The following is a 57,168-nucleotide window of genomic DNA, read 5'->3' on the forward strand; positions in this document are numbered from 1 at the left end:
AATCGTTGGCGAGCAAACCCACACCGCCGCCCAGGAAAGCAACAACGAAGAGGTCGGCGGGGAAGGGCCGGTTGGCCGCCAAAAAACTTCCGGTAAAGGTCAGGACGGCGGAAAGGAAGAGGAAGGTCCAGCGGGAGCCGAGGAGCCGCAGGTTGACTTGGAGTTTGCGCCGGACAACTTCACTGAGGGCGGCGAAGCCGCGGCGTTTAAAACCCGCAAGTAACAGGCCGAAATGGGATTGCTGTTCCGGTTGGGCAAAGAGATAGTCAAAAGCCAGGAGGAGAAGGGCAAAGAGAAAAAGGATGAAGAGGCCGACCAAGAGTTGCCGGGCGGAAAAGGACTTCCTTGGGCGGTGAGCAAGGAAAAGGGCCATGGTGATGGTCATGGCGGTAAGACCGGCACCAAAATTGGCGCCAAGTTGCGGGGGAGAGAGCATGATCACCGCGGCCAGAAAGACCACTGCCGCCCAGCGGCGTGGCTGTGTTCGGTTTTGGCTGTAATACCAAAGCAACGCTCCCAGCAGGCTGCCTAAAAACAGACCGGACAGTTCGTTGCCGATCCCGTAGAAACGGGCGCCGAGCATGGGATCATGCCCGAGAACCGAAGCGGGAAGCAAGGCGGGTTTCCCGCTGGCCCCGATGGGGGTGAGGATGGCCAGGGACACCAAGGGGAAAAGTGATGTCGTCGTGGGTACCGAAGGAAGCCGGGCTGTTTTGGTTTGCCCCAGGGACAAGCGGCTGAGCAGTTCACTGAGGATAGTCAGGACAAGGGCGAGGCCAAGCGTTGCCCCCACAAAACCGGGAATGGTCGAACAGGGTAGTTGGGAGGCCAGGTGTAAGGCGGCGGGTTGGGCGGATAAAAAGATGACCAGAAGCCTCAGATATGTACGGAGCGGCCGGGTTGGATGCATGGCCGGTAATCTCATTAAAGTAACGGCCAGGAACGTTAAAGGCAAACAAAAGGCAACGGCGTTCAGAAAGACCGGTAATACCTGGCGGCGGAAACGGCCGATGGTGTTGAGCTTTGTTTCAAACCGCAGTAAACCAGGGAGTGTCCCTTTATGGCCGGCCGTCATCGCCCGGCCCCAGGTGTGCGCCGGTGTTTCCAGGTTGAAAAGGTGGAAAATGGTCGGGGCGAAATCAACATTGGCCACCAGACCGGGGTGACGGGTCGTTGGCGAGCTGAGGAACCCGGCGGGGTAACCTTTCCCCCAGATGAAGCAGGGCGTTAAGTAGGAACCTTGTTTAAGGTTGGCCAGGGAGGGGGTGGGCGTCAGCAAGATAACAATCTCTTGTTCCAGGTCGAGAAGGGGCCAGAGGGTTTGGAAAAATCGATCCAGGCGGCTGAATAATCGCTCCTTTTCAGCGGTAATTTGGCGGTCAAACAGATAGGGCGCCATGGTTTCAAGGCGGGCAAAATCACCCAACTCCAGGACCAGGAGATCGGCTTTTTCCTTGAACTCCTGGTATTTGGCGAGCAGATACTGGTAATTGGTTTCCCAGGGTAAGGGACCGGCCCCCGGTTGCAAGGTGCGGTGACCGACGTCACCATAGTCGACCAGTCCCCGGTGGTTGGCGGCCAACCACGGGGCAAACCGGTTCGGAGTATATGCGGAAATTCCCTCCGCGGGCGGGGCCGGGTCCGCGTTCCCGATCACGGCGGTACGGAGTTGGTTTTCGTGGAGCACCTGCCCCAAGAGACAAGGGACGGCCGTCCGGACGGGGGAGAAGTTTAAACGGAAGGCCTCCGGTAGACGCGGTAGGAACACTTGGCCCGCCGGAAAGTTTTGACCGCCGGTGAGCTGTTGGTAAAGAAGGCCGGCTGTGACGCCCATCCAAGTTTCATCGGCATTAAGGGCCAGTCCGCCCTCGAGGTCACTGAGGGCGGGGGCACCGGCGCCCAAGGTGGCATGGGTGTTGCCGGCGCTCCTGGTCCCGGCGGTATTGGTCGTGATCAGCGCACAGGCGCTCTCGTTGATCCTGGCCCGCAAAAAGGGACCGGCTTCGGTCGTTAATTCCCGGAGGGAAACCCGGTCCAGCAGAAGGATGGTTATTTTGGCGGGGGCAGCTCCCCACCCGGGTTGGGCAAGGAAAAATATAAGGCTGATGGTCAACAGAAGAACGACGGTGATCCAACGCAAAAAACTTGGCTCCTCACTCGGTGAATCTCATGCGATCATCTTACCCGCTTCCGGCTTGAAAGATTCTCCGACCGTACTTAAAATGGCGCCCCCGATCAGAAGAAGGCCGCCGGTGATCAACTTTAAAGTGCAAGGTTCGTAGCCGAGCAGAAGGGAGAAAAGGGTGGCAAAGGCCGGTTCGGTGGCCAGGATGATCGCGGTTGCGACCGGGGAAAGCCGTTGTTGCGCCAGGGATTGACAGAAAAAGGCAATTCCCGTAGCCGGAATGGCCAAATACAAGATGGCTCCCCAAATTTTGGCGCCCATCTGCAGCGGAGCAGACAACCCGCCGGGGGTAAAGAACCAGGCGATTGTCGCCACCACCGCAAACTGAATAATGGTCAGGGTTGTCGGGTCGGAACCGGCGACGGCGCGGCCGAGGGCGACAATATGCCAGGCATAAAGGAGGGCACAAGCCAAAGTCAACAGAATACCCAAGTCCAGGGTGAACTGCTCCGTGGGCCAGGTGATCAAGAGGAGGCCGAATGTGGCGGCCATTAAACCAAGGAAAGCCGGACGGGTAAGTCTTTTCCGGTAGAAAACGGTCTCAATCAGCGCGACAAAGACCCCGTTCATCCCGGTCAGTAAAGCTGAGACCGCAGGAGTTGTGTATTTCAGCCCGATCGTCTGGGTGGCGAAGGCGAGCGTGAGAATGAAACCGAGGCCAAGTCCGGGGCGGAGCGCCGGGCGCCAGTTTTTGCTGATCAAGCGACGGTAAAGGAGGGCGAGAAAAAGAAAGGCGATGGTAAACCGGTAGGCAATGACCGCCATCGGCTGCAAAACGGCGAGCGACTCTTTGACAATGATGAAAGTTCCGCCCCAGATTGCGGCGGTGAGAAATAAAAGTAGAGCAGAGCGGTGTTTGTTGTACATATGGATCCCTCTTTTTTACGGTAATTTGGCAAACGGATGTTTCAAAGTCCAGATAAAATCTATTGTAGCATAGAAACTACACAGATGTAATAAGAACAGGAAATCATACCTTCCTAACAGTTCACCAGGGGACGCTTGATCATAAGATGGCGTTAGAAGGAAGAGCTTTGTGCTCTTTCGTCAGGGAGGTGAATCAATGATCGTACGGAAACAAGATTTGGTTTTGACCACGGAACGGCTAAAAGTCTTAAAAGTGATTGGGGAAAAAGTCGCTCAGGTTGTGGTGGAGAACGAAACGCCGATCAACGCAATAAAAATCGATAAGATCGAAGCTCGCCTCGGGCCCTTCGAAGATCATGTTTTCCATAACAAAGTGGTTAAACAAGGGGTCATTCATAAACAGGTCTTTTATGTCGACCCGGAAAACTTCGTCCGCCACATTGCCGAAGACATCCCCTATATGTTAACGGTGGAGATTCCGGGGGTGAAGCCTTCCGATTTCGTCGAGGTACAAAACCACTTGATCGATATTGACACCGACTTCCAGCTGGTTCCCGCCCGGCCGCGGCGGCACGGCCACGATGGTGATAAAGAGCTCGATGCTGGGTTCCGGGCGATTCTGCGCCAGAAAGTGGTCGCCCATATTCTGGTGAAGGTCTCGGAGTGGGCCCAGGTCGATGTGGTCACCGGGGTGGATGTCTTTCCCAAAGTGAACTCAATGCAACGCGCCTTCTGTGTCCAAAACGTGGTAAACACCCGGTTCTGACGGCGGTCGTGCAACACAAGGCAAGGATTCAAATCTTTGCCTTGTTTTTTTGACTTTACCCCTGGACAAAAAAGGGAATAATCGATTAAGATTGTTATATACTATAACAAAGTATGCTATATTGAAAAATATTAAAAAAACGGGAATTTAGGCTCTGCTTGAGGGAATGGGTGTGTGGGGAATTTGGAATTTTGCCCCGGTGGCCCTGAAGGTGCCGGAGACCGTCTGTGTCGAACATGTTCATCTCAGGGAGAGTCTAATGCTCCTCTCCTTCATGCTCAAACAGAAACGGGAGGAAGTAATTAACCAAAAAAAATAAGGAAACGCCATTGACAACCGGAATAATATATTGTATTATAAAAAAGCGTTGTTTTTCGGGTCATTAGCTCAGGCGGTAGAGCACCTGACTTTTAATCAGGGTGTCCGGCGTTCGAGTCGCCGATGACCCACCATGTGGTCCCATCGTCTAGGGGTTAGGACACCGCCCTTTCACGGCGGCGGCAGGGGTTCAAATCCCCTTGGGACTACCAAAATGATATCAATTAAACCTGCCGGGAGACCGGCAGGTTTTTACCGGAAATATTGACGCGATTGGAGAACCATGTTATAATCTTTACTACCCGGAAACAACCGGTCGCGTGGCTCAGTTGGTTAGAGCGCTGCGCTCACATCGCAGAGGTCACTGGTTCGAGTCCAGTCGCGACCACCACTTAAATATAAAAGATTGGAGCCGTAGTGTAGTCGGCTAACATGCCAGCCTGTCACGCTGGAGATCGCGGGTTCGAGTCCCGTCGGCTCCGCCATTAATAGTTGCCAAGGTAGCTCAGTCGGTAGAGCAGGGGACTGAAAATCCCCGTGTCGGCGGTTCGATTCCGTCCCTTGGCACCATTTTATTTAAAGACTTAACCCCTGTTTCGGAGGGGTTATTTTTATGCCGGTAGCTCGCTTTTAAAGATGATTTCACATAATATTAACTTATAGTAAATATTTATTCATTACAATAAAGTGCGATGGTCATTTTCACCCCGTTAAACCAACAGCAGGAAAGGAGTAGTGTGATGGCTGATTGTCCTATGCTTACGGGTTGTCCTTTTTTCAACGATAAGATGAAGAATATGCCGGCTACTTCCAACATATACAAACGAAATTACTGCCGCGGGGAACATACCAAATGTGCACGTTTTATGGTCCGGCAGACGGTGGGCCCGGAGCACGTGCCCGCCGACCTCTTTCCCAACCAGCGGGAAAGGGCCGAAACGCTAATTAAAGAGAAAGAACAAGGGTGAACTTCCACCCTTGACCGGAAGAATTAAAAAAACCGGCCTTTAGCAGCCGGTTTTTTCTTTACGGACAGTTAACATAGGGGTTATTGGCAAACCCGTAAAAATGGGTTACAATTGAGGTGTGCTTGTGAAAATTATCACAAGGAGGAGGGGAGGAACGAATGCCGGAAGGATTAGTGTCCTTTCCCAAAGCGACCATCGCCCGGTTTCCCCTTTATCTGCGGGCTTTAACCGAATATAGCCACCAGAATATTGTGTTGGTTTCCTCGGAGGAGATGGCGCAGAAAGTTGGCGTGACACCCAGTCAACTGCGGAAAGATCTTTCTTATTTCGGGAGTCTCGGCATCCGCGGGACCGGTTATGACGTGTCTTACCTCTTGATGAAGATCAAAGAAATCTTGGGGATGGACCGCAAACGGCGGCTGGGGATCATCGGCGCCGGAAAGCTGGGGATGGCCTTGGCTGGTTATTCCGGTTTTCAGCAGCATGGTCTGGAAGTGGCGGCGCTATTTGATACAGATCCCACAAAGTGGGGGCCCGTCAATGCACAGCTTGAGGTTTTTCCCCTTACGGAGTTAGCGGCCCAGCGGGCTAAGTTAGGGCTGGACATTGCGGTGATCACCGTGCCGAAGGCGGAGGCACAAAGGGTGGCGGAACTGGCGGTCGAAGCCGGTTTCCCGGCCCTTTGGAATTTTGCACCGGTGCGGCTTGAAGTGCCCCCGGAGATTCTTGTGCAATACGAAGATATTGTGGTGGGGGTTTTAACCCTGTCCCACCATTTAGCAAGGAAGCTTGGTTCGTAGGGATTTTTTTGTCCCAACATGTGAAATGGTTCACATGCGAAGGCCCAGCAAGGAGGGGTTTGATGAAAACACTCTCGGTCTGTGTAGGCAGTTCTTGCCATCTCTTGGGATCTTACGAAGTGATCAAAGAACTAAAACAGCTGATCGAGCGGCACGGCCTCGCCGATCAGATTGAACTGAAAGCCAGTTTTTGTTTGGGCCATTGCCAAGACGGGGTTACGGTGTGTTACGACGGAACGGTTTATACTGCCCTCACGAAAGAAAAGATCGGTGCTTTTTTTAACGAGTACATTCTGGGAAATAAAGCGAATGACCGGTGACGAGCAATAGTGCCAGTAGTAACCAGGGCAAAGACAAAGGGAAGGGGAAGAGCGATGGGCATCATCTCGACCATAGAAGCCAGTTGTCGCGACTGTTACAAGTGCGTCCGCTCCTGTCCGGTGAAGGCGATCAAGATCACCGGAGGCCATGCGGAAGTGGTGGAAGCCCGGTGCATTGCCGACGGCCGCTGTGTCTTGGTCTGCCCGCAACAGGCAAAGAAAGTGGCCGACGGAAAAGGACTGGTCCGCAGCTTTTTCCTGGCAAAACAGAAACTGGCGGCGAGCCTGGCCCCTTCTTTTGTCGCCCTTGATGAGTTTTCGCGCCCCGGGCAGTTGGTGACCGCCCTCCGGAAGCTTGGCTTTACGTATGTGGCCGAGACGGCGGAAGCGGCGGAACTGGTTGCCCAGGACCATCTCCGGCTGGTCGAAGAGAAGACCGGGCCGGTCCTCACCAGTTGTTGTCCGGTCGTGGTCAACCTGATTGAACGCTACTATCCGGCGCTTATCAAATACTTGGCGCCGGTGGTTTCGCCGATGATCGCCCACGGCCGTCTGTTAAAGGCCAGATACGGCCCGGACCTGAAAGTGGTCTTTATCGGCCCCTGCATCAGTAAAAAGGATGAATATCGCCGGACCGAGCTCCAGGGCAGTATCGATGCGGTCCTGACTTTCCAGGAATTAAGGGAGATGTTGGCGGAGGAAGGGATCGCTTTGGAGGAGATGGCGGACGGGGCTTTCGACCGTAGCGGCGGCGCCGCCCGGGTTTTTCCCCACCCGGCGGGTCTGGCCAAGACGGTCCGGCTGAGTACGGATCTGCTGGCACAGGAGATAGTGGCGATCGATGGCTTGGACGCGGTGATTGACTTTCTCACCCGTTTTGAAGAGGTCAAAAACTCCTTGCGCCTGGTGGAGCTCTTGGCCTGTGCCGGTGGGTGTCTGATGGGGCCGGGGCTGGAGAGCAGTTTGAGTCTTTATGCCCGGCGGGAGCGGTTGCTGCGTTATGCCCAAAACGGTACGGACCAGCCGGCTACAACAACGGAAGACGATCCCAAAGTGCGCCTCGCCACGGTCTATACCAAACGGAAGCTGAACAGAATAACCCCCACCGAGGAGGCGATCCGGGCGGTGCTCAGCAAGACGGGGAAGCATAAACCCGCCGATGAGCTTAACTGCGGCGCCTGCGGTTATAATTCCTGCCGCGAAAAAGCCGTTGCCGTGCTGGAAGGTTTGGCAGAAATCGATATGTGTATACCCTATATGCGGACTAAAGCCGAATCACGGGCCAGTTTAATCTGTACGATGACGCCGAACGCCATTTTTGTGGTCGACCGCAACCTGCGGATCCTGGAAGTAAACCCGGCGGCGGAGAAAAAATTCCTCTGCCGGCAGGAACAGGTGGTCGGCAAGGAGCTGGAGATCCTGATCGACCCGGTGTACTTTAAAGAGGCGTTACGCACCAAAGAATTGGTTACCGGGGAGGTAGCTTACCCCGCTTATGGGATTGTGACCTGGCAAGCCATCTTCTATGTGGAAACGGAAGAAGTGCTCATCGGGATCTTTGTGGATATCACCAAGGAGCATAAACAGCGGGAACGGCTGGCTTTGGTGAAGGGTGAAACCTTGACGAAAGCACAGGAGGTTATCGACAAACAGATGCGCGTGGCGCAGGAGATCGCGGGTTTGCTTGGGGAGACAACGGCGGAGACCAAGGTTCTCCTGACCAAATTAATCAAGATGATTAAAAACGGGGACGGGAGCATCCAATGAGCATTTACATTGATACCCAATGGTCAAGTTTGGCCAAGCACGAGGAAGAGCTCAGCGGGGACCACGTGGAGGTGGTCCGGACCGACGATGCGGTGGTGGCGGTCCTGGCCGACGGCTTGGGCAGCGGCGTGAAAGCCAATATCCTCGCCACCTTAACCGCCAAGATCATCGCGACCATGATTAAAAACGGGGCGACCCTGGAGGAGACGATCGAAACCGTCTCCCATACCTTACCGGTCTGTCAGAAAAGGAACCTGGCCTACTCCACGTTTACCATCATCAAGATTACCCGGGAAGGCCAGGGTTACGTCGCCGAATTTGACAATCCGACCCTCTTTTTTGTGCGGGGCGGCAAACTCTTGGCTCTGGACTGGGAAGAACGGGCAATTGAAGGCCGGAAAATCCGGGAAAGCCGGTTTCAAGTCGAGCCGGGAGATATCCTGGTCACCGTTTCAGACGGGGTAATCCACGCCGGGATCGGCGGTGTTTTAAACCTGGGGTGGCAATGGGATGAAGTGGGCAAATACCTTGAAAAACTGGTCAATTTAAACCCCGATGCGGAGACGCTGAGCAAATGGTTGATTACGGCCTGTGCGCAGCTTTATACGGCGCAACCGGGGGATGATACCACCGCCCTGGTACTCAAGGTTAGAACGCCCCGTACTCTGACCGTGGCGGTTGGACCGCCCCAGAATAAAGAGGATGATGCGAAGATCGCCCAAATGATCCGGGATGAGCTGGGCAGCAAAGTAATTTGCGGCGGCACGACCAGTTCGATTATTGCCCGGGAGTGGGGGCGCGACATCGAAGTGGATCTAAAAAACCTTGATCCGGAAGTCCCTCCTTATGGCCGGTTACGGGGGGTGGATCTGGTGACCGAAGGAATCATCACGCTGAGTAAAACGTTGGAAGCGTTGAAGAAGGAAGAAGGGAAGACCAAGAGTCCGGAGCGGAAAAATGCCGTTACATTACTGTCCAAGTTGTTTTTGGAGAGTGACAGCATCAAGTTTCTGGTCGGGAAAGCAATCAATCCGGCGCACCAGAACCCGGATTTGCCCTTAAATTTAGCCCTGAAGATGCAGGTGGTCAAGGAGATCGCGGAAACGCTGAAGGAAAAAGGGAAAAAGGTTGAACTGCTTTATTTCTAAACGCAACGTAACTTTTGGTTGTTAGTCATTTAATTTGGGAAAGGAGACGGAAAGCAATGAAACAGGAAGAGATCATCGGGACCCGGCAGGGAGACGGCGGCACAACCTACCAACGGAAGTTCGAAAAGGTCAATGAGATTATTGCGCGGTTGGGACGGTCGCGTTCGGCTTTAATCCCCATCCTCCAGGAGGTACAGGAAGAGTACCGTTATTTGCCGGAGGAGATCCTGACCTATATCGCGACGGCGCTTGGTCTTTCGCCGGCCAGTGTCTATGGGGTGGCCACCTTTTACGCCCAGTTTTCGTTGGAGGCCAAGGGGAAATATGTGATCAAGGTCTGCGACGGGACGGCCTGCCATGTACGGGGGTCCAACCCGGTGCTGGAAGCGATTAAGAAACGGGTTAATCTGCAAGGGGATAAGGCGACCACCGGCGATCTCCGTTACACGGTGGAGACCGTTTCTTGCCTTGGTGCCTGTGGTTTAGCCCCGGTGATAATGATCAATGACAAAATTTACGGGCAGATGACGCCGGAGGCGATCAATATCATCATTGACCAGTTGGAAAAGGAGGATGCAACAGATGAATAAGCAAAGCCCAAACCAGTTGGCACAGTGGAAAGAAGAGTGGCGCCGGGGATTTCAGCGGGAGAAGGCCCGGATTTTAGTCTGTGCAGGGACCGGGTGTGTGGCCAACGGCTCTTTGGAAGTATACGAAGCGATCAAGCGGGAAGTGGAAGCGCGGGGGGCGTTTGTTACCATTGATGTATTACTGGAGAAAGAGGAGACCGGGGTGGCCGTCGTGAAAAGCGGTTGCCATGGTTTTTGTGAGATGGGGCCATTGGTCCGCCTGGAACCTTCGGGGATCCTTTATACCAAGGTCAAGGCGGAGGATGCGGCCGAGATTGTCGATGCTTTGTTACGTGATGAGAAACCGGTGGAACGCCTTTTGTACCGTCATCCGGTGACGGGCGAGGTTTATGCGGCCGAACACGAGATCCCCTTTTACCGTCATCAGCAGCGAACCACGTTGGCCCATTGCGGGCAGATTGATCCGGAAGACATCCGTGAATACATTGCCGACGGTGGTTATGAGGGCTTACTCAAGGTGATCACCACGATGACGCCGGAGCAGGTTTGCCAGGAGATTATCGCGTCGGGACTGCGGGGGCGCGGCGGCGGCGGTTTTCCGACCGGCCGGAAGTGGGAGCTGACTCGGATCGCCAAGGGCGACCAGAAGTATGTGGTTTGCAACGGTGATGAAGGGGATCCGGGTGCCTTTATGGACCGGAGTTTGCTGGAGGGGGATCCCCACCGGATCCTGGAAGGGATGGCCATTGCCGGTTACGCCGTCGGTGCCGATGAAGGCTATATCTATGTGCGCGCCGAGTACCCCTTGGCGGTGCGGCGGCTGAAGAAAGCGGTGGCGGACGCCGAAAAATATGGTCTCCTCGGGCGGAAAATCCTGGGGACGGACTTTAACTTTACCATTAAAATTAAAGAGGGCGCGGGGGCCTTTGTTTGCGGTGAAGAAACGGCCCTCCTGGCTTCGATCGAGGGAAAACGGGGCATGCCTTCGCCGAAACCGCCGTTCCCGGCCCAATCGGGTCTGTGGGGGAAACCGACCGTAATTAACAACGTGGAGACTTTTGCCAATGTCCCCCAGATCATCATGAATGGAGCGGCCTGGTTCAGTCAGATTGGGACAAAGAACAACGCCGGCACCAAAACCTTTGCTCTTACCGGCCAGGTGGCCAACACCGGCTTGATCGAAGTTCCGTTGGGTACCACCCTCCGTCAGGTGGTATTCGCAATTGGCGGCGGGATCCGGGGCGGCAAAAAGTTTAAAGCCGTCCAGATCGGCGGGCCGTCGGGCGGTTGTTTGACCGAGGAACATCTGGACCTGCCGTTGGATTTTGACTCATTGCAAGCGGCGGGGGCGATGATCGGCTCCGGGGGCATGGTGGTAATGGATGAAAGCACCTGCCTGGTGGAGGTGGCCCGCTTCTTTATGAACTTTACCCAGAACGAATCTTGCGGGAAATGCGTACCGTGCCGGGAAGGAACCAAACGGATGCTGGAGATCCTGCAGCGGGCGGTGGACGGCAAGGGTCAGCCCGAAGATGTGGATCTCCTCCAGGATCTGGCGGAAGCGGTCCGCGACGGTTCGCTCTGCGGTTTAGGAAAGACGGCCCCGAACCCGGTTTTAACCATGCTCAAATACTTTAAGGACGAATACATCGCCCACGTGGTGGATAAAAAGTGTCCCGCCGGGGTCTGTTCCGCTCTGAAAGGGTACTGGATCGATCCGGAGTTATGCAAGGGTTGCAGCAAATGTGCACGGCAGTGCCCGGTTAATGCAATCAGCGGCGAGATTAAAAAACCGTACACCATTGACGAGACAGTCTGTATCCGGTGTGGGGCCTGTATCAGCAGTTGTCCGTTTAAGGCGATAAAGGAGGGTTAAAGATGGAACAAAAAAACACGGTGCTCATCGACGGCCAAGTCGTGGAGATAAATGGCGAAAAAAATATTTTGGAACTGACCAGAAAGATTGGGATTGAAATTCCGACCTTCTGCTACCATTCCGAGTTGAGCCTGTACGGGGCGTGCCGGATGTGCGTGGTAGAAGTTGAAGGCCGGGGAATAATGGCTTCGTGTTCCACCCCGCCCACCCCGGGCATGAAGATCCTGACCAACAGCCCCCGGGTGCAGCGGGTCCGCCGGACGGTGCTCGAACTGTTACTGGCCAACCATGACCGGGAGTGTACCACCTGCGACCGGAACGGCAGTTGCAAACTGCAGGATCTCGCCAACCGGTTCGGGGTGAAAAAGATCCGCTTTGGAGAGCGGGATGTAAAACTGCCGCTCGACCGGTCCAGCCGTTCTTTGGTGCGCGACCCGAACAAATGCATCCTTTGCGGTGACTGTGTCCGGATGTGCGCGGAAGTGCAGGGGATTGGGGTGCTGGATTTTGTCGGCCGTGGGTCAAAAACGGTGGTGGCCCCCGCCTTCAAAAAGAACCTGGCCGAGGTGGAATGTGTCAATTGCGGACAGTGCGGTGCGGTCTGTCCGACCGGTGCGATTGTGGTCAAGGACGAGACCGACCGGGCCTGGGCGGCGATCAACGATCCCACGAAAACAGTGGTCGTGCAGGTGGCGCCGGCCGTCCGGGTTGCTTTGGGCGAAGAGTTTGGTTTGCCGCCCGGAGAGATTGTCACCGGCAAGATCGTTGCCGCGCTTAAACGGCTGGGCTTTGACAAGGTCTTTGATACGTCAATTGCGGCCGATTTAACGGTTATTGAGGAGACCAACGAGTTCATCAAGCGGCTGGGAAGCGGGGAAAGACTGCCCCAGTTTACTTCCTGTTGCCCGGGCTGGGTTAAATTTGCCGAGCACAACGGGGCCGACTTCTTGAAGAACCTTTCTTCCTGCCGTTCGCCCCAGCAAATGTTCGGTTCACTGGTGAAGAAGTACTGGGCAAAAGACTTGGGGAAAAAACCCGAGGAGATCTTTGTGGTTTCGATCATGCCCTGTACGGCGAAGAAGTACGAGGCGGCCTTACCCCACTTTACGACCGAGGGGGTCGCCGATGTGGATCTGGTGTTGACCACCCAGGAACTGGCCCGGATGATCCGCGAGGCGGGCCTGGTCTTTGACCGCCTGGACGTCGAGTCCTTTGATACCCCCTTTGGTTTCACGACGGGGGCCGGGGTCATCTTCGGGGCGACCGGCGGCGTGGCGGAGGCGGTGCTCCGGGCGGCCCACGAGTTTGTGACCGGCCAACCCATCGAGCAAATTAACTTTGAAGCGGTCCGTGGTTTTGCCGACCGGAAGGAAGCCACGGTTGAGCTTGACGGACAGGAGATCAAAGTGGCGGTGGTCCACGGGCTGGGGAACGCCAAAAAACTGCTGGCCGAGATCCGGGAAGGCAAAGCCGATTACCACCTGATTGAGGTCATGGCTTGTCCCGGCGGGTGTATCGGAGGTGCAGGGCAACCCATTGCGAGCGACCGGGAGACGAAAAGACAGCGGGCCAAAGGGATCTATAACGCCGACAAACTTTCCCAGATCCGGAAGGCCCAGGACAACCCGATGGTCGCCAAGTTCTATGAACGCTGGCTGAAGGAGCCCAACAGCTCGGCCGCCCATGAAGCGTTGCATACCACCTACACCAACCGGGGGCGGATTGCCGGGGAAGAGATCCAGTTGATCAACGGTGAACAGCCCAAAGTGGAGATCGCCGTCTGTGTTGGGACTTGTTGTTACCTGGACGGGGCCTATGATACTTTACAGAAAATGATGAAGCTGGCCGCCAGCGAACAAGTACAAGACCGGATTAACCTCCATGCCACTTTCTGTCTGGAACAATGCGAAAAAGGGCCGGTGGTAAAGATCGACGACGAGATCATCAACGCGGTCACCCCGGAGAAGGTGGAGACGCTCTTCAAGGAAAAGATCCTGAAGAAACTGGCCGCGGCCGGGGAATAGTGAAAAAGCCTCTTTCGTTGCGACGAAAGGGGCTTTTCCTTTTGGGGAAGGGCGAACCGGGAAAGGGATTAAACCGTGGACGGCGAATATTAACAGGGTTATTCGTTTATGAGAAACTGCGAGGAATCCGCCGTCTCATCGTGGGAAAACTTAAAGAACGGACGGGCAAGACGAGCAAATAGCGACGAGGAGTACGAAGGGATGCAGACAAGGACCGAAACGATCTTCCGTAATTATGTGCTGGATGATTTCCAAAAAGAGGCGATCGATTATTTAATGGACGGCCATTCCGTACTGGTCTCGGCTCCAACCGGGGTCGGGAAAACACTGATCGCCGATTACCTGATTGCCCGGGCGATCGCCGAAGGAAAACGGGTAATTTATACCGCACCGATCAAAGCCCTTTCCAACCAGAAATATAAAGAGTTTAAAGAATGGTACGGCGCGGAAAAAGTCGGGATTATCACCGGGGATGTTGTGATCAACTCCGAAGCCGATGTGACGATCATGACGACGGAAATCTTCCGGAACATGTTACAACAGGAGAAAGAGGAACTTTTTGGCCTTTCCCACGTTGTCTTTGATGAGATCCACTATCTCTCCGACGAAAGCCGGGGGACAGTTTGGGAAGAATCGATTATTTTCATGCCGCCGGAGATCCGGCTTTTGGGCCTTTCGGCCACGATCCCCAATGCCCACGAGTTGGCGGCCTGGATCAGTGAGATTAAAGGGCATGAAGTGAAAGTTGTGCAGAAAACCGACCGTATTGTTCCGCTGGAACACCGGGTTTTCCACCCGCTGACCGGCATTACGACCCTGAACAAGCTGTACAAGGTTTGGTCCCGCCAGCAAAAACAGAATAATGAAACCGAAACCCGGTCCCCGGCGGCGCGGCGGCAACAAGCCCTCTCCCATCTGGATTTGGTCCGGGCTGTCCAGGAGCGGGATGGGCTGCCTTGTCTCTATTTTGTCTTCAGCCGGATGCAGTGTGAATTGAAAGCAATGGAATTAAGCGAAAAGGCCAACTTTCTCAGTGTAAGCGAGCAAGAGCAGGTCGATGCGGTGGTGGCCCAGATCATCGAAAAATATGCCCTGGAAAACTGGCCGACAATCCACCGGCTGAAATACATATTCCGGCGGGGGATTGCCTTTCACCACGCCGGTCTCTTGCCCGCCCTCAAAGAGCTGGTGGAGATCCTGTTTGGCATGAACCTGGTGAAGGTGATGTACGCCACGGAAACTTTTGCCGTCGGGATCAACTACCCGGTGCGGAGTGTTTGCTTTGACGCGCCCACCAAATGGGACGGGGTCTCCTTCCGGCCCTTGACGACCCTGGAGTATTTCCAGATGGCCGGGCGGGCCGGCCGCCGGGGAATTGACGAGCGGGGTTATGTTTATATCCTGGCCGATCTGGACCGTTACCGGAGGGAAGAGTTCCCCAGTACCGATCCGCGGCAGATCGAGAAGTTAACCAGCCGGTTCAATCTCAGTTACAACTCGGTGCTGAATTTATTCAAGAACCACGAACGGTCGGAAATTTCCGTAATTTTAAACCAGAACTTCGCCACTTTCCAGGCCCGTAACGCCAAGATCCAGTTGGAAGAGCGACTTTTGCAGGTGCGTCTGGAGTCGGGTAAGCTCCGGGAAGAGCTCTGTGCCGATTGGGGTTCCCTCGTTTGTCCGCAGGCCCGGGCTTTGGCGAAGAAACGCCTCCGGAAGCAGGAGCGGAAGATTAAATACATCAAGGGCCGGGCCGGACGGGCTGCAGTTGCCCGGGAAATTGCCGATCTAAAGGCGGCTTTATCCAGCGTGGCGGCGCGGAACTGCTCGTTGGAACAACAAAAGCATTGCGTACAAAGGGTGGAGTTTTACGAAAACCTTTACCATGAACAACTGGGCCTTGAGGAACGGGCTTCTTCTTTAAGGGTGGCCGACCGGTTTGAGGAGGATCTGGTGGCCAAAGCCGGAATTTTAGCGGAGCTGAATTATCTGACGGAAGATGGGACTCTCTTGCCCCGCGGCGAGTTTGCCGCCCGGATCTACGCTCAGGAACTGCTTTTGACGGAGATGTATTTTGCCGGGTATTTTCACGAGTGGGATGAGGACCAGATCAATGCCGTCATGGTGGCCGTTGACTATGAGCCGCGGAAACTGGAGCGGTTGCCCCGGTCCAGCTCCTTACCGTTTGACCAGAAGCCCATTAAGAAAATTATCCGTGAGTTGGTTTACCGTTATGGCGTTGATGAACGGGAGATTAGGTTTTTCCCCAGCTTGTCGCCACTGGCTTACCGTTGGAGTCAGGGTTGTGACTTTTTTGAACTCCTCAATTATACGGAATTACAAGAAGGGGACATTGTCACCGCTTTCCGGCGGGCGATTGACCTGACCCGCCAGATCCGCACGGCCTGTCTGGAGGAAGATCCGATGCTTGCTTCTAAATTGAAGAACTGTATGAATAAGATGGACCGGGATCTGGTGGAGATTAATCTGTGATTTGAAGGGCCAAGAAATTCATGTCGGCAGAGATACATTCGGCCCGGCTGTGGTAAGGCGGGGAAAAACGATCACACCACACAGGACCACATGACGACGGGCAATGCGTGACGAGAAGTATTTGATAGGCGGGAAGGCATGATGAAGAAGAAAAAACTATTTCTGTTTGTTTTTGTTGGTCTCATTTTCGTCTTCTTTTGCGGAGGAGAACCGGTCGCCGCGGCGTGGCAGACGCTAACGGGGAGCGAGATCTTGATCCGGGAAGGGGAAGTGATTACCGGCGACTTATGGGTAATGGGCAATGGGGTCAAGATTGCCGGACAGGTCAAGGGCGACCTCCTCATCTTTGCCGATGACCTGGAAGTGAGCGGAAAGGTGGACGGTGATCTGCTGGGGGTGACCGGACGGACGGTGATCTCCGGGGTGGTGACCGGGGATGTGCGGGGTTTATCGGCGTTCATGCAGATAGACGGAGTGGTGGGAGGTAATCTCTCCGCCGCCGGTACGCAGTTGGTCGTTGGCCCCCAAAGTAAAGTCGGCTCGCTGTTAAGCTGGTATACGGCGACGCGCCTGTCCGGGGAGATTGCCGGGTCGGCTTTGGCCAAAGGGAATATCTTCAGCCTCGACGGGAAAGTCGGCGGGGACCTGGAGGTCGGGGCCAAGCAGATCGTGGCCGGGAAGAATGCGGTGGTCAACGGTGATTTTATCTACCCGGCCGGAGCGGAACCGGTCTTGATGCCCGGCGCGCACGTCGGTGGCCAGCGCCGGACGGCCGCCCAAATGGCGGGTTCCGCCATGACCGGGGTGAAGGGAATCTGGTTTTTGGGCAGCTTGCTGATGGGACTGCTTTGGCTGCTCTTTTTCCCGCGCCGCTGGAAAGAGATACTTAGCACGGGGTTTGTCTGGTCCCGGGTGATTGGTTTTGGCTTTGTGGGCTTCTTTTTCCTGCCGGTCATGGCCGTCTTGGCCATGTTGACGCTGGTTGGCTTGCCGCTCGGGATTGGCCTCTTTCTTCTCTTTTTGATCCTGATGTTCTTTGGGGAACTTCCGGTCTATCTCCTGGCGGGACGTTGGTTTTGCCGGCTTTTCCGCAAAACGAGCCGCCTCCATCCGGCCTTTCTTTTCCTGGTGGGCGGGTTTGTTTTTACTTTTCTCAAGCTGATTCCAGTGCTCGGCTTCTACCTTGCCCTTGGTGGGCGGATCCTGGGCAACGGTCTCCTCTTGACGTATCTCTTTTGGCGGGAAAAGCCGGGAAAAGTGCTACCGCTCCAGGTGTAAACGGGAGTTTCCGCGCCAGTGGATTCGCGATTTAGGCCGGCTGCGCATTTCATAAGCTTCCTTCCGTCCGTTAATACTATGGATATGTGTGATTGTGTTATTTCCGGATCGAAGAAGGAGGCAAAAGTTGGGCATGAAACTGTTGGCCGGAAAGACCTGGTGTTGGCTGCTGGTCTTGATTATACTGGGGCAAACAACAGTTCTTTACGGGGAGGCCCCGGAGAGTTGCGGTTGTGCCCCGGAAACCGTCATCAGCTTCGGTGCGGTCGGGGAGGATATTGCGGAACTGCAACGTTTTTTACAAGCGGAAAAGCTTTACCACCAAGAAATTTCGGGCGTCTTTGACGAGCACACAACCGAGGCGGTCAAGGCTTTCCAGCGCCGAAACGGGCTGGCGATCACCGGGATCCTTGATTTACCGACGTGGCAAGCCCTGGGGCAAACTGCCGCCACCACGGTGATGGCCAACCCGCCGCCGGGTGATTTGCGCATTATTGTGGATACCAGTTATTTCACCCTTTACGTCCTGGTCGACCACGAGATCTTTGCCAAATTTCCGGTGGCCATTGGGAAACGGGAGACGCCTACTCCGGTCGGCAACTGGAAGGTGGTCAACAAGGGGCACTGGAGTGGGGGATTCGGCACCCGGTGGATCGGGCTAAACATTCCTTTTGGGACTTACGGGATTCATGGCACCAATAAACCGTGGTCAATCGGGCGCATGGAAAGTAAAGGTTGTGTCCGGATGTACAACCGTGATGTGGAACAGCTGTACCGCTGGGTAAAGGTGGGAACACCCGTTCATATTATTGGCGATCCCTTTATGGGCCGTCGCCGGTTGGTCAAAGGCGAAAAGGGCGCCGATGTCATGTATTTGCAAAAACGCCTGCGGCAGTTGGGTATTTACGACCAGGGGATTGACGGCATTTTCGGCCCTGGTACGGAACAGGCGGTCAAAGCGTTTCAGAAGGAAAACCGGCTCCCGGTTACCGGACAGGTTGGTTGGCGGGAATATATCGCCATGGGGCTAATCAGTGAAGAATAGGTAAAACCTCCCATAACGGGAGGTTTTTTCATTGAAAAAAAAGGGTTCTCACGAATTTGACCGAATATAAAATTTAGTACTTTTTAGCAATCGGACTTAGGTACGGAGCGGATTTAATTGCCTAATTTATTGTGAATTAGGCAATTTCTCTAGCTGTATAAAGGGGGTCTATTGTTGAAAGCAGAATTTATCAATCCTTTTGTTGGTGCTGCCTACGACATTATTAAACGGGTCGCCGCAATTGAAGCAACCAAGGGTGAACTGGCGCTCGCCAATTCGCCGATCCGTGGTGACGAAGTGAACGTGGTGATCGGCGTTACCGGGGACCTGACCGGACAGATTATTTTTTGTCTTTCGGAAGCGACGGCTTTGGTGTTTGCTTCAAAGATGTTAATGAATTTAGTGACCGACTCCTTTAACGAATTGGCCAAAAGCGCCATCTGTGAGATGGGTAATATGATCCTTGGTCGTGCGGTGACTTCCCTTGGCGAACGTGGTTATTTTTGCAACTTAACTCCCCCGGCGCTCTTTATCGGGAAGAACGTGGTCGTTTCCACTCAAGCCTTGAAGTTCTTAGTGATCCCCCTCGAAACGAAGTACGGCCCAATTACCATTAATGCGGCATTACAAGAAAAACAGGCATAAGGAGTGATATTGGTGCAGACGATTCGGGTTGGGCAGTTGGTTCCCGGCATGATCCTGGCCCAAGATGTGTTAATTCCCCGGACGGGAGTCACGCTCCTGCCGATGAATACAGTCTTAACAATGGAGATGATTCGCCGGATCGCTTCTTTTAACATTGAGGAAGTTTATATCAAGGTGCCGGAGCGAAGCGACAAGGAGAAGAATGAAGAGATCCTGGCACCGGTGATGGCGGAGACCCATGAAAAATCGGTGGCGGCGGTCGAAAAAGTCATTACCAACTTCCGCAAGGACAGCTTTACCCAGGAAGCCATCGACGGGCTGGTCGGTGATCTTTTGGAACAGGTGGAGATGGATGCCGACCTGCTTCTTAACCTTACACATATGAAGAGTTACGATAACTATCTTTTCTCTCACTCGGTGAACGTCAGCATCATCAGTATTTTAATCGGCGAACAGTTGGGGTACGAAAAAGAGGAGTTGAACCAACTGGGGGTGGCGGCGCTCCTGCATGATATCGGGATGCTGAAGATCGCGGTGGAGACCTGGCGGAAGACGGGGACGTTGACCCCCACCGAATACCAGGAGGTCAGGAAGCACCCCGAGTACGGTGCAGAGCTCTTGGCCGGTATGTCCCCCGAGATCCAAGCGGTGGCCGCGCAGCATCATGAGCGGTTTGATGGTTCGGGTTATCCACGGGGATTAAAAGGAAGCCAGATCAACTATAAAGCCCGTATCGTGGCGCTGGCCGATGTTTACGAGGCTTGTATCTCGGATCGTCCTTACCGGGAAAGGCTTACGCCCCAGGAAGCAATCAAGTTAATCGTGGCCAACCAGGAGGGTTTTGACCCGCAAATCTTAAAAGTCTTCCTGTTAACAATGGCCATCTATCCCATCGGGACCTTTGTGCGCTTGAACACGGGGGAAATCGGCAAAGTGATCCGTGTTTCCAAAAACCAACCTTTCCGGCCGGTACTTTCGCTTTATTTTGACCGGCAGGGTGAACTCCTCGGCCAACCGATCCGTTTGGATCTGAGCCAAGATGTGAATCATTTGTTATACGTCGAGGATACCTTATCGGCTTCCGAGCATAAACGCCTCTCCGAAATTGTGGTCAAGGCTTTTCCCAACCGTCCCTGGGGATAAGACGGGAAAAACACCGTCTGCCAACACGAAGGCAGGCGGTTTTTTTTATTCCAAAATTTACAGTGATATTGTTGGTCACGATCCAAGACTTACCGGGGCTCTGCGGCTCGAAAGCAAACCGTTTCTGTGTTATAATTTTTTATGTCAATTAAGTTTTATCATGATTAAAATGACCGACCTAACACTATTTTAGGAAGGGGATTAGGATGTCCAGGAAAAACTGGAGCCTGCGGCAGATCTTTATTATTGCCTTGGTGGGTTTGCTCACTTCCGGGCTCCTGTTTGGGGGCGGATTTTTGTACGAAAAATTCTTTCAACGTAATCCGTTGCAAAAGTGGGTCAAAACCAATCCGGCGATCACCGGTTTTCAGTTACAGGAGCAGAAAGCGGGTTTATGCTTGGAATTAACGCTCGATCCGCAAAAGGTGGATAACCTGCAGGCCATCCTTGAGCCGTTTATCCGTGAGGTGGTCAGCAGAAAACAGCGGCCGGTGCATGAGGTGCGGATTGCCAATGAACCTTCTCCCGAGTTGGCGGAGGTCTATTATCAACTTAGTTTTGCCTTGGCGGAAGCGCAAGCGACCGGCGAATACAACACCCTATACGGTGTCCTCCAGTCTTTACAGGCGGCAGCAGGCGAGGCCGACTTCCGTGTTTATCTCGGAACCGATTATCTTTATGTGCAATTGAAGAAGGGCAACGAGAGCTATTTTTCGGTGGTGCCCCGTAATGATTACGCCAATCTGGTCCTGGCCATGGAGACGAAGGGAGGGAGAGGCTAATGTGGAAAGAAGTGCTGATCGGCATGGGGGCCGGGGTGTTGGTCTTTTTATATGCCCGCGGTTTTGACCCAATGCCTTTCCTGCTTTTGGGCGGCTTCTTCTTTATCCTCCGTTTTTACCTGCAAGGCCGGGGTTTGGAGAAGAATTATGAAACCATCGATGCGGCCGGCGACAAGGCGGTGATCCCCACGGTGACCTTTGCCGACATTGGCGGTCAGGAAATCGCCAAACGTGAGCTGATGGAAGCCTTGGATTTTTTGAAGGATGAAGAAAAGGTGAAAGATCTGGGGATCCGGCCCCTGAAAGGGATTCTTTTGAGCGGACCGCCGGGTACCGGGAAAACCTTGATGGCGAAGGCGGCTGCTTCCTACACGGATTCGGTCTTTTTGGCAGCCTCCGGATCGGAGTTTATCCAGATGTACGCCGGGGTTGGGGCGCAAAGGGTGCGACAGCTTTTCGCCCGGGCCCGGAGGCTGGCGCAAAAAACCGGGAAACAAAAGGCCATTATCTTCCTGGATGAGTTGGATGTTTTGGGCGGAAAAAGAGGAAAACACACTTCCCATCTGGAATATGATCAGACTCTGAACCAATTGTTGGTCGAGATGGACGGGATCAAAGCGACCGACGGCACCAAAGTGCTGGTGATTGGGGCGACCAACCGGGTTGACCTGCTGGACGACGCGTTACTCCGTCCGGGGCGGTTTGACCGCCGGGTTCAGGTAGATCTGCCCGAGAAGGACGGGCGCCTTAAGATCCTCCAGATTCACACGAGAAACAAACCGCTGGCGGCGACGGTTAATTTGGAGACCATCGCCGAAGAGACTTTTGGCTTCTCCGGGGCCCATCTCGAATCTTTGGTGAACGAAGCGGCCATTTTGGCGTTTCGGCAGGGCAAGAAGGAGATCGGTAACGCCGAGTTACAAGAGGCTATCGATAAAGTGATCCTTGGGGAGAAGCTGGAACGCAAGCCACGCCGGGAGGAATTGCACCGGGTCGCCATCCACGAGACCGGTCATGCCTTAGTCAGTGAAACGGTCCGTCCACACTCCGTCGGGACGGTCACGGTGGTTCCGCGCGGGAAGGCCTTGGGTTTTATGCGGCCGAATGGGAAAGATGAACAGTTCCTTTACACCAAAGCCGATCTGGAGGACCGGATCGCCGTCTTGCTCGGCGGGGCCGTTGCGGAAGAATTGATCTACGGGACGCGGAGTACCGGGGCCGGCAACGACTTGGAACAAGCGGTGCAGCTGGCGAAGGAGATTATCAAAAACGGCCTTTCTCCGCTGGGGATTGTTGATCAGGAGTACACGCCCAAAGAGCGGATTAATGCGACTTTTACGGAGATCATTACGGCGCAGGAGGAACGGGTCAGGGGGATCCTGACGGCGAACCTTCCCCTCCTCAAAGAAGTGGCCGAACGGCTTCTGGTGGCGGAGAAACTCTCCGGGGCCGAGTTCCGGTCTTTGCTGAAGGAGACGGCATAAACGGTTTTTGCTGAAGGAGCGGCAGGAACAGCAGGACCAGATAGAAAGTTGGGGCAATTCGATGCAGAAGTTGAAGCGGATCAAACTGGGGCCAAAGGGAAAGCAAATCGCCCTCTTGCTGCTGGTGATGGTTACCGTTGGGATTGGCCTGACCGCCTTCGGCGGGATGAAGGCGGAGTTTGGTCCCTTTGCGGTTAGGCTCGCCTTTGCTTGGGGCTGGCCGGGCGAAAGCCGCCTGGTGATCCCGCCCCTCGGTGAGATTACCGCCTATACCCACCGGTGGCCGGTTGTCCTCTCCGCCACCCTGGAGCGGATTGATTTGCCCCTGCTCCAGCACGAGCTCCTCGGGGTCAGTGCTTCCCGGGATTACCTTGCAGGTCTTTTGCTGGAATTGCGGGGCCACCTTTACCGGTTTCTTGTCCGCTTATGCCTGGTGGGCGGGGGGGCCGGTTTGTTGGCCGGCCTTCTGTTTGGCGAGCGCCGCTTCGCAGCCTGGTGGCGGACGGCCGGCGTAGGGGCCCTCCTGGTTCTGTTCATTATGGGCGGGGTTTTGGCCGGTTTCGACCAGGAAGCGTTCAAAAACCCCCGTTACGAAGGGGCTTTGGAGGTAGCGCCCTGGGCGCTGAGTTTGATTGAAGAAGGGTTGAACCGTCTCCCCGAGTTCAGCCTACGACTGGCGGAAGTGGCCGGCAAGATGGATACGGTTTTCGCCGGGGTCAATACCCTTTCGCCGTTGGCCAACGTTGAAGGGGAGCTTAAAGTGCTTCATGTCTCCGACATTCATAACAATCCGGCAGCGGTGGAATTTATCGAAAAAGTCATTGCCGGGTTTGGCGTGGATCTGGTGATTGACACCGGTGATTTGACCGATTACGGGACCGCTTTGGAAACGGAGTTGAACCGGAGGATTAACAATTTAGGGGTGAAATACCTGTTTGTTCCGGGGAACCATGATTCAGCCGCCGTGGTTGCGCACTTGCGCAAGTATAAGAATGTGATTGTGATGAGTAAACGGATCTACGAAACACACGGGCTGACGATTATGGGATGGCCGGATCCGGCCAGTACCGGGACGGAACGCCTGTTACCGGGGGATGACGAATTGAAGGCGGAAGCGGAGAACCTCCGGGCCTATCTGGAGGCGGCCGACCGGGAGATCGATCTCTTGGCGGTCCACAACCGGAAACTGGTCACTCCGCTTCCGGCGGGGGTTCCGGTGGTGTTGTACGGGCATGACCACAAGATGGCCATTGGCGAAGTGGACGGAACGGTGCTTGTCAACGCCGGAACGACCGGAGCGGCCGGTCTCCGTGGCCTTGGCAACGAAAAAATCCCCTATAGCGTGGCCCTACTCCGGTTCAACCGGAAGGACGGGCGGTACCGCTTGGTTGCCGTTGATTCGATCCAGGTTTTCAGCTTACATGGAAAGTTTATCCTGGAACGGACGGTGGTGAACACGTCCGGTGCAGCCGGGGAAGAAACAGGAGACAGGTAAGTAGATAGTGGAAGAAGAGATGGATACGGCAGGATGGAGGGTTGGCGGAATGCGATTGTTTGTGGCGGTTCGGTTAGCTTCCGAATTACAGCAGGCGGTTGGGGCCTTTATTGCCCAAAATGCAGCCAAAACAAAAGGAGTTAAATGGGTTGACGCCAGTCAAGCCCATTTCACTCTCTTTTTTTTAGGAGAACAACCGGCACGGTTGGTCGCGGAGCTCGACCCCCTGCTGCAAAAGGCCGCAGCCGGGCAAGGAAGTTTCCTTCTTTCTTTAGGACCGGGCGGGGTTTTTCCCTCCTGGAAAGCACCGCGGGTACTCTGGTTGGGAGTGGAAAAGGGAGCGGAGGAGTTAAAGTCGCTCGCGGCCCGGGTGACGGCGGCCTGCGTCGAAAAGGGAGCGCCGCCGCCCGACCGCGCTTTCACTCCCCATCTTACGCTCGGGCGGGTGAAAAAACCACCGGTCGCGATTGACCGGGAAACGCTAGTCCGGGGGGTGGCGGGCGAAATGACGGTGACGTCCTTCACTTTATTTGCCAGTGAGTTAAGACCGCAGGGGCCACTCTACCAGGAGCTTGCCACTTACCAGTTGGCGAAGTAGGAATTGAAAGAAGACCGGGCCAAGAAATTCAATCGGCGGATAAACTCGATTTTAGCTGGGTAAGGCCGGAAAAAGTAATCATACATACATGCGACGAGAGGGTTTTCAAGACACTAGTTAGAAAAGGAGGTTTTAAAATCATGAAAGCCAGTTTAAAATGGGATGGGCATTTGGGGTTTGAGGCCGTGGGTGAATCCGGGCGGCCGATCGTTACCGATGCCTCGGTGGCGGCCGGCGGGCGTGGTTTGGGCCCGTCGCCGATGGAGTTGGTTCTGTTTGGTTTGGGCGGGTGTATGGGGATCGATGTGGTGTCGATCTTGCAAAAGGCCCGGGTCGAACTGACCACCTTCACCATGGAGCTGGAGGGGGAACGGGCCCCGGAACACCCCCGCGGTTTTACCAAAATCAAGATCCGCCTCCACCTGGAGGGGAAAGGACTCAATGAAACGGTGATTAACCGCGCCATCAATCTTTCCATGGAAAAATACTGTTCGGTCCGGAGTTCTTTAAAGGCGGAGGTGGAGACGGAATACACCTTTGTCGAGTTATAAATGGGACTTCCAGGCCCTAATCCCCAATTTCACAGGCCAACCCAATATTTAACCACCTTGTACTTGGGTTTGTTCATGGTTTGACGGTTTGTTCTGGTTTACCAGATCTTTGTCCGGCTAATAATGGCGGCAAACTGAGATACTACTGATTGAAGCGGCGGAGTTGTTACCACGAAGGAGGTAAACAGATGAACCGTCAATGGCGTCGATTATTGGCCAGTGGACTCGTTGGAGCTGTGCTCAGCCTGATGATGAAACGAAGCCGCCAAAGAACAACGACGGTGGGCCGGCGTACTTTTAAGGCGTGGGTGGGGCCTTTCCTGTCGTCGCTCATTAGGGGGATGAGTAAAGAAGGTTTGTGGCGGAGACTTTTGCCTTTACGGCGGCGAATTCGCTAAAGGGTGAATTCGGGTTTTCGCCCGATTTTGTCGTGAAGTCAGGGAACAGGGAAAATGGGGCGTAAAATACAGCCGTTACTGGTGGTTACCGCCGTTTTAGCACTGTTTATTCTGGCGTTAATAGTTTTTCCCCGGGTTTTAATCACCTTTTTCCTCGCTTTCTTCCTCGCTTTTGTCATCGAACCGCTGGTGAAGTGGTTTGAACGGAAAGGGGCCCGCCGTTTGACCGCCGTGATCACCGTTTTTTTTCTCATGTCCGTTTTTGGCCTGGTTTTAGGCGTTAACTTTCTTCCCGGGCTCCTGGATGATTTAAACCAGGCGCTAACCAAACTGCCAACCTACGTCAAGGATCTTCAGAATTGGTTTGCCCGGCTGAATAAGGAGTATAAACGGTTTGCGTTGCCCCAGAATGTCCGGGAAGTAGTGGATGAGGCCTTATACCGTGGCGAAGAGGCATTACGCCAATTCCTGCTCCGGCTGGCCTCGTTTTTATTATCCTTCTTTTCGCAGGTCTTGTTTCTGCTGCTCGTTCCGGTTCTGGCTTTTTACTTCAGCAAAGACATGGAAAACTTGAAAGCGATGGTCTACACCTGGAGTAAACAGCTGTTTGGCGAAGAACGGGTGGTGGTCTTTGAAGTAATTGCGGTGATTACCGGCTACCTTCGCGCCCAGGCCCTCTCCTCGCTGGTGGTTGGCCTGCTGTTGACGACCGGCCTTTTGTTACTCCAGGTCGATCTGGCCATTCTCATCGGGGCGCTGGCGGGCGTCTTCAATCTGATCCCCTATTTCGGACCGGTGGTCGGCGCCGTTCCGGCGGTTTTACTGGCCGCCCAGACCAGCCTCTGGCGGGCGGTGTATGTGATTATTCTCTTCTTTATCGTCAATCAGCTCGAATCGATTGTCATCGTCCCGCGGCTCATCGGGGGACGTCTGGGTTTGAACCCGCTGGTGGTCATCTTTCTTCTCCTGATCGGCGGGGAGCTCTTCGGGTTCAGCGGGATTGTCTTCGCCGTGCCGGTCGGCGCTGTACTACAGGTGCTTTTGAAATATTACTGTAAAAAAGTGCTATTTGGTGCCGAGTAGATTGACAGTGGAGTATGGGTTAAGATATGATCAAAAATAAAGGTTGCCGATGGTTTATCTTCCTTTTCCTGCCGGCCGTTTTGGCGCTTTCCCCCCCGGTCACCGGGCAGGCGCCGGGGGCCAGGTTGGTTCTGGTGAACGTGACCCGGGTTGATTTTACCGATTTTAATACGGCGGATTACCCTTATTTGCAGCGGTTATTAACAGAGGGGCAAGTTGGACTGGCCGTCGTCCGGGTCGCGGGGCGTTTGACCCCGGAGAAGGTTTATTTGGCTTTGAATGGGGCTTCTGCCGGCGGGGGGGCGGGGGAAGAAAACGCCTCTGGGGTGATCGGCTCCCGTCTGCGCCAAGCCGGAAAACGCACGGCTTTTCTAGGGAATGCGGATCTTCCCTGGCGGCCGAACCGGTCGGCGAAAAATTTACTCAGCGACGCCTACGGGGCGGTGGACGAGGAGATTAGCGACCAGCGGATTTTACGGGCCGATCCGGCCTTTCCCTTCGGTTTCCGGACCGATTACGAGCGGCTTGGCGACTTGGTCCTCGCTTTGCTCCCCACCACCGATGTTATTCTGGTCGAAACCGGTGATCTGGAACGGTTGGAAGCCTACCGTGGCCTGATGACGGACGCCCAGTGGCAGCGGCACCGGGCGGCGACGCTTGCGCGGATAGATGCCTTTCTTGCCCGCATCAGCGCGGCTACTTCAGGAAAGACGACGATCCTGCTTTTGGCGGCGGCACCTATGGCGACGGTGGACGGGAACGATTTTCCAGTTCTTCCGTTACTAATAGATCGGAAAAGGGGCGGACCGGGTTTACTGACGTCCCCTTCCACCCGGCAACCGGGATTGCTTACCGCGGGTGACCTGGCGGTCCTGATTGCCGACTTGACCAGCGAAATGCCGGAGAAAACCAGCGCCATCTGGACGACGGGCGGAGATTGGTCCCGGCTGCAGGAAGAACGGCTTTATTGGGGGATCAATTTGCGCCAAAGGATGCTGATCCTCCGTCTTTACATTTATTTACTGATCTTCCTGCTGTTTTTGGCGTTGTGGTTACCCCTCACTCCGTGGCACCGGATAACCACATTGACCAGGGCGGTTTTACCGGCGTTGGCGGTATTTCCTTTGACCATGCTCCTTATGGCGCCGCTCCGGATCACCCATTGGCCTTTGCTCGTCCTCTTGCTGTTTTTGGGTAGCGGTGGCCTTTGGGTCCTTTTCCGGCGGTTGGTACCCACCCGGCTGCTGGCTTACCGCGGGCTTTTCATCGCAACAGCCTTGGTAATTCTGGTTGACCTGCTTTTTGGGGCCAAGTTAATGCAGTCTTCTTTGCTCGGGCCCAGTCCGGTGTTGGGGCACCGCTTCTACGGTTTGGGCAACGAATACCTGGGGGTTTTGCTCGCTACTTTTCTCCTGGGGACCGCCGGATTTCTCCTCCACGTGCCATGGCGGAAGTGGAGCGGTTTTCTCCTGGGAACCTTGGTCTTGTTGGTCGTTTCGCCGCGGGGTGGGGCCAATTTTGGCGGCGGGGTAGCCCTTAGTTACGCGGCCGTGCTGATCATCCGCCGGCTTAAACCGGTGGCGGCCAGGTGGAACTTGATTTTGTTCTCCTGCTGCCTTTTGGCGGGCTTGGGTCTTCAGTTGTTCGGTATCGGTGCGGGGGAGACAAGCCACCTCCACAATGCGCTTCGCCTGTTGCGGTTGGGCGCCTGGGAACAGATTGCGACGATCGCGGGGCGCAAAATTCGGATGAATCTGGGGTTGATCACCTATAGTCTGTGGGGACCAATCCTTTTATTGGTTTACGTAATTATTCTCATCGGTTGGCGGGTGAGGGGAGAAGAGGCCGATCCGGCCAAGCCGGAGCTGGAATGGTACCGGCAAGGGGCGTCGATCGCGGCCAAAACGGGATTGGTGGCTTTTCTGGCCAATGATTCGGGGATTGTGGTGCTTGCTCCTTTGGTGCTTTACCCGCTGATAGTCCTTGCCGATCGGTGGCTGGGAAGAGAGCGGAGAAGTCTTTTTGCCTTATTAAAACAGGCAGGAAGAAGGTGTGTGGGCATTGAGAAAAACGGAAGTAATCCCGGTCGAACGGGATGAAACAGTGCACGGTTTAATCCGGAAAATGCGGGAAAGCTTAAGCCCGCGCATTATTATTTATTCGCCGGGCCGGGTTCCTTTTCTCCGGAACGAGATTAATTTACGGCTCTTAAAGTATTACAGTGAAGAAGAAGAGAAAGAACTGGTCCTGGTGGTGAAGGACCGTACGGTTAAAAAGATTGCGGCCCGGTTGGGAATAGAGGTTAAAGAGAAACTGGAGGCGGAACAAGAGGAGAAACCGGAGACGGAACAAGGGGATAAACTGGAGGTTTACCAGAATCATCTCCCCATCGATCTGGAGGAGATGACGGCGGAAGCGGTTCCGGTTCGTGAAGAAGAGGTGCCCTTGGCGACGCCTCCCTTGCGTGGAGGCCGTCTCATGTTGGCTTTGGGGGTAGCCGGTTTCAGTTTGCTGGCGGCGGCCTTTATTCTCTTTCGACCGCGGCTAAATATTATCGTTCATCCGGCAACGCGGGACCATACGTTCCGCACTGTGGCAACGGCCGGTGTCAACTTCGGCGAACGGGAAGTGCTGCAGGGGAATTTACCGTTGGCGATCCGGGAGAAACAGGATGAACTAAGTGTTTCCTTGGCGACGACCGGACGGAAACGGGTGGGTCATGTCGCGGCCAGAGGAACGGTTTTATTCATTAACAGCGGAGTCAACCCGATTATCGTTCCCAAAGGGACCGTGGTGGCAACCAAAGCGGGGACGAAGTTTGTGACCACAAAACCGGTGGTGGTTCCGAAAAAAAGCACCCGTTATGAATTGGGGGTGCCGACCGGTGAAAACTACGGCCAGGCCGAAGTGGAGGTTGAAGCCGTCGAAAAGGGGACCGTCGGTAATGTGGAGCGACAGATGATCACCGTGATTGAGGGTCATCTCGCCAATACGTTACATGTAATCAATCCCCAGCGGTTTACTTCCGGCGAAGACCGCCTGGTCCCGGTGGTGCAGGAAGAAGACCTGCGGCGGGCGGAGGTGGAAGCCAGGCGCCAGGTGGCGCTGAGGGCGGAATCGGTCGTCAACGAACTGGCGGAAGAGGGTTATTTGCTGCTTCCGGAGTTGATGACTACCGAGATTGGCCAGTTCCGCGCGGAACAACCGGTCGGGACGGAGAGCAGTACCCTGACGGTGAAGGTGGCCTATAAAATTGCCGCTCCTTTATTGAGTAAAACCCATCTTTACAAGTGGTTGGAACATAATATGTATCAGACTTTACCGGCGGGTTTTCGTCCCGTCACCAACGAAATAGCGTGCCGGGAAGTAAAAGCGGAAGGGAGTTCGGAAGCCGCCAAGATTAACGTGCTCGCGGTGGCGAAGATCCGGGGCCAGATCGACCGGGACAAAGTGATGCGGGCGGTGGCCGGAAAGACTTTGGCCCAGGCGAAAGAGGCGTTACTCGCCTTTCCCGAGGTTGGGCTGGTGGAATTTTCGGGGAGACATGAAGTGGAAACCGTACCCAAACAAAGCTATCAAGTGCGGTTGATTGTGCCCTCCGAGAAATAAAAGGGGTAGAAAGTATGGAAGAACGGCAAAGAATCATGGCCCTTGATGTGGGGGAGAAACGGATCGGGGTTGCGCTCAGCGATCCGCTGGGCCTGACCGCCCAGGGCTTGGAGGTTTACCAACGGCAGACGCTGGCACAGGATTTGGCGTATTTGACCGCCCTTTTTCAAAAACATCAATGTTCCGGGTTATTAATCGGCTTACCCCGGCATATGAATGGAGAGATGGGTCCGGAAGCGGAAAAAATTATGGAATTTGGAACACGCTTGGGTCGGGATTGCGGGGTAAAACCGGTTTTTTGGGACGAAAGGTTAACAACCGTCCAGGCTGAGCGGGCATTACTCGAAGGAAATGTCCGGCGCCGCCGCCGGCGGCAAGTGATCGACCAACTGGCGGCGGTACTGCTGCTGGAGAACTATCTTCAGGCCAGCGCTTCCCGGAAAGATGAAAATTAATCCCGTGAAATACCAAATTCCTCTTGTATTCGCTGCCGGTTTAGGGGAAAATATACTCATTAAATTAAAAGGAGGGTAAACATGTCCCATCATCACCATCACGGGGAGGAAGATTGGATTATCCTTGTCGATGAGGATAATCAGGAGTATCGCTACAGTTTGGAACGGACACTGGAGATGGATGATAAAAAATATGTTATCTTAATCCCGGAAATTCAGGAGAATCCCGACGAAGAAGAAGCCCATGTTTTCCGGCTGGAGACCGATGCCAACAATGACGAGATCCTCGTTGATGTCGATGAAGAAGAGCTGGAAAAGATCCAGGCGCTCTTGGAGGCGGAAAACGCGGATCTGGATTTGATTGATGATGACAGTGATTTAGAATTTGAAGACGAGGACGAAAACGAAGCAGTCGATAGTGGCAGCACCCCCGGGGGGTTTGAACAGTCGGCCGGGGATGGCGAAACAAAAACCGACGAGGAATAGATTTTGCACCGGATCCAACAGAGTTGTATTTTCTGCTGCTAGCATCCGGGGAGAAGATCCGGTATAATTAGAGTGAGGAGGGAGTCCTGTGGAAAAACATGACATGATCCCCCATCCGAACCGTGTTCTCCCGGGATATAGATTCATTCGTTTCTTGTCCCAGAGTATCTGCCGGTTGTTTAGACCGGTCTTTCGAGACCGGTCTCGTTTTCTCTTGGCTGTCTTTGCACTTTTTTGTTTCGGTTTTATTTTTTTAGTAGGACAAGCTGTTTGGATTTATAACGGGGTGCAAGTGAACCGGAAGGTTTTCAATCCGCACGATAGCACGATCGACATCCCGCTGGGGTCCTCGGTCTTCCAAATCGGGTCGTTGCTTGAAGAGAAAGGTTTAATCAAGAACAGGAAAAGTTTTATTTGGTATCTCTACCTTACCGGCCAACAAAACTCGTTGAAAGCCGGCCATTACAAATTTGGACCGGATCTTACGTTCCGTCATCTGCTCAGGGAGCTGAAAACGGGCCGTCCGATCATCTACCGCGTGACCATTCCGGAAGGCTACACCATTGCGGAGATTGGGCGTTTACTGAGCACCATGGGTCTGGTTGATTACGATCGTTTTCAAGAACTCCTTCATGACCGGGTCTTTCTCCGTTCGCAATTGATAGATTTTGCCCCGGTTTCGGGCGAGGGCTTTCTTTTCCCGGATACCTACGAATTTGCCAAGGGGGCGACGGAGGAAGAGATTTTGTCCGTATTTTTCCAACGGTTCCGCCAGGTTTGGGCCGAAGTAACCAGAGAAGTGCAGCCGCCTGCGGGATTTACCCCGGTGGAGTTGGTGACGCTTGCTTCCATCGTGGAGGGTGAGGCCAAGGTGGAGGCGGAACGTCCGATCATTGCCGGGATCTTTTATAACCGTTTACGACGGGGCCAACTCTTACAATCATGCGCAACGGTCCAGTACGCCCTTGGTGAGCGCAAACCACGCCTTTTGTACAAAGATCTTCAGGTCGACTCCCCGTATAATACCTACCTGTACAAAGGGCTGCCGCCGACGCCGATCGGGAACCCCGGGCGTGCTTCGCTTCAGGCGGCCCTGTCCCCGGCGGATACGGATTACCTCTATTTCTTTGCCAAGTCCGACGGGACCCATGTTTTTTCCCGTACTTACCGGGAACACCTCCGGGCGCAAAATCTCTTGGCCCAGGCGGGCGAGGGCAAAAATTAATGGGGAAAAACCCCATGCACCGCAATAAACTCCTCCTTTTTGGTTAAATTAACCAGGGAGGGGTTTTTTTATGGAAAAGCGAAGGCAACGGGTTTATCTCTTATGGGCGATTCTGCTGCTTGCCGGGTGTTATCTGGCTTGTCAGCTTTACACCATTCAGGTGGCCACCAGTCTTGAATGGGCGTCCAAAGCGGTCAACCAGCGGAGCGACGGGTTGGCCCTCTACCGGCAACGGGGCGCCATCCTGGACTGTCGTGGCCGGTTGTTGACGGACCGGGACCACTTGACCTATCTTGCCGTTTTCCCACCGCTGTTGACCGCGGAAGAACGGAAAGCCCTGGCGCCTTTCCTGGCCGCCCACCAAATTAAAATGGCCACTCATTCGCCGGTGGTCATGGCCAATCCCGGCGCGGAACTGCTCCGCTTGGTGGCCGAACGGCCCATGGCCGGGATAACCTTCTGTACAATTCCCCTAAGGTATGGGCTCCAGCCTTTGGCCCACCACTTATTAGGGTATATCCATCCAGCCACCGGGGAAGGAATCGCCGGGCTCGAGGCCGTGTATGATGAGTTTTTAACCAGTGACCGCCGGGTCAAACTTGCCTTGATGACCGATGCTCACCAGCGCCCCATTCCCGGTCTGGGCTGGCGTTATCAGGAGGAGGTCTCAAGACGGCCGGCCAGGAATTTGGTGTTGACCATTGATTACGAACTCCAAAGCAAGGTTGAAAACCTGCTGAATGAGGCCGGGGTCGCCAAGGGAGCGGTGGTGCTTTTAGAGGTGGGGACGGGGAAGATCCGCGCTTTGGCCAGCCGGCCGGTTTTTAACCCTTACTGCCCGCAGTTCAGCCTGAACGACCCGGACCGTCCACTCCAGAACCGGGCATTGACGGCTTATCCGCCGGGCGGGATGTGGCGTTTAATGATTACGGCGGCTGCTTTGGAGCAGGGCGTGATCCATCCCGACCAGGTCTTTTTAGCTGAGGAGGAATCCGGTTCAGGACTAATCACATTGACCCGGGCTTTTGCCTACGGCCGGCGGGCGGTTTTTCAGCAGGTGAGTACGGCCCTTGGGACCGAACCGGTTTTGGCGAAGGCGAAGGCTTTAGGTTTAGGAGTGGCGACGCTTCGGCTTCCGGGGGAAGAGACCGGGTTCTTACCCCGGGAGACCGGTACGGCTGTGGTGAGCGGCGGGGAAAAGATTACCGTCACCCCGGTGCAGATTGCCGCGGTCTTGCAGGCGATTGCCGGCGACGGTACTTATTATCCGCCGACGGTTGTCGAAGGGTTACAGGAAAAGGATGGAACCTGGTCCCCGCTCCCGGCGGAGGCGGGAACCGGCCGTCCGGTCCTGACGGCGGCGACCGTGGCTGCGCTGCGGAAGATGTTGGAAGCGACGGTGCTCTACGGGACAGGACGAAAGGCCCAAATTCCGCAGGAGGCGGCGGGTGTCGAGGGAACGGTCTTAGACGGAAACCGCGGCGGGCAGCCGATCTTGCACAGCTGGTTTGCGGGTTACGCGCCGGCCCATGCCCCGCGCCTGGTGGGGGTCGTCCTGCTGGAGGATGATCCCGGCGGGGCGGAGCGGGCGGCGGCGTTGTTTGCCGCGTTGATGGCCAGTTGTTTACCATCATCCCGGTAAAAGCACAACCAAAATTTACGCCGGTCCGGACTGGCACAGGACAAAAGCCCCCTACATATTTATAAACACACCGTAGTTTATTTAAACGAGGGGGTAGTCCGATGATCCTTCCTTGGATCGGGATGATACTCAACCTGGTTTACCAGCAATTTGCCTGGCTTTTATCGTATATTACCAATAACAATGTCTTTCCCATGCCGTTATCGGAAGGGGAGGAACAGGATCTGATCATGCGGATGGAAGCGGGTGATGTGGAAGCCAAAAATACTTTGATCGAACGGAATCTCCGTTTGGTCGCCCACATCGTTAAGAAGTTTGACAACACCGGTGAAGATAACGACGATCTGATCTCCATCGGTACCATCGGCCTGATTAAGGGGATTAATACTTATAAAAGAAAGTACAATACACGCCTGGCGACCTATGCGGCCCGGTGTATTGAAAATGAGATTCTGATGCACTTGCGTTCGACCAAAAAAATGAAGAACAATATTTTTCTGCAGGATCCAATTGGGGCCGATAAAGAAGGAAACGAGCTTACCTTGCTGGACATTTTGGATACGGGTAGTGATTTAGTCCCGGAGCTTGTCGAGAGCAAAATGGAGGAAGAAACGCTCCGCAAGAAACTGGGGGTTTTAAGCAAACGGGAGCAGAAAGTGATCGAATTGCGTTACGGGCTGCGGGACGGGTTAAGTAAAACCCAGCGGGAGATCGCCAAAGTTTTGGGGATCTCCCGTTCCTATGTCTCCCGTATCGAAAAAAAAAGCCTTAAAGAAGCTATTGAAGTATTTTTCCGGTGAAGAACAGGAGAATAAATAAAACTTGCCTGAAGAATCTTCTCCCCTCCCCGCCAATATCTATATTGGGGGGGATGGGTGATGCGCTGGTCCGAATTGGCCCGTAAAGAACTGGTCAATATCGCCGACGGGAGTAAGAAGGGGCCCTTTCCCAAGCTTGATCTGGTGATTGACCCAAAAGCAGGACAGGTGGTCAGCCTGTTCCTCCCGGCCCGTGGATATATTTCCCGTGCGGGGCAGGAGATCCCTTGGACGGCGGTGAAAAAAATTAGTGACGATCTGATCCTGTATGCGGAGGAGTCTGTCCCGGGAAAGAAAAAGCCCGTTTTTTGACTCTTATGCGGCGAACCGGTAAAGCCGCCAAGGGGATAATAGTAACGACGGCAGTAACGAGTGCGGAGGTGGCGTCAAGATGGACAAAATAGGAGTTTTGGTCGCCGGTGCCTGTGGACGTATGGGCCGGGAAGTGGTCAAAGCTGTTGTTGCCCAGGACGATTTACAGTTGGTTGGGGCGGTTGATCAGGTGGGAGCGGGCGAAGACATTGGTCAAGTCTGTGGCCTTGGCGAACTTGGCATCGCCGTCGAGACCGACCTGGCGGCGGCGTTAAGATCATCGGCGGCGGCCGTGATGGTTGATTTTACTACGCCTTTAACGGTGATGGATAATATCAAAGCGGCGCTGGCCGCGGGGGTTTCCGCGGTGGTGGGGACCACCGGTCTGACCGCGGAAAATCTGGAAGAGATTGAAGATTTGGCGGTGCGGACGGGAAAGGGAGTGATCGTGGCGCCAAACTTTGCCCTGGGTGCCGTTTTGATGATGCGTTTTGCCCAGCAAGCCGCCAAATATTTTCCGGATGTTGAGATCATCGAACTGCACCACGACCGGAAGATCGATGCCCCCTCGGGGACGGCGCTGAAGACGGCGGAGCTGATCGCCGCCGGGCGGACGAGCGAGCCCGCAAGCAAACCAGCACCTTTGGAGAAGATCAACAGTGTCCGGGGCGGAGACTATCTGGGCACGAAGATCCATAGTGTGCGCCTGCCCGGGCTCATCGCCCACCAGGAAGTAATCTTTGGCGGCCAGGGACAAACGTTGACGATTCGCCATGACTCGCTGGACCGCACCTCCTTCATGCCCGGCGTGATCCTGGCGGTACGAAAAGCCCCGTCGGTCCAGGGGTTAATCTACGGACTGGATACCCTGATTGATTAGGACTATCATTATCGGACATTTTGACACCTCTCCTTTCCGCAAAGAATATATTACTATTGACCGGCGTCTGTTTCGTCAGTTTATCGCTTCGGTAAAGAAGCATAGACTGTTCTGCCTGGTAATATAGGGAAAGGGAGGATCTTTTATTGGCAAAATTTACTCTGGAAAGCGGCGTAGCGGTTTTAGGTGGCGACGGCCGGCAAGTCCTCGTGGCCGAAGCCATGCTGGCCATGGCACCCTGGGTGAAAACGCTGGGGTTAACCGGTCTGCCCGTCTTGCCACGCTTGTTACCGGCAGCGGATCTGAAAGAAGCACTATACGGCGCGCAGGTTGTCATCCTCCCGATTAGTGGAGCTGATGCTCGAGGATTGGTCAAGACCTCTGATCCAACGGTTGAAATCAAAATTGATCCGGAGTTTTTCACCTTGATTGAAAGCAACGCCTTACTGGTCACCGGAATGTTCCCGTCCCATTTGAAACAGATGGCTGCCGAAAGAGGGGTCCGGGTCTGCGAATATGCCGATCATGATGCGATCGCCATTCCCAACGCCATTCCCACCGCCGAAGGTGCAATCCAATTGATGATGGAAAAAACGCCGTATACGGTGAACGGCGCGGCCTGCCTGATTTTGGGGTTTGGCCGGGTGGCACGGGCTTTAGCCTCGCGGTTGCAGGCTTTGGGGGCCAAGGTGACGGTCGCCGCCCGTAATCCGCAGCAATTGGCCGCGGCGGCTGATTTGGGTTATAAGCCGGTGCCTCTTGACCACTTGGACCGGGCGGTTACCCAAGCCGATGTGGTTTTCAATACGATTCCGGCTTTGGTGCTCACCGCTCCTCTGCTGGCTCTGATGTCACCGGAAAACCTCATCATTGACCTGGCTTCCGCACCGGGCGGTGTTGATTTTGAAGCGGCCAAGCGCTATCAAATCACAGCCATTCTGGCCTTGGGGCTTCCCGGGAAGGTCGCACCGCGGACCGCCGGCCAAATCCTCGCCACTAACCTTCCAGGCTTGATCAAACAGGAACTGAGCCGACTGCATGAGGAAAAGTGAGAAAGATTAGCTTGGAGGGGTGAAAATGCAATTAGCGGGTGTGCGTATTGGCTTTGGGCTTACCGGTTCCTACTGCACGATTCCGGACGTCATTCCCGTGCTCAAGCAATTACGCACGACGGGAGCGGAACTGTTCCCCATTGCCTCCCCGTATGTCCTCCAGACCGACACCCGGTTTGGGAAAGGGGAGGATCTCCATAAAACGTTGGTTGAAATCACCGGACGTGAGCCGTGGCAGAGTTTGGTTGAGGTTGAACCGATTGGACCAAAGAGACTCCTTGATATTATGGTGGTGGCCCCGTGTACCGGAACGACCCTCAGTAATTTGGCGCATGGGGTTTCCAACACCCCGGTAACCCTGGCTTGCAAAGCCCAGTTGCGGAATGAACGCCCGGTGGTGCTGGCGGTTTCCACCAATGACGGTTTGGGCGCGAATTTAGCGAACCTGGGCATGCTGTTGAACCGGAAGTTCATTTACTTTGTCCCCTTTGGGCAAGATGATCCGGAGCGTAAACCCAATTCGTTAGTGGCCAAGATGGAACTTTTGTTGCCAACGGTTGTGCACGCCCTGGAAGGGAAACAGATTCAGCCGTTGCTCCAATAAAGGTGACGAAATGAAAAATTAGGTTGAAATCTCTAGTGAAAACTGGTAAAACTTAAATAAGTGACAAAGGAGTGAGCACCCATACGCATCCTGGTGCAAAAATTTGGTGGTACTTCCCTGGCAACGGCGGAACTCCGGGGGAAGGCGGTCGCCCGGATCAAAGAGGCACTTGATTGCGGTTATCACCCAGTGGTCGTGGTCTCCGCGATGGGGAGGTACGGCGCACCCTATGCCACCGACACGTTGCTGGCGTTGGCCCGCGAGATTTACCCCGAGATTAACCCCAGAGAACAGGATTTGTTGCTCTCCTGCGGCGAACTCATTTCCACGGTCATCATGGTGCAGACCTTAAGGTTACACGGCGTGGAAGCACGGGCTTTTGCCGGGGGAATGGCAGGTATTATTACCGACAGTAATTTTGGGGATGCTCACATTATTGAGGTTAATCCGGAAAAGATCATCAATTGTTTGCAGCAGAAACAAGTCGCAGTGGTGGCCGGTTTTCAAGGATTGACCCAAGAGGGCGAAGTGACCACCCTTGGACGCGGCGGGAGTGACACGACCGCCGCTGCTTTAGGGGTGGCCTTGGCCGCCGAAGTCGTCGAGATTTACACCGATGTGAACGGGGTGATGACGACCGACCCCAATCTGGTGCCGGAAGCCAAGTTGCTGAAAGTGATGACCTATGAGGAAGTCTGTGAAATGGCCCATTTGGGGGCGAAAGTGATCCATCCCCGGGCGGTGGAGATCGCGATGCGCGGGCGCATTCCCCTCAAGATCAGGTCGATCTATTCCGACCAGGAAGGGACCTTGATCACTGATGTCTATCCGACCCGGCCCGGCTTGGAGCTTAAATCCGACCGCATGGTAACCGGCCTGGCTCATATCCCGGATTTGGCCCAGTTTGACCTGGCTTGCCCGGAAGATGTTAATGCCAGTGGCAAAGCATTGGAGGTCTTTACCAGTTTGGCGGAGGCCGGGATTAGTATTGATATGATTCAGGTCACCCCGGAGCAGATTGTCTTTACGGTGTCAGAAAGCCTGTATGACCGGACTTTTTCCGTTTTGGAGAAGACCGGTTTACCGTTTAAGGCGGCGAAGGGCTTTGCCAAAGTGGCCATTGTGGGCGCGGGGATCCGGGGGGTACCCGGGGTGATGGCCCGGGTGGTTGAAGGTTTATATAAGGCACGGGTCCCCCTGTTCCAAACGGCCGATTCCCATACCAATATTGCCTGTCTGGTTAAGAAAGAAGATATGATCAAGGCGCTCCGCGCCTTGCATGAGGAGTTTGGTTTAGATGATTTAAAGGAGGGATCGGAGGAACCAAACATTCTTGGAAAACAAATTCCCTGAAGAAAGGGAGGTTAATCAAATGGTGGAATTTGGGAAACTGTTAACGGCAATGGTCACCCCCTTTAACGAAGATGGTGAGGTGGATTACCAAACCGCCAAAAACCTTGCCATAAAGCTTGTCGAGAATGGTTCGGATGGCTTGGTGATCGCCGGAACAACGGGAGAGTCACCGACCCTGACGACCGAAGAAAAATTGACGCTTTTTTCCACGGTTGTGGAAGCGGTGGGTGGTAAAGCGACGGTTATTGCGGGGACGGGTTCGAATAACACCAAAGCAACGGTGGAGTTTACGAAAGAAGCCGAGCGGACCGGTGTTGACGGGATATTACTGGTCGCCCCCTATTATAATAAACCGCCACAGGAGGGGCTGTACCAGCATTTCAAGAAGGTGGCGGAAGCAACAACTTTACCGGTGATGATTTATAATATCCCGGGCCGGACGGGAATCAATATTACACCCGCGACCATGCGCCGCCTGGCGGAGATCGATAATATTGTGGCCTTAAAAGAATCCACCGGCAATCTGGAGCAAGCGGCCGAGATGGTGCGTGTTTTGCCCAAAGATTTTCTGGTCTACAGTGGCGATGATAATATGACGTTACCGATTCTTTCCGTCGGTGGTGCCGGTGTAGTCAGCGTTGCTTCCCATCTGGTCGGGCGAAGAATAAAAAACATGATCGAGGCTCATCAGGCCGGAGATGTCACCGAAGCAACCAAACTTCATCAGGAATTACTACCGCTCTTTCGAGTGTTATTCCTTACGACCAACCCCATCATGGTGAAAGCCGCCCTTAATATGCTGGGGATCCCGGTGGGAACGACCAGGCTGCCGCTGGTGGGACCGGAACCCAATGAGTTGGAACAACTCAAGGAAATACTCCAACAATTAGGCTTAAGCTAAAGGGCGCACGAAGCGAAAAAAACGGGTTTAACACCCGTTTTTTTTCTATTCAATTCCCGGGGTAATTTTGATAGAATAAAGGAAAAGCCTAGTGGAGAGAACGTGGCGCCATGAAGAGTAGAAACAGGAAGTTAGCGTTGACTCTGGTCCTTCTTCTGATCGGGACTGTTTTTATCCCCGGAAACCTGACGACGGTATCCGCAGGAAAAAGCATCGCCATTAACCTGGCGGCGAACCCTTTATCTTATGATCCTTTGTTTGCCATGGTGGATGCGGAAAAGATTCTCCTGGCTAATCTGCATGAAGGTTTGGTTGTTTGGGACAACGGTGTTATCACACCCGGGGTGGCCGCGAAGTGGTATATCTCGGCTGATGCACGCACCTATACCTTTCACTTGAAGGAAGCCTACTGGTCCAATGGGGACAAGCTGACGGCGGCCGATTTTGAATTGTCCTGGAAACGGATCATCGCTTCGGATGTCGCCACCTCCGCCCAAGAGTTACTTGATGTGATCAAAAACGCCAAGGCATTCCGGGAAGGCAAAATCAAGAACCCTGATGAGGTCGGGATCAAAGCCCTTGATCAACGTGTTCTCCAAATCGTGCTGGAAGAGCCCTGCAGTTACTTCTTGAGTCTTTTAACGTTCCCGGCCTTCCTGCCCGTCCATCAAAAATACCTTAAGGAAAAGGACATAAATTTCGCCCCCGGTTTCTGTACTAACGGTCCCTTCCGGATCGGGTCCTTGGAAGCGGGAAACCATGCCGTGCTGGTGGCGAACGAACATTACCGGGGCGAAAGAGGAAACATTAGCGAGATCAAAGTGACATTTTTACCGCCCAAAACCGGGGTTACGCTGTTTGGCGCCGGCATGTTTGATCTATTGGAGGATCCACCCTTTTCCATGTTCGCTGAACACGTTGACCGTCTGGTTCAGGTGCCAACGATGGGAACCGGCTTTCTCTATTTGAATACCCGGCGGCCCCCTTTAAACAACCCGCTTTTTCGCAGAGCCCTTTCCGTGGCGATCAACCGCGACCTCCTCGTGGCCAAGATCCTTGGTTATGCGGGCGTGCCGGCCACAGGGTTGATCCCCCCCGGGATGGCGGACAGTAAAAGCGGGAGCGATTTCCGGCAAACCGGGGGCGACCTGATTGGTCCCGCCGACGGTAAAAAGTGTTTGGAACTGCTGTATGAAGCGGGCTACCCCAATGAGGACGGTTACCCGGAAATGGAGATCCTGGCGGTGGACAGCCTGATTCCCCTGGAGATGGCGAAGACCATCGCCGAGATGTGGGAGCTCAATTTGGGTTTGAAGGCGAAGGTAAAAGCCGTTCGCTACGATGAATTTTTGGCGTTGGCGGCGGGCGGCCGTTTTTATACGGCGCGCCAAGGGTGGACCGGTGATTACCCGGACCCGATGACTTTCTTCCAACTTTTCCACTCTGCCGCGACGGAGAATTTCTCCGGTTACCAAAACTCCGAATACGACTATTGGCTGTCCGTCGCCCGGCAGACCATGGACAGTATCAGCCGTTATAAAATCTATCACCGCCTGGAAGAACGGTTGATCTCCGACCTTCCGGTTATTCCGCTCTATTTCAACGTTAAACCTTACCTGGTTTCCAGTAAATTGACGGGTGTGAGCTATACGCCCCAGGGCTACCCAGTTTTTCAAAAGGCCTCGAAACTGGATTAAAAAACATGGGCTGGCATAATGTTCTGTTCACCGGGAAAAGGATTTGGCTACGGGGAAGCGAAAACAGAGTTGAACGGGCTTTAGTCCGCGGTTAAGTTATACTGTGGGACATGGGCCGTAAGGCACGGGGTGTGAACAAGCGGGAAAAGGAAGGGTAATGAACTTCATGCAGTTGACCAAGGTTAAAATAGTTGGTATTGTGTTGTGTTTTATCCTGTTGGCCGGGGTTGGGACGCCGGCATTGGCGACGAGCCCCCGCGAAGTGGAGATCGAAGCCCGGCTGGTCGAATTTGATCCGGATTCCGGGGTTTACCGTGCCAGCGGGGGTGTGATCTTGACCAGTGGCGATTTCCAGTTGCAAGCGGAGACCGTCCTTTATAACCAGGAGACAGAAGTAATCACGGCGGAGCAGGGGGTCAAGCTGAAGACGGCCACCGGCAACTGGGAAGGAGAATCCCTCGTCTATTCTTTCCGGACGGAGGAGGGAACGTTGACCGCCTTTCGCGGGGCGATGGGTTCAGCCTTTTACACCGGGCAAACAGGGGAGCTGCGGGGGGAAGAGATCCGCGTGCAAGGCGCTTCCTTTACCCGCTGTGAGCTTACCTCGCCGTGCGTAAAGATTAAAGCGGGGCGTGTCCGGCTGGTTGAAGATCGGGTACAGGTAAGCGGAGGCTGGTTATACCTGAAAAATTTTCCAGTCCTCCCCTTGCCGCCCTTGGCTTTCCGCCCCGACCAGTTTGAAAACTGGCCCCAGTTGGAGATCGGGGTCAACAGCACCCGTGGCTTTTATGTGCTCGGCCGGTTAACCCATCAGGTGAACGAACAGGTTGATCTGAATTATAGCGGTGGAGTTGGCACCAACCGGTGGTGGAATGTCCAAGGCGGAATCCGTTGGGATTTGCTGCCCGGTTTGGTCTTTAATTCGACACTGACTTGGGAGGATTACCTCCGGGGGAACGCCAGCCTGACCTATAAATGGGCTCCGCTGCAATTCCGGACGGCGGTCCAGCACAATTGGGCCGACCTGCCCTCAGGGGAGCATAGCTTTTCGGTGATGGGACCGTTATCGAAAAAAAGCAACCTGGAATTCAGCTATACTTCCAGTTTTAATGAGAAGAAACAGGGTGAACAGCGGCGAGCCGACTACGGTTTGCGCTTGACCGGACGTTGGCTGCCGGGCTTTACCTTGGGCGCTGGCCTCTTTTACGGCGAGGGCGACCTGAAGAGTAATAGTCTGAATGGCTGGCACCTGCGGACAACCTGGTCGGGGGGGATTAACCTCGCGCGTACATGGCGGGTCCAGGTTGCCGGTGAAACCCGGTGGCAAGCGGGGATCGAGCCCCTTTGGGTGAATAACCAGGTTAAATTGGTTAAAGACCTCCACTGCTTCCGGGCGGATCTGGGCTACAACCTGCTGGACGAGAGTGTCAGCTTTAATCTGATGTTTAACTGGTGAAAATTGGCCCGGCCAGTAGGTTGATCATACAAACAAGCCGCGAGAAACGAGCGGCGGGCGACAAGGGCGAAAAGGGGTTAACACATAAAATCAACCTTCCAAACGTAAACTACCTTGAGAGGATTTGCCTGTGGAGGTTTGCCTGTGGAAAACCCCTTAAACGACTTGACTGGTGCGGAATGGCTTTACTGGACGAATTCCATCTACCCGACCAATTTCCCACCGGACCCTACCCACCCGCTGCGGAAAAAACACGGGGCCATTAAGCCTCCGGAATTGATGGCCGAGATCATCTCCTTCTTTACCAAAGAAGGGGAGCTGGTCCTCGATCCCTTTGCCGGTGTTGGCAGTACCTTGCTTGGGGCGGACTTGGTGAGGCGAAAGGCGATCGGCATTGAGCTGAACGCGGAGTGGGTCCGGATTTATCAGGAAATAAAGGCGACTTTCAGCGTCGGCCCGGAAGGTTTGGTCCGGGGGAAAACAGGACGGGCGATTGAGAGTTTGCTGTTGAACGGCGATTGCCTTGAAGAATTAAAGAAGTTCCCGGCGGAGCAGGTGGCGGCGATCGTGACCGATCCGCCCTATGGTTGTAGCCACCGGGTGACATTTACCCGGGAAACCAATTTTGCCATGTACAACCCGGGGGAAGCGAAGGATTTTGGGAATGCCGCCAGCTTTGCTACCTACCTGGAGAAGATGGCCGCTTTTGGCCGGGAAGCCTACCGGGTCCTTATGCCCCGCCGCTATCTGGTCATTTTGATCGGCGATCGTTACCACAACGGCGAGTATTACCCTTTAAGCACAAAGGTGGCCGAAGTCATGCAGCAGGCGGGTTTCAAATGGAAAGGGATGCGGATTTGGTGGAACCAAGCCACCCAGCGGCCGCTCCGGCCTTATGCCATTAAGCGTTGCTATGTGCCGAACATCACCCACCAAAACATTTTGATCTTTCGGAAAGGTTGACGAGCCATAACGGACACCTGTAAGTAAATGTTATTTTAATATAATTAGGATCAAAAAGTAAAAAAAATCGTCAAAAAAGAAGGATCTCGTTTCCGGATGGCGAATATTTTTTTCAAGGAAATTCGAAACGTTTCGATAAACGTTTCGAACAGAATATTTGCCGGAACGCAGGAAGTGAATGTTCATGGTAACCATCAAAGATGTGGCCAAAAAAGCGGGAGTCTCGATTTCCACTGCTTCTTTGGTGATCAACAATAAGGCGGGAGTGTCGGAACGGTTAAGAGCCAAAGTTCTTGCGGCCATAGAGGAATTGGATTATCGGCCAAATGGGATGGCGCGTGCGCTGAAGAGTAAAAAATCAAAGGTTTTAGGGTTAATTATCCCCGATATAGTCAACCCCTTCTTCCCGTTGGTCGTGCGTGGGGTGGAAGCTGCCGCCTTGCGGTACGGCTATTCCCTGATTCTGGGGAACACCGATGGCAAGCTGGAAGAGGAAGCACGCTACTTGGAGTTGTTTGTCGAAAAATGCGTGGATGGCATCATCTTTATTCCGGCCAGCAATTTCAAGAAGAACATCCGGACATTCCTGCGCATCGAAAGCCCCAAGGTGGTGATCGACCGGGCTTTGGAAGGGACCGGGTTGCCGACGGTGATGACGGATAACATTACTGGGGCCTATCTGGCCACGCGCCATCTGCTCGCCAACGGACGCCGCCGCATTCTGTTTATCTCCGGGCCGCAGGACTTACAGGCCAGCCAAGACCGGTATAAGGGGTATAAAAAGGCGCTCGGGGAGTTTGGCCTGGACGAAGAGTTGGTTTTAAACGGCGATTACACTTTTGACAGCGGGAAAAGGGTAATGGAACAGGCGCTCAAGGAGAAATTGTGTTTTGACGCCGTCTTTGGGGCGAACGATCTGATGGCGCTCGGGGCCATGGTGGTCTTGTCGGAGAACAAAATCAAGATCCCGGAGGATGTCGAGGTCGTCGGTTACGACAATATTCTCTTCTCATCTTTATCAAAACCGACTTTGACGACGGTTGAGCAACCGGCGTACCAGATGGGTTACGAAGCCACCCGCTTAATCTTACGCCAAATCTATAGCAAAAAGGAGCTTTCAGAGTGCAAATTGCTGGAGCCCAAACTTATTGTCCGCGAATCCAGCCCTCAGCAGTATTAGTGAGGTGATTAAGATCAGTAAAATAGTTGTCGTAGGTAGTTTGAACTTTGATACCAGTATTCATGTACCCCATTTGCCGGCCAAAGGCGAAACCATTATTGCTTCCCATTTGTCACTGCACCACGGGGGAAAGGGGGCGAACCAAGCCGTCGCGATCGCCCGGTTGGGCGGCCAGGTTAGTTTCATTGGGGCGGTCGGTAACGACGAAAATGGGCACCAGTTGATTAACGGCTTAAAAAAGGCCGGCGTCGACACGACCGGGATCGCCATCAAAGATAACGCCCATACCGGGATGGCCTTTGTTTGCGTGGCGCACAGCGGGGAGAACAACATTATTGTCTATCCGGGCACCAATTACCGGATCACAAAAGAGGATATTGACCGTAACCGGCCGCTGATTACGGATGCCGACTATTGCCTGCTCCAACTGGAGATTCCCTTTGAAATCGTCCGTTACGTAATTGGGATCTGTCATGAGGCCAAGGTAAAAGTGGTCTTAAATCCAGCCCCGGTGAGTGCGGATTTTGATGACCGGATCCTCGCCCATGTTGATTACATTCTCCCGAACGAAACCGAACTGGCGATGATGGTCGGTGAAAGCGTGACGATGGAGAACATCGGGAAGCTTGCTTCGTCTTTGCTGGCGAAAGGGTGCGGTCATGCCATTGTGACCTTGGGCGAAAATGGTAGTTTCTTGGTTGACCCGGTCCGCCAAGAACACTTCCCGGCGGTAAAAGTAAAGGCAGTTGATACCACCGCCGCGGGCGACTCTTTCATCGGGGCCTTTACTTATCGGTTGGCAAGCGGCGACCGGATTGATGAGGCAATCCGTTTTGCCACCAAAGCAGCGGCGATTACGGTGACGCGCCACGGCGCCCAAGATGCGTTGCCGAGCCTGGAAGAGGTAAAGAACTGGCTTGTGTCTTAAGCACATGAAAACAGTCAGCACATTTATCCGGCAGGGAGGTGATGATGGAGAGTACGCTGATGTGGACAACCCTAAGCTTATAAATGAAAAAGGAGGATAAAAATGGAAAAGGAAAAATTGGGTTTCATTGGCGGTATTAAAGCGGAATTTTCGACGCGGGCTTTAGTGTTAATCCCGATCTGCGCCGGGATCAACCTGGTTGGCGGGGCGATTGCCTCCGGGTTGAAACTGCCTGTTTTCCTTGACATGATCGGGACAGTGGTGTCGGCTGCCTTGGCGGGACCGTGGGTGGCCACGATCGTCGGCGTACTCACCAACGTCTTCCTGGCCTTGGTGTCAAACCCGGTTTATCTACCCTACGCTCTGGTCAGTGTGTCGGTTGCACTCGTTACGGGCTATATGATCCGGGCCGGACTGTTCAAAAGCGTCTGGGGCGTAGTCCTGACCTGTATCGCGGCTACCGCCGTTTCCGTGGTGACGGCTTCATCTGTTACAGTCTTTGTCTTCGGCGGGGCCACCGGTGCGACCGGTGCTTCGATTATGACGGCAAGTTTAATCGCCACCCTGGGCAGTATCTGGAAAGGTGTCGTTACCTCGGCGATCATTGAAAACCTGCTTGACCGGGCGATTGCTTTTGCCATCGCTTATGTGATTCTGAAGAAGATCCCGCGGAGTTTCATCAGCCAGTATCAGCAAGCAGCACTTGATCGGTAATCAGTAAGTGGAGGGAAAATGGGGATTGTCTGCACCAACGAAGCGTCAACAAAGAGAACAATCCCCTTTTTTTCTCTCCGCCCCGTCAGAAACGAGATAGCGTGAGGTGATTAAATGGCGAGGAAGACGGGTTCCAGTTATGAAGCGATTGATTCACCAATTGACCGTTTGGACCCAATTGTCAAGTTTACCGGGGTATTTTGTCTGGGTCTCAGCGCGGCGATCTTTCCCAGTTTTATCTTGGGCTATCTTTTGCTCCTTTTTCTCTTTGTTGTTGCCTATCTGGCGAAGGTGTTTAAGAAATTTGCCAAGTTCATTATTGGTTTTGCCGTTCCAATCATGGTCATGCTCTTCTTTATCCAGGGGTTCTTCAGCCCGAAGAATAAAACGATCATTGCGGATTTCGGCTTTGCCCAGCTTGGCCTGGAAGGCATTATCCATATGTTAAAGATTGTCAGTGTGTTGCTGGTGTTTTTGGGCTCTTTTTATCTCACGACCAAGACGACGGATACGGGACGAATGGTGGCGGCGTTTAAACGGATCGGTTTAAAAGGAAGCACCGGTTATTTGGTGCTCGCCACCCTCAATGTGATCCCGCAGATGCAAAGGCGGATCGCCATCATCCAAGAGGCGCAGAACGCGCGCGGTTTGGAGACGACCGGCAGTTTGCTGACACGGTTCAAGGCGTTTATTCCGCTGATCGGTCCGGTGATTATGAGCTCCTTAGTTGATGTGCAGGAACGGGGAATGACCATTGAAGCAAGAGGGTTCAGCGTCAAAAATGTGGAGCAAACCAGCTTTATCGAAGCGGTGGAACCCCCCCCTTGACCGGCGAATCAAACGCGGGCTCCAGGTGTTCTTGGGGTTGGTGATCATTATAACCATCATGTTAAAACTGAAGATATTTTAGGCTGGAGGGGTGATTAAGATCGAGCCCGTCATTCGAGTAGAAAACTTATGTTTCCGATATGGCAATGCCGACCGCCCGACGTTGAACAAACTCAATTTTGAAGTGAAAAACGGGGAATTTTTCTGCATTATCGGGGCCAACGGCGCGGGGAAATCCACGTTATGCAATGCCCTGGTCGGCCTGATCCCGCATTATTTCACCGGTCACCTCGATGGCGCTGTGCATATATTTGACAGGAAAGTGGCGGAGATGTCTATGGGTGAGCTGGTTACCCGTATTGGCCTGGTCTTTCAAAATCCCTTCAACCAGCTTTCCTATACGGCAAGTACGGTCGAAGAGGAACTGGCTTACGGGTTAGGTAATCTTGGCATCCCCAGGGCTGAGATGAAGGTTAGAATCGAGCGGGTGGCTAAACTGATGCGGATCGACCATATTCTCCATAAAAATCCTTTGGAACTCTCCGGTGGCCAGGTCCAAAGGGTAGCCCTGGGCTCTTCGATCATTATGGAACCGCAGATCATTGTTTTGGATGAATGTACTTCTCAGTTGGATCCGCTCGGGAGCGAGGAGATCTTTGACATTATTAAAGAACTAAACCAGAAGGGGTTAACGGTCATCCTGGTCGATCACGATCTGGAGCGGGTGGCCCGGACGGCCGACCGGATTTTGGTCCTCGACCAAGGCGAACAGGTGGTGCTGGACACGCCGGAACGGCTTTTCAGCGATGTCCGGATCTTAACCCATAAAGTAGGAGTACCGGAGTTTACACAAATCGGGATGGCCTTGGCCAAGGAAGACCTTTATCACGGGGCGACGATCATTCGAGAAGAACAGGCTGTAGCTGCGGTTAAGGAGGCGATGCTTTGAAGATAGAGATTATTGATCTGGTGCATATCTATCCCACCGGTGACGTTGCCTTACGGGGGATCACCACGACATTGGAAGGAACAGAGCCGGTTGCCATCGTCGGGCAGAATGGTTCGGGCAAGACCACTCTTGTCAAACACCTGAACGGGATCTTAAGGCCGACGAAGGGGGATGTGCTCATAAACGGGGTGAGCATCAATACGAAATCCACCGCCAAGTGGGCCAAACAAATCGGGTATGTCTTCCAGAACCCCGATGACCAATTATTCCTGGAAACGGTCCGGAAAGAGCTGGAGTTTGGCCCGAAACAAGTGGGGATGCCGCCGGCGGAGATTGAAAAAAACGTGAAGTACGCGGCGGAACTTTGCAACCTTGAGCAACACTTGGACAAACATCCCTTTGATCTATCCATTACCGAGAAGAAGTTTTGCACCATCGCCTCCATCATTGCGATGGATCCGGAAGTGATTATCTTTGACGAGCCAACCATGGGCCAGGACTTGGCCGGGGCGGACCGCCTGGCGGCGATTATTCAGAGCCTAAAAGCGAAGGGGAAGTTGTGTATTACCATCTCCCATGATATGAAATTTGTGGCCAGGAATTTCAGCCGGGTGATCGTGCTCTATAAAGGCGAGATCCTGTTGGATGGGGACAAAACGGAGGTGCTGGCGCAACCGGAGAAGCTGAAGCTGAGTTTCGTGACCCCTCCGCCGGTGACCAGGGTTGCGCAGAGTGCGAATCTGCCGACGGTCTTTGCCGTTGACGATTTGATTGGTGCCATTAAGGCGAAGAAGGGAGCATAGAGGATGATTATTCAAATTTATGGGATTCGGACCGTAGAAGACGCAAAGATGGTAATTGAATTGGGCGCGCACCACATCGGAGTCTCTTATGGGCAGATCAAGCGCACTCCCGGACAGCTCAGCTGTGAAGAGGCCAAGGAAATCTTTGCAAACGTCCAACCGGAGGCGGTGAAAGTCGGGTTAACGGTGGCCGAGGATATTGAGGAGATTACGGAGAACCTGAAGGTGGTCTGCCCGGAGGTTTTGCACCTTTCCGGGGATATCGAAGGAATTACCCCGGACGAGATTAAGGTGTTAAAGGCCAGGTTTCCCGGGCTCAAGATTATGCAGGCCCTTCCGGTGCTGCCCAATGTCCCGCTGGAAGAACAGAAGGTGCTGGATTATGTCCGGGCGTACGAGAGCGTAGCCGATTTCTTTCTGATTGATACCAAAGCGGCTGGGGCGTCGGATATCGGGGCGACCGGTTTAACCCATGATTGGGCCATCGACAAAGCGATCGTCGACAGTACAAAGGTGCCGTGTATTATTGCCGGCGGCTTGAACGCGGATAATGTTGGCGCGGCAATCCAGATCGCCCGTCCGTACGGGGTGGACTCGTTCAGTTATACCAACTACGATCCGCCACGGCCGGGGAAAGGGATTAAAGATCCGGAAAAAGTCCGGGCTTTTATTGAGGCGGTTCGCAATGCTGGCTAAGGCAAAGGGCAAAAAAGTAGTGGTCGTGGGCGATGCCGGGGTCGATATTATTGTCCATTTCCCCAGGTTTTTAAATGACGAACGGACAAAAGTGGAGTATAAAACCCCTTTTTTGATCGGCGGCGGGACGGCGGCCAATACGGCGGTGGCCTTGGCCCGCTTGGGCATTCCCCCTTCTTTCATCGGGACCGTCGGCGATGACCAGTATGGCCGCTATGTGGTGGAAGATCTGCGCAAAGAAAACGTCAATATTGACCACCTGATTGTCGATCCGGAGACCAATACGGTAGGCGTCTTTGCTTTCATCGATGAACGGGGTGAGCGGTATCTTTGGGGTTGGCCCCGGACGAAGCAGAGTTTTCAAAAACTGGATCCGGCACGGGTTGATTTTGACCTGATCAAACAGGCCGATTGGGTTCATTCCTCCGGGATGGCAATCGTGGCGGCCTCTTCGGCCCGGGAGACGATCACCGAGATCCTGAAAGTAGCTCACCAGGCTGGTGTTACCACCTCGTTCGACTTGAACCTGCGGGTTGATCACGGCGCACTCGATCCGGCCTATAAAGAAGCGGTCCTGACGATCCTGGAGTATTGCCACTATGTACTGGGCTCGGGCGCGGAAGAGTATTATTACTTGAACCCGGAAGCCGATTGGCGCGCCACTGCCCGCTCCCTGGTCAGGGCCGACCGGACGGTGATAGCGCGGATGGGGGCGGGCGGGTCCCTGGCTTATGCGGCCCAGGAGGAAGTCTACGCCGAAGCCTATCCGGTTCAGGTTGTCGATGTGGTCGGGGCAGGCGACATCTACAACGCCGGTTTCATCGCGGCCCGGTTGTGCGGTTGGAGCTTAAAGGAAAGCATCGGGCTGGGGAATGCCGTGGCCGGCTTTTCGGTCACCAGGGAAAGCGCCCGCTCTTCACCCCGGGTGGAAGAACTCATCGCCTTTTTACAGGCATATTAAGACAAAGAAGGGGAAGATCAGATGCGAAAAGTAATTTTGGATTGCGATCCTGGCCACGATGATGCCTTTGCGATCATGTTGGCCGCCCAACACCTGGATTTACTGGGCATTACCACGATCGGCGGGAACGGCATTTTGGAGAATGTGACGACCAATGCCCTCAAAGTGCTGGAAGTGATCGGCCGGCCGGAGATTCCGGTTTATAAAGGACATGCCGGGCCACTTTTGAAACCGTTGGTGACCGCTCCGGAGTTTCATGGGGAAAGCGGGATGGACGGTCCGGTTTTGCCGGAACCGAAGATTAAAGCCCGGGCGCAACACGCGGTTGATTTCATCATTGAGGCGGTCATGGCCGAGGAGGATGTTACGCTGATCGCGACCGGCCCCTTGACCAATATTGCGGCTGCGCTCCACCGGAACCCGGCGATTGCCAAACGAGTCCGGGAAATCGTAATTATGGGCGGATCGGTCACCTTCGGGAATTGGACACCGGCGGCGGAATTCAATATCTATGTCGACCCGGAGGCCGCGGCAAAGGTCTTTAATTCCGGGGCTTGGGTCAAGATGACCGGGGTCAATTTGACCCGGCAGTGTTTGATCACGGCAAAAGAGATGAACGAGTTTCGAAAGCTTGGGACCAGGGCCGGGCAGTTTGCGGCCGATCTGGTTGCTTATTTCATCGAAGCCTGTGAAAAAACAGCCCAGCTTCCGGGGGCGAATTTGCACGACGCGTGTGCGGTGGCGTGGGTAATTGACCCCGGTTTGATCACCGCGGCCCCCACGCATATTGATGTGGAATTGACAGGGGAATTGACCCGCGGGATGACGGTCTGTGATTACCGGCATTTGCGCGGGGCCGATCCGAAAACTGATTTATACCGCACACCCACGATGCCGTTCCGCGGAAAGGCCCCGAATGCCGAGGCGGCCTTGGAACTTGATTTCCCCGGTTTTATGGATTTATTGTACCGTACCTTGCGGGCTTACCGGTAAAGGACTCTTTAGGGAACGGCTGGTTGGAGGATGCTTGGTGATGGTTGGCCATAGAGCGTTGGCAAGTACCGTGGCGAAGCGGCTTCTTGAGGAGGCAACTAAGTCTGGGTGGTGGGGACAATCCGCTATGATTTTGTCATCTTCGATTATGATGGGACTTTGGCCGATACGAAAGAGGATGTTTGGCGTTCGCTGGAATACGCTTGCTCCTTTTTCAATTGCCGGATTCCCCCTGCCTTTCGGGCGAGACCCAGCAATTTGGCGTTATCCGAAGCGGAGCTTTTTGCGGTTCTTTGCCCAGGGGTTGGTGCGGAACATTTTGCCGCCTTTTGCGCCCACCTCAAACACCACTACCGGGTGCTCAACGACTTTTCCCGGACAAACCTGTACCCCGGGATCCGGGATTTACTGGGGAAACTAAGGGAAAAGCAGACGAAATGTTATATCGCCTCGCTGAAGCCGGCGGTACCCCTGACCAAACTCCTCAAGCAGCAGGGGATCGCAAATTACTTTACGAAGTGGCTTACCCCCGATTACCGACCGGGGGCAACTTTGACCAAGAGCGAAATGGTTAGGAGCATCCGGAAGGAGCATCCGGCGGCCAGGGGGGGTGATGGTCGGGGATTCCTGCTCCGACGTGGTCGCCGGGCGGGAAAACGGCCTGGTCACCATCGGTGTGCTTTATGGCGACGGGGATACCGAACGTTTGCGCTGCGCCCGGCCGGATTTTATCGTCAAGACAGCAGAAGAATTGATCCCGTTGCTAACAGGATAAAGGGGAGTGGCCCATGGAGAACTTTGTTTTTCAGAATACCACAAAGATTATTTTCGGAAAGAACACGGAAACCCAGGTTGGCATGGAGACCAAAGCCTATGCCGACCGGGTGTTCCTGCATTATGGGGGCGGCAGTATCAAACGGACCGGCCTCTATGACCGGGTGGTGGCTTCGTTGAAGGCGGCCGGGGTCCCGTCTGCCGGTGATGTTTGGGATTTCTTTACCGGGAAAAGCCGGATCGAAACGGCCTTGCCGATCGGGGTGGTCTTGACGATTCCGGCGGCTGGCAGTGAGACCAGTACGGCAAGTGTGATTACCAATGATGAAGGTGCTTTGAAGCGGGATGTGAGTGCGGAACCGTTGCAGCCTAAATTCGCCATTCTCAACCCGGAATTGACTTACACCCTTCCGGCTTACCAAACGGCTTGCGGCGTGGCGGATATTATGGCCCATGTCATGGAAAGGTATTTTACGAAAGTGAAAGGGACAGACCTGACCGACCGGTTGTGTGAAGCTACCTTACGGACAGTGATCAAATATGCGCCACTGGCTTTACAAAAACCTACGGATTATGAGGCGCGTGCCCAAATTATGTGGGCCGGGACGATTGCTCACAATGCATTGTTGGGAACCGGCCGGATCGGGGACTGGGCTTCACACCTGATTGAGCACGAGATCAGCGGGATCTATGATGTACCCCATGGGGCCGGGTTGGCGGTGGTCTTTCCGGCTTGGATGCGGTACGTCTATCAGGAGGATGTAAACATCTTTGCTCGCTTTGCGGTACGGGTTTGGGATATTGAGCCGGATTTTGCCGCGCCGGAAAGTACGGCTCTGGCCGGAATTGAGCGACTTAAGGACTTCTTCCGCGGCCTGGGATTGCCGGTTACCTTGGAGGAGTTGCAGGTAGGAACGGACCGGTTGGCGGAGATGGCTGCCAAGTGTGCGCGGAACGGACCGATTGGCAATTTTAAACGGCTGAATGAAAAGGATGTTTATGCGATCTATAGGTTAGCCAGTGCGGAGAAAAACGGGGGGAGCTGACCGGTTTTCGAAGGAATAAAGTTGGGGTTGAAATCTTGTATAATCATGATATAATTTAAGTGAAGGATGGATAGTCAAGACCTCGATAGGTGGTGAGAGACATGGTTTTTCATCTCTCTAGAGAAGAGGTCCTGAAAGTTTGTAGAGATTGTAGCCATTATAGCCAAATGGATGACACTTGCCGTGCAGAGGAGGCCCCCCGGACCTTAGAACTAGTGCGGAAATGTCAAAAATGGGATGACTACTTTGGTGGGAAATGTTTGTTCCGTGGTTAAACGCGGACCGAGCTGCTTTACTCACAACAAGAAACATATGGGCCTGTAGCTCAGCTGGGAGAGCGCTGCGTTCGCATCGCAGAGGTCAAGGGTTCGAATCCCTCCAGGTCCACCAAAATTTAAAACAATCCGCCATCGCTTGATGGCGGTTTTTTTTGCCCAACAACGATAACCAGTGGTTGTCGGGGTTTGAAGGATGACGGATTTTTATGGAGAACCTAATAGGGCGAAGGATTCGAAGCTTTACAAAGGAATTTGGGCGGGGCGGTTAAAGGAGAAGTGGTCGAATGAAGTTACCTGAAGAGTTTAAACAAAAAATGCAGTGCCTAATGGGGCAGGAAGAATACGAAATTTTTATGCGCGAACTAAGACGGAAAGTCATGATCCAGAGTTTGCGGGTGAATACCAAGAAAATTACGGTTGCGGAGTTTCTCCGGATTTTTCCTTATGAACTAACTCCGGTCCCGTGGTGCGCGGAAGGTTTTTATCTTCCCAAGGGATTCAAAGCTTCCATGCACCCTTATTATTACGCGGGCCTCTATTATCTCCAGGACCCCAGCGCGATGCTGCCGGTGGTTGCTTTGGCACCAAGGCCGGGTGAACGGATCTTGGATCTTTGCTCGGCACCGGGCGGAAAGGCAACCCAGATTGGGGCCGCCACCACCGACCGGAGTTTCCTGGTGCTCAATGATATCAACCCGAAACGGACGAAAGCCCTCCTGAAGAATGTGGAGAATTTTGGGCTGACGAATATGGTGGTCACCAATAACCAACCCCAGGAACTGGCGGCGGTGTTTTCCGGTTATTTTGACCGGGTCCTGGTGGATGCGCCCTGTTCCGGGGAAGGGATGTTCCGGCGGGAGCCGCGGCTGATGATTGCCTGGCGCCGGGATTATCACCCGAAGGTCTGCACCCCCATTCAGGCGGAGTTGTTAAACTATGCCGCTCAGATGGTTGCCCCCGGCGGGCGTCTGGTCTATTCGACTTGTACCTTCTCGCCGGAGGAGAATGAGTTACAAGTCAAGAACTTTCTGGCGCGCCACCCCGATTTTGATCTGGTCGGGATCGACCTGGCAGGGGTTAGCCCGGGCCGGGCGGAATGGGCGGGGGATGAGCAGCTTAAAAAAACCGGCCGGATCTGGCCTCACCTGTCCCGCGGGGAAGGGCAGTTTGCCGCCATTTTGGTGAAAACAACAACCGGCACCAGAGGTGAAGGGGGCCGGTTTGTCCATGCGGAACCGGCGGCCGCCAGTCTGAAGCCGTTTTGGGATTTCTGTGCGGAAGTGGGAATTACGCCGCCCACGGGCCGTTTTTTCCAAAAAGGTGACGACCTTTTGCTCCTGCCGCCGGAGTTGCCGGATCTCAGTGGTTTGAATGTAGTCAGGCTCGGCCTGTTTTTGGGCGAAGTACGTCACGACCAATTTATTCCAGCACACCCGCTGGCATTGGCGCTCGAACGGCAGCAAGCGGAGCGTCAACTCGAGCTGGCGCCGAACGGTGCAGAAGTGATTAAATACCTGAAGGGCGATACTTTGCTGGCGACGGAAGCGACCCCGCCCGGCAACGGTTGGCTTCTGGTGACCACCGGCGGGTTTCCGCTCGGTTGGGCGAAGCGCGTGGGGAATCTGGTCAAGAACTACTACCCTCCGGCTTGGCGGATAAAGTAGCCGGGGGGAAAAGATGAAAATTCGGTGTGATGTTCGAAACGAGGAGCACTGAAATGGGAAAACGGCAACGGCTTGATAAAATATTGTCTCATACCGGTTTTGGCTCACGGCGGGAAGTAAGGGACCTCTTGCGCGCCCGCCGGGTCATGGTCAACGGGCAAGTAGTGACCGGTGGTGAGCTTGGGATCGACCCGGAGCAAGATTTGGTGCTGGTTGATGGGCAGCCCGTTCAATACCGGGAATTTACTTATCTGATGCTAAACAAACCGGCCGGTTACCTTACCGCGACGAGGGACCGGTATGCGCCCACCGTTTTGGACCTGGTTCCGGAGCGTTGGCGGGCGCGGCGGCTGGCACCCGTCGGCAGGCTGGATAAAGATACGGAAGGGCTTTTGCTTTTGACCAATGACGGTGCTTTGGCCCACCGCCTTTTGGCACCCAATTCCCGGATTCCCAAGACCTACCTGGTCCGGGTGGACAAACCGGTGACGCCGGCCGAACTGGAAACATTGGCGACCGGAGTGGTCCTGGATGATGGGTACCGGACTCTGCCGGCGCAAGCCAGATCTGTCAATAGCGAAAATACGGAGTTGGAGTTGACGCTTTTTGAAGGAAAGTATCATCAAGTGAAGAGAATGCTAAAAGCCGTCGGCAAACAGGTGCTCTATCTTCAGCGCCGGACGATGGGGCCTTTGGTTCTTGATCCGGACCTGCCTTTGGGTGTTTGCCGGGAGTTGACGGCGGAGGAGATTGGGCGTTTGAAAAATGTTTAAAGCCTTTTTTGTGTAACAACACGATGAACAAATCTGCGGAATGTTATGACAATCGTAAAAATAACAACTTCAAGGCTTTTAACCCCCGCATGCTCGAACGATGTTTCGCCAAGTCGAAATTGGAATTTTTTTCACGAAAAACAGCAGGAAGCATTAATATTAAATAGAATAGTTTATATGAATATTTGAAGAATAACGTTGTCGGTACGTGATTGCCCACTACATTTTCCTGTTTCTGCCGGGCTGCGGCAGGAAGCTTCTTTGATGTCGTCATTTACCAGTGCCGCGGGGAGAATCGGGTGGTCCTGCCAAAAAGTTTGGGGGTGGTCGCTAAAACAAAGAAGAGGGGAACTGGTATGTACTTTAGTGCAAACGTTTTCATTAAGGTGTAGGCGTGGATCGTTTCGTTTTTGGTTGTTTCTGTTTGGGTGTCATTGAAAGAGATGGACCTTATTTACACTAACTTTCGAGATAAGCCCCATTTAGTTGAGTCCATATAATGGT

53 protein-coding genes, 6 tRNA genes and 1 pseudogene (1 of these 60 only partly in view) are annotated in these 57,168 nt (G+C 54.1%); 58 read left to right on the plus strand and 2 right to left on the minus strand.

Annotated features, from left to right (window positions below):
- Both G5B42_RS00560 and G5B42_RS00565 read right to left on the minus strand, forming a co-directional pair.
- A protein-coding gene (locus G5B42_RS00560) for a hypothetical protein (RefSeq protein WP_181338490.1) crosses the window boundary here: on the minus strand, positions 1-2,140 show its 5' portion. Its footprint begins 101 nt before the window's first position; only the first 2,140 of its 2,241 coding nucleotides appear in the window; it begins with the start codon at positions 2,138-2,140; its stop codon lies beyond the left edge, outside the window.
- Positions 2,141-2,167: 27 nt separating this feature from the next.
- Complete coding sequence (locus G5B42_RS00565; RefSeq protein WP_181338491.1) at positions 2,168-3,052, minus strand: DMT family transporter; 885 nt, start codon at positions 3,050-3,052, stop codon at positions 2,168-2,170.
- Positions 3,053-3,248: 196 nt separating this feature from the next.
- Between G5B42_RS00565 and G5B42_RS00570 the strand changes: the two genes are divergently transcribed.
- The 58 genes and pseudogenes from G5B42_RS00570 to G5B42_RS00855 all read left to right on the plus strand — a co-directional run bounded on the left by G5B42_RS00570 (position 3,249) and on the right by G5B42_RS00855 (position 56,664).
- A complete protein-coding gene (locus G5B42_RS00570; RefSeq protein ID WP_181338492.1) occupies positions 3,249-3,818 on the plus strand; it encodes a DUF3794 domain-containing protein in 570 nt (189 codons plus the stop codon).
- A 166-nt stretch (positions 3,819-3,984) separates the two neighbouring features.
- Positions 3,985-4,137 (plus strand): hypothetical protein, encoded by a 153-nt coding sequence (locus G5B42_RS00575; RefSeq protein WP_331273997.1) that lies wholly within the window; start codon positions 3,985-3,987, stop codon positions 4,135-4,137.
- A 57-nt stretch (positions 4,138-4,194) separates the two neighbouring features.
- Positions 4,195-4,270: transfer RNA gene (locus G5B42_RS00580), tRNA-Lys, on the plus strand.
- Positions 4,271-4,273: 3 nt separating this feature from the next.
- Positions 4,274-4,348, plus strand: a tRNA-Glu gene (locus G5B42_RS00585).
- A gap of 102 nt (positions 4,349-4,450) precedes the next feature.
- A tRNA-Val gene (locus G5B42_RS00590) sits at positions 4,451-4,527 on the plus strand.
- A gap of 17 nt (positions 4,528-4,544) precedes the next feature.
- A tRNA-Asp gene (locus G5B42_RS00595) sits at positions 4,545-4,621 on the plus strand.
- A 9-nt stretch (positions 4,622-4,630) separates the two neighbouring features.
- Positions 4,631-4,706: transfer RNA gene (locus G5B42_RS00600), tRNA-Phe, on the plus strand.
- Positions 4,707-4,876: 170 nt separating this feature from the next.
- Positions 4,877-5,104: a hypothetical protein gene (locus G5B42_RS00605; RefSeq protein WP_181338494.1), complete on the plus strand. Its 228-nt coding sequence runs from the start codon at positions 4,877-4,879 to the stop codon at positions 5,102-5,104.
- Between the two features lie 158 nt (positions 5,105-5,262).
- The gene (locus tag G5B42_RS00610; protein ID WP_181338495.1) at positions 5,263-5,904 is read left to right on the plus strand and encodes a redox-sensing transcriptional repressor Rex; all 642 of its coding nucleotides are present in this window, start codon (positions 5,263-5,265) and stop codon (positions 5,902-5,904) included.
- A 62-nt stretch (positions 5,905-5,966) separates the two neighbouring features.
- Positions 5,967-6,224, plus strand: a complete 258-nt coding sequence (locus tag G5B42_RS00615; RefSeq protein WP_181338496.1) for a (2Fe-2S) ferredoxin domain-containing protein — start codon at positions 5,967-5,969, stop codon at positions 6,222-6,224.
- A gap of 54 nt (positions 6,225-6,278) precedes the next feature.
- Positions 6,279-7,991 (plus strand): [Fe-Fe] hydrogenase large subunit C-terminal domain-containing protein, encoded by a 1,713-nt coding sequence (locus G5B42_RS00620; RefSeq protein ID WP_181338497.1) that lies wholly within the window; start codon positions 6,279-6,281, stop codon positions 7,989-7,991.
- The gene (locus tag G5B42_RS00625; RefSeq protein WP_181338498.1) at positions 7,988-9,139 is read left to right on the plus strand and encodes a SpoIIE family protein phosphatase; all 1,152 of its coding nucleotides are present in this window, start codon (positions 7,988-7,990) and stop codon (positions 9,137-9,139) included. Before G5B42_RS00620 ends, G5B42_RS00625 begins: the two co-directional genes overlap by 4 nt.
- 56 nt (positions 9,140-9,195) lie before the next feature.
- Positions 9,196-9,729, plus strand: a complete 534-nt coding sequence (gene nuoE, locus G5B42_RS00630; protein ID WP_181338499.1) for an NADH-quinone oxidoreductase subunit NuoE — start codon at positions 9,196-9,198, stop codon at positions 9,727-9,729.
- Positions 9,722-11,605 carry an NADH-quinone oxidoreductase subunit NuoF gene (gene nuoF / locus G5B42_RS00635; RefSeq protein ID WP_181338500.1) on the plus strand — a complete coding sequence of 628 codons (1,884 nt, stop codon included), beginning with the start codon at positions 9,722-9,724 and terminating at the stop codon, positions 11,603-11,605. The genes nuoE and nuoF overlap by 8 nt, the downstream gene beginning before the upstream one ends.
- A 2-nt stretch (positions 11,606-11,607) precedes the next feature.
- Positions 11,608-13,629 (plus strand): NADH-dependent [FeFe] hydrogenase, group A6, encoded by a 2,022-nt coding sequence (locus tag G5B42_RS00640; RefSeq protein WP_181338501.1) that lies wholly within the window; start codon positions 11,608-11,610, stop codon positions 13,627-13,629.
- Between the two features lie 201 nt (positions 13,630-13,830).
- Entirely contained in the window at positions 13,831-16,122 is a 2,292-nt protein-coding gene (locus tag G5B42_RS00645) for a DEAD/DEAH box helicase (RefSeq protein ID WP_181338502.1), read from the plus strand.
- Positions 16,123-16,263: 141 nt separating this feature from the next.
- The gene (locus G5B42_RS00650; RefSeq protein WP_181338503.1) at positions 16,264-17,400 is read left to right on the plus strand and encodes a bactofilin family protein; all 1,137 of its coding nucleotides are present in this window, start codon (positions 16,264-16,266) and stop codon (positions 17,398-17,400) included.
- A 133-nt stretch (positions 17,401-17,533) separates the two neighbouring features.
- Entirely contained in the window at positions 17,534-18,445 is a 912-nt protein-coding gene (locus G5B42_RS00655) for a L,D-transpeptidase family protein (protein ID WP_231133107.1), read from the plus strand.
- 174 nt (positions 18,446-18,619) lie between these two features.
- On the plus strand, positions 18,620-19,090 hold the full coding sequence (locus G5B42_RS00660) for a chemotaxis protein CheX (protein WP_181338505.1): 471 nt from the start codon (positions 18,620-18,622) through the stop codon (positions 19,088-19,090).
- Positions 19,091-19,102: 12 nt separating this feature from the next.
- Positions 19,103-20,233: an HD-GYP domain-containing protein gene (locus tag G5B42_RS00665; RefSeq protein ID WP_181338506.1), complete on the plus strand. Its 1,131-nt coding sequence runs from the start codon at positions 19,103-19,105 to the stop codon at positions 20,231-20,233.
- Between the two features lie 206 nt (positions 20,234-20,439).
- A complete protein-coding gene (locus G5B42_RS00670) occupies positions 20,440-21,015 on the plus strand; it encodes a hypothetical protein (RefSeq protein WP_181338507.1) in 576 nt (191 codons plus the stop codon).
- Complete coding sequence (locus G5B42_RS00675; RefSeq protein ID WP_181338508.1) at positions 21,015-22,499, plus strand: AAA family ATPase; 1,485 nt, start codon at positions 21,015-21,017, stop codon at positions 22,497-22,499. Before G5B42_RS00670 ends, G5B42_RS00675 begins: the two co-directional genes overlap by 1 nt.
- Before the next feature lie 61 nt (positions 22,500-22,560).
- On the plus strand, positions 22,561-23,994 hold the full coding sequence (locus G5B42_RS00680) for a metallophosphoesterase family protein (protein ID WP_181338509.1): 1,434 nt from the start codon (positions 22,561-22,563) through the stop codon (positions 23,992-23,994).
- A gap of 49 nt (positions 23,995-24,043) precedes the next feature.
- Positions 24,044-24,592: an RNA 2',3'-cyclic phosphodiesterase gene (gene thpR / locus G5B42_RS00685; protein WP_181338510.1), complete on the plus strand. Its 549-nt coding sequence runs from the start codon at positions 24,044-24,046 to the stop codon at positions 24,590-24,592.
- Positions 24,593-24,732: 140 nt separating this feature from the next.
- Entirely contained in the window at positions 24,733-25,143 is a 411-nt protein-coding gene (locus tag G5B42_RS00690; protein WP_181338511.1) for an OsmC family protein, read from the plus strand.
- A 188-nt stretch (positions 25,144-25,331) separates the two neighbouring features.
- Positions 25,332-25,541 (plus strand): hypothetical protein, encoded by a 210-nt coding sequence (locus G5B42_RS00695; protein WP_181338512.1) that lies wholly within the window; start codon positions 25,332-25,334, stop codon positions 25,539-25,541.
- 54 nt (positions 25,542-25,595) lie between these two features.
- Positions 25,596-26,624 (plus strand): AI-2E family transporter, encoded by a 1,029-nt coding sequence (locus tag G5B42_RS00700; RefSeq protein WP_181338513.1) that lies wholly within the window; start codon positions 25,596-25,598, stop codon positions 26,622-26,624.
- Positions 26,625-26,650: 26 nt separating this feature from the next.
- Entirely contained in the window at positions 26,651-28,723 is a 2,073-nt protein-coding gene (locus tag G5B42_RS00705; protein WP_181338514.1) for a hypothetical protein, read from the plus strand.
- Positions 28,686-30,233 carry a baseplate J/gp47 family protein gene (locus G5B42_RS00710; protein ID WP_181338515.1) on the plus strand — a complete coding sequence of 516 codons (1,548 nt, stop codon included), beginning with the start codon at positions 28,686-28,688 and terminating at the stop codon, positions 30,231-30,233. The genes G5B42_RS00705 and G5B42_RS00710 overlap by 38 nt, the downstream gene beginning before the upstream one ends.
- Positions 30,234-30,247: 14 nt before the next feature.
- Positions 30,248-30,688: a Holliday junction resolvase RuvX gene (gene ruvX, locus G5B42_RS00715; RefSeq protein ID WP_181338516.1), complete on the plus strand. Its 441-nt coding sequence runs from the start codon at positions 30,248-30,250 to the stop codon at positions 30,686-30,688.
- Between the two features lie 81 nt (positions 30,689-30,769).
- Positions 30,770-31,174, plus strand: coding sequence for a DUF1292 domain-containing protein (locus G5B42_RS00720; RefSeq protein ID WP_181338517.1), 405 nt, complete (start codon positions 30,770-30,772; stop codon positions 31,172-31,174).
- A 103-nt stretch (positions 31,175-31,277) separates the two neighbouring features.
- The gene (mltG, locus tag G5B42_RS00725) at positions 31,278-32,399 is read left to right on the plus strand and encodes an endolytic transglycosylase MltG (protein ID WP_231133109.1); all 1,122 of its coding nucleotides are present in this window, start codon (positions 31,278-31,280) and stop codon (positions 32,397-32,399) included.
- Positions 32,400-32,469: 70 nt separating this feature from the next.
- The gene (locus G5B42_RS00730; RefSeq protein ID WP_181338519.1) at positions 32,470-34,041 is read left to right on the plus strand and encodes a peptidoglycan D,D-transpeptidase FtsI family protein; all 1,572 of its coding nucleotides are present in this window, start codon (positions 32,470-32,472) and stop codon (positions 34,039-34,041) included.
- 101 nt (positions 34,042-34,142) lie between these two features.
- Positions 34,143-34,841, plus strand: coding sequence for an RNA polymerase sporulation sigma factor SigK (gene sigK / locus G5B42_RS00735; RefSeq protein ID WP_231133096.1), 699 nt, complete (start codon positions 34,143-34,145; stop codon positions 34,839-34,841).
- Between the two features lie 78 nt (positions 34,842-34,919).
- Positions 34,920-35,171, plus strand: a complete 252-nt coding sequence (locus G5B42_RS00740; RefSeq protein WP_181338520.1) for a YlmC/YmxH family sporulation protein — start codon at positions 34,920-34,922, stop codon at positions 35,169-35,171.
- Between the two features lie 79 nt (positions 35,172-35,250).
- Positions 35,251-36,051 carry a 4-hydroxy-tetrahydrodipicolinate reductase gene (dapB, locus tag G5B42_RS00745; protein WP_181338521.1) on the plus strand — a complete coding sequence of 267 codons (801 nt, stop codon included), beginning with the start codon at positions 35,251-35,253 and terminating at the stop codon, positions 36,049-36,051.
- A 146-nt stretch (positions 36,052-36,197) separates the two neighbouring features.
- Positions 36,198-37,103 (plus strand): dipicolinate synthase subunit DpsA, encoded by a 906-nt coding sequence (gene dpsA, locus G5B42_RS00750; RefSeq protein WP_181338522.1) that lies wholly within the window; start codon positions 36,198-36,200, stop codon positions 37,101-37,103.
- Positions 37,104-37,128: 25 nt separating this feature from the next.
- A complete protein-coding gene (locus tag G5B42_RS00755; RefSeq protein WP_181338523.1) occupies positions 37,129-37,707 on the plus strand; it encodes a dipicolinate synthase subunit B in 579 nt (192 codons plus the stop codon).
- Positions 37,708-37,800: 93 nt separating this feature from the next.
- Positions 37,801-39,060, plus strand: a complete 1,260-nt coding sequence (gene dapG / locus G5B42_RS00760; RefSeq protein ID WP_331273998.1) for an aspartate kinase — start codon at positions 37,801-37,803, stop codon at positions 39,058-39,060.
- Positions 39,061-39,079: 19 nt separating this feature from the next.
- Complete coding sequence (gene dapA, locus G5B42_RS00765) at positions 39,080-39,961, plus strand: 4-hydroxy-tetrahydrodipicolinate synthase (RefSeq protein ID WP_181338524.1); 882 nt, start codon at positions 39,080-39,082, stop codon at positions 39,959-39,961.
- 110 nt (positions 39,962-40,071) lie between these two features.
- Complete coding sequence (locus tag G5B42_RS00770) at positions 40,072-41,658, plus strand: peptide ABC transporter substrate-binding protein (RefSeq protein WP_231133097.1); 1,587 nt, start codon at positions 40,072-40,074, stop codon at positions 41,656-41,658.
- A gap of 157 nt (positions 41,659-41,815) precedes the next feature.
- Positions 41,816-43,114, plus strand: a complete 1,299-nt coding sequence (locus G5B42_RS00775) for an LPS-assembly protein LptD (protein ID WP_181338526.1) — start codon at positions 41,816-41,818, stop codon at positions 43,112-43,114.
- Between the two features lie 144 nt (positions 43,115-43,258).
- Positions 43,259-44,077, plus strand: a complete 819-nt coding sequence (locus G5B42_RS00780) for a DNA methyltransferase (RefSeq protein ID WP_181338527.1) — start codon at positions 43,259-43,261, stop codon at positions 44,075-44,077.
- 184 nt (positions 44,078-44,261) lie between these two features.
- Complete coding sequence (locus tag G5B42_RS00785) at positions 44,262-45,257, plus strand: LacI family DNA-binding transcriptional regulator (RefSeq protein WP_181338528.1); 996 nt, start codon at positions 44,262-44,264, stop codon at positions 45,255-45,257.
- Complete coding sequence (rbsK, locus tag G5B42_RS00790) at positions 45,226-46,185, plus strand: ribokinase (RefSeq protein ID WP_187350905.1); 960 nt, start codon at positions 45,226-45,228, stop codon at positions 46,183-46,185. Before G5B42_RS00785 ends, rbsK begins: the two co-directional genes overlap by 32 nt.
- 102 nt (positions 46,186-46,287) lie before the next feature.
- A complete protein-coding gene (locus tag G5B42_RS00795; RefSeq protein WP_181338529.1) occupies positions 46,288-46,899 on the plus strand; it encodes an ECF transporter S component in 612 nt (203 codons plus the stop codon).
- 114 nt (positions 46,900-47,013) lie between these two features.
- Positions 47,014-47,727, plus strand: a complete 714-nt coding sequence (locus tag G5B42_RS00800) for an energy-coupling factor transporter transmembrane component T family protein (RefSeq protein ID WP_231133098.1) — start codon at positions 47,014-47,016, stop codon at positions 47,725-47,727.
- 100 nt (positions 47,728-47,827) lie between these two features.
- The gene (locus tag G5B42_RS00805; RefSeq protein ID WP_181338555.1) at positions 47,828-48,676 is read left to right on the plus strand and encodes an energy-coupling factor ABC transporter ATP-binding protein; all 849 of its coding nucleotides are present in this window, start codon (positions 47,828-47,830) and stop codon (positions 48,674-48,676) included.
- Positions 48,673-49,479 carry an energy-coupling factor ABC transporter ATP-binding protein gene (locus G5B42_RS00810; protein WP_181338530.1) on the plus strand — a complete coding sequence of 269 codons (807 nt, stop codon included), beginning with the start codon at positions 48,673-48,675 and terminating at the stop codon, positions 49,477-49,479. The genes G5B42_RS00805 and G5B42_RS00810 overlap by 4 nt, the downstream gene beginning before the upstream one ends.
- 3 nt (positions 49,480-49,482) lie before the next feature.
- The gene (locus tag G5B42_RS00815) at positions 49,483-50,175 is read left to right on the plus strand and encodes a phosphoribosylanthranilate isomerase (RefSeq protein WP_181338531.1); all 693 of its coding nucleotides are present in this window, start codon (positions 49,483-49,485) and stop codon (positions 50,173-50,175) included.
- Positions 50,165-51,136 carry a carbohydrate kinase family protein gene (locus G5B42_RS00820; protein ID WP_181338532.1) on the plus strand — a complete coding sequence of 324 codons (972 nt, stop codon included), beginning with the start codon at positions 50,165-50,167 and terminating at the stop codon, positions 51,134-51,136. Before G5B42_RS00815 ends, G5B42_RS00820 begins: the two co-directional genes overlap by 11 nt.
- A 21-nt stretch (positions 51,137-51,157) precedes the next feature.
- Positions 51,158-52,129, plus strand: a complete 972-nt coding sequence (locus G5B42_RS00825; protein WP_181338533.1) for a nucleoside hydrolase — start codon at positions 51,158-51,160, stop codon at positions 52,127-52,129.
- Between the two features lie 111 nt (positions 52,130-52,240).
- Positions 52,241-52,705, plus strand: a pseudogene (locus G5B42_RS12325) (HAD family hydrolase); the annotation flags it as partial.
- 37 nt (positions 52,706-52,742) lie between these two features.
- Positions 52,743-52,904 (plus strand): HAD family hydrolase, encoded by a 162-nt coding sequence (locus G5B42_RS00835; RefSeq protein ID WP_231133111.1) that lies wholly within the window; start codon positions 52,743-52,745, stop codon positions 52,902-52,904.
- Positions 52,905-52,917: 13 nt separating this feature from the next.
- A complete protein-coding gene (locus G5B42_RS00840) occupies positions 52,918-53,949 on the plus strand; it encodes an iron-containing alcohol dehydrogenase (RefSeq protein ID WP_181338535.1) in 1,032 nt (343 codons plus the stop codon).
- Between the two features lie 314 nt (positions 53,950-54,263).
- Positions 54,264-54,339: transfer RNA gene (locus G5B42_RS00845), tRNA-Ala, on the plus strand.
- Between the two features lie 172 nt (positions 54,340-54,511).
- Entirely contained in the window at positions 54,512-55,891 is a 1,380-nt protein-coding gene (locus G5B42_RS00850) for an RsmB/NOP family class I SAM-dependent RNA methyltransferase (RefSeq protein WP_181338536.1), read from the plus strand.
- A 53-nt stretch (positions 55,892-55,944) separates the two neighbouring features.
- Positions 55,945-56,664 carry a pseudouridine synthase gene (locus tag G5B42_RS00855; RefSeq protein ID WP_181338537.1) on the plus strand — a complete coding sequence of 240 codons (720 nt, stop codon included), beginning with the start codon at positions 55,945-55,947 and terminating at the stop codon, positions 56,662-56,664.
- Positions 56,665-57,168: the final 504 nt, after the last annotated feature.

This window comes from Capillibacterium thermochitinicola (assembly GCF_013664685.1).
In the GTDB taxonomy this organism is placed as follows: Bacteria; Bacillota; UBA4882; order UBA10575; family UBA10575; genus Capillibacterium; species Capillibacterium thermochitinicola.

What these genes read in the sequence shown, in the direction of transcription:
- thpR (WP_181338510.1), top strand. Translation starts at nt 24,044, where the DNA reads ATGCGATTGTTTGTGGCGGTTCGGTTAGCTTCCGAATTACAGCAGGCG.
- G5B42_RS00700 (WP_181338513.1), top strand. Translation starts at nt 25,596, where the DNA reads ATGGGGCGTAAAATACAGCCGTTACTGGTGGTTACCGCCGTTTTAGCA.
- G5B42_RS00795 (WP_181338529.1), top strand. Translation starts at nt 46,288, where the DNA reads ATGGAAAAGGAAAAATTGGGTTTCATTGGCGGTATTAAAGCGGAATTT.
- G5B42_RS00680 (WP_181338509.1), top strand. Translation starts at nt 22,561, where the DNA reads ATGCAGAAGTTGAAGCGGATCAAACTGGGGCCAAAGGGAAAGCAAATC.
- G5B42_RS00640 (WP_181338501.1), top strand. Translation starts at nt 11,608, where the DNA reads ATGGAACAAAAAAACACGGTGCTCATCGACGGCCAAGTCGTGGAGATA.
- G5B42_RS00740 (WP_181338520.1), top strand. Translation starts at nt 34,920, where the DNA reads ATGCGCTGGTCCGAATTGGCCCGTAAAGAACTGGTCAATATCGCCGAC.
- G5B42_RS00835 (WP_231133111.1), top strand. Translation starts at nt 52,743, where the DNA reads ATGGTCGGGGATTCCTGCTCCGACGTGGTCGCCGGGCGGGAAAACGGC.
- G5B42_RS00620 (WP_181338497.1), top strand. Translation starts at nt 6,279, where the DNA reads ATGGGCATCATCTCGACCATAGAAGCCAGTTGTCGCGACTGTTACAAG.
- G5B42_RS00705 (WP_181338514.1), top strand. Translation starts at nt 26,651, where the DNA reads ATGATCAAAAATAAAGGTTGCCGATGGTTTATCTTCCTTTTCCTGCCG.
- G5B42_RS00815 (WP_181338531.1), top strand. Translation starts at nt 49,483, where the DNA reads ATGATTATTCAAATTTATGGGATTCGGACCGTAGAAGACGCAAAGATG.
- G5B42_RS00755 (WP_181338523.1), top strand. Translation starts at nt 37,129, where the DNA reads ATGCAATTAGCGGGTGTGCGTATTGGCTTTGGGCTTACCGGTTCCTAC.
- G5B42_RS00850 (WP_181338536.1), top strand. Translation starts at nt 54,512, where the DNA reads ATGAAGTTACCTGAAGAGTTTAAACAAAAAATGCAGTGCCTAATGGGG.
- G5B42_RS00655 (WP_231133107.1), top strand. Translation starts at nt 17,534, where the DNA reads ATGAAACTGTTGGCCGGAAAGACCTGGTGTTGGCTGCTGGTCTTGATT.
- mltG (WP_231133109.1), top strand. Translation starts at nt 31,278, where the DNA reads ATGATCCCCCATCCGAACCGTGTTCTCCCGGGATATAGATTCATTCGT.
- G5B42_RS00770 (WP_231133097.1), top strand. Translation starts at nt 40,072, where the DNA reads ATGAAGAGTAGAAACAGGAAGTTAGCGTTGACTCTGGTCCTTCTTCTG.
- G5B42_RS00800 (WP_231133098.1), top strand. Translation starts at nt 47,014, where the DNA reads ATGGCGAGGAAGACGGGTTCCAGTTATGAAGCGATTGATTCACCAATT.
- G5B42_RS00645 (WP_181338502.1), top strand. Translation starts at nt 13,831, where the DNA reads ATGCAGACAAGGACCGAAACGATCTTCCGTAATTATGTGCTGGATGAT.
- G5B42_RS00605 (WP_181338494.1), top strand. Translation starts at nt 4,877, where the DNA reads ATGGCTGATTGTCCTATGCTTACGGGTTGTCCTTTTTTCAACGATAAG.
- G5B42_RS00575 (WP_331273997.1), top strand. Translation starts at nt 3,985, where the DNA reads ATGGGTGTGTGGGGAATTTGGAATTTTGCCCCGGTGGCCCTGAAGGTG.
- sigK (WP_231133096.1), top strand. Translation starts at nt 34,143, where the DNA reads ATGATCCTTCCTTGGATCGGGATGATACTCAACCTGGTTTACCAGCAA.
- G5B42_RS00675 (WP_181338508.1), top strand. Translation starts at nt 21,015, where the DNA reads ATGTGGAAAGAAGTGCTGATCGGCATGGGGGCCGGGGTGTTGGTCTTT.
- G5B42_RS00730 (WP_181338519.1), top strand. Translation starts at nt 32,470, where the DNA reads ATGGAAAAGCGAAGGCAACGGGTTTATCTCTTATGGGCGATTCTGCTG.
- G5B42_RS00615 (WP_181338496.1), top strand. Translation starts at nt 5,967, where the DNA reads ATGAAAACACTCTCGGTCTGTGTAGGCAGTTCTTGCCATCTCTTGGGA.
- G5B42_RS00820 (WP_181338532.1), top strand. Translation starts at nt 50,165, where the DNA reads ATGCTGGCTAAGGCAAAGGGCAAAAAAGTAGTGGTCGTGGGCGATGCC.
- G5B42_RS00570 (WP_181338492.1), top strand. Translation starts at nt 3,249, where the DNA reads ATGATCGTACGGAAACAAGATTTGGTTTTGACCACGGAACGGCTAAAA.
- G5B42_RS00785 (WP_181338528.1), top strand. Translation starts at nt 44,262, where the DNA reads ATGGTAACCATCAAAGATGTGGCCAAAAAAGCGGGAGTCTCGATTTCC.
- G5B42_RS00825 (WP_181338533.1), top strand. Translation starts at nt 51,158, where the DNA reads ATGCGAAAAGTAATTTTGGATTGCGATCCTGGCCACGATGATGCCTTT.
- dapB (WP_181338521.1), top strand. Translation starts at nt 35,251, where the DNA reads ATGGACAAAATAGGAGTTTTGGTCGCCGGTGCCTGTGGACGTATGGGC.
- nuoE (WP_181338499.1), top strand. Translation starts at nt 9,196, where the DNA reads ATGAAACAGGAAGAGATCATCGGGACCCGGCAGGGAGACGGCGGCACA.
- G5B42_RS00565 (WP_181338491.1), bottom strand. Translation starts at nt 3,052, where the DNA reads ATGTACAACAAACACCGCTCTGCTCTACTTTTATTTCTCACCGCCGCA.
- G5B42_RS00855 (WP_181338537.1), top strand. Translation starts at nt 55,945, where the DNA reads ATGGGAAAACGGCAACGGCTTGATAAAATATTGTCTCATACCGGTTTT.
- G5B42_RS00720 (WP_181338517.1), top strand. Translation starts at nt 30,770, where the DNA reads ATGTCCCATCATCACCATCACGGGGAGGAAGATTGGATTATCCTTGTC.
- G5B42_RS00650 (WP_181338503.1), top strand. Translation starts at nt 16,264, where the DNA reads ATGAAGAAGAAAAAACTATTTCTGTTTGTTTTTGTTGGTCTCATTTTC.
- dapA (WP_181338524.1), top strand. Translation starts at nt 39,080, where the DNA reads ATGGTGGAATTTGGGAAACTGTTAACGGCAATGGTCACCCCCTTTAAC.
- nuoF (WP_181338500.1), top strand. Translation starts at nt 9,722, where the DNA reads ATGAATAAGCAAAGCCCAAACCAGTTGGCACAGTGGAAAGAAGAGTGG.
- G5B42_RS00775 (WP_181338526.1), top strand. Translation starts at nt 41,816, where the DNA reads ATGAACTTCATGCAGTTGACCAAGGTTAAAATAGTTGGTATTGTGTTG.
- G5B42_RS00625 (WP_181338498.1), top strand. Translation starts at nt 7,988, where the DNA reads ATGAGCATTTACATTGATACCCAATGGTCAAGTTTGGCCAAGCACGAG.
- G5B42_RS00690 (WP_181338511.1), top strand. Translation starts at nt 24,733, where the DNA reads ATGAAAGCCAGTTTAAAATGGGATGGGCATTTGGGGTTTGAGGCCGTG.
- ruvX (WP_181338516.1), top strand. Translation starts at nt 30,248, where the DNA reads ATGGAAGAACGGCAAAGAATCATGGCCCTTGATGTGGGGGAGAAACGG.
- G5B42_RS00840 (WP_181338535.1), top strand. Translation starts at nt 52,918, where the DNA reads ATGGAGAACTTTGTTTTTCAGAATACCACAAAGATTATTTTCGGAAAG.
- G5B42_RS00695 (WP_181338512.1), top strand. Translation starts at nt 25,332, where the DNA reads ATGAACCGTCAATGGCGTCGATTATTGGCCAGTGGACTCGTTGGAGCT.
- G5B42_RS00610 (WP_181338495.1), top strand. Translation starts at nt 5,263, where the DNA reads ATGCCGGAAGGATTAGTGTCCTTTCCCAAAGCGACCATCGCCCGGTTT.
- G5B42_RS00670 (WP_181338507.1), top strand. Translation starts at nt 20,440, where the DNA reads ATGTCCAGGAAAAACTGGAGCCTGCGGCAGATCTTTATTATTGCCTTG.